55 protein-coding genes (1 of these 55 running past the window's edge) are annotated in these 55635 nt (G+C 71.3%); 43 read left to right on the forward strand and 12 right to left on the reverse strand.

What is annotated here, in order from left to right:
* Positions 1 to 24 precede the first annotated feature (24 nt).
* The 18 genes from ACZ6WN_RS04310 to ACZ6WN_RS04395 all read left to right on the forward strand — a co-directional run bounded on the left by ACZ6WN_RS04310 (position 25) and on the right by ACZ6WN_RS04395 (position 21276).
* Entirely contained in the window at positions 25 to 1554 is a 1530-nt protein-coding gene (locus tag ACZ6WN_RS04310) for an FAD-dependent oxidoreductase (protein WP_465862913.1), read from the forward strand.
* Positions 1555 to 1660: 106 nt separating this feature from the next.
* Positions 1661 to 2227 carry an FAS1-like dehydratase domain-containing protein gene (locus ACZ6WN_RS04315; RefSeq protein WP_465862914.1) on the forward strand — a complete coding sequence of 189 codons (567 nt, stop codon included), beginning with the start codon at positions 1661 to 1663 and terminating at the stop codon, positions 2225 to 2227.
* The gene (locus tag ACZ6WN_RS04320; protein ID WP_465862915.1) at positions 2224 to 2658 is read left to right on the forward strand and encodes a Zn-ribbon domain-containing OB-fold protein; all 435 of its coding nucleotides are present in this window, start codon (positions 2224 to 2226) and stop codon (positions 2656 to 2658) included. The genes ACZ6WN_RS04315 and ACZ6WN_RS04320 overlap by 4 nt, the downstream gene beginning before the upstream one ends.
* Positions 2655 to 3083, forward strand: coding sequence for a hotdog family protein (locus ACZ6WN_RS04325; RefSeq protein ID WP_465862916.1), 429 nt, complete (start codon positions 2655 to 2657; stop codon positions 3081 to 3083). Before ACZ6WN_RS04320 ends, ACZ6WN_RS04325 begins: the two co-directional genes overlap by 4 nt.
* Positions 3080 to 4261 (forward strand): lipid-transfer protein, encoded by a 1182-nt coding sequence (locus tag ACZ6WN_RS04330; protein ID WP_465862918.1) that lies wholly within the window; start codon positions 3080 to 3082, stop codon positions 4259 to 4261. Before ACZ6WN_RS04325 ends, ACZ6WN_RS04330 begins: the two co-directional genes overlap by 4 nt.
* A 10-nt stretch (positions 4262 to 4271) precedes the next feature.
* Positions 4272 to 5384, forward strand: a complete 1113-nt coding sequence (locus tag ACZ6WN_RS04335) for a steroid 3-ketoacyl-CoA thiolase (protein ID WP_465862919.1) — start codon at positions 4272 to 4274, stop codon at positions 5382 to 5384.
* A gap of 1 nt (position 5385) precedes the next feature.
* Positions 5386 to 7611, forward strand: coding sequence for an acyl-CoA dehydrogenase (locus ACZ6WN_RS04340; RefSeq protein WP_465862920.1), 2226 nt, complete (start codon positions 5386 to 5388; stop codon positions 7609 to 7611).
* Between the two features lie 30 nt (positions 7612 to 7641).
* Entirely contained in the window at positions 7642 to 8865 is a 1224-nt protein-coding gene (locus ACZ6WN_RS04345; RefSeq protein WP_465862921.1) for an acyl-CoA dehydrogenase family protein, read from the forward strand.
* A gap of 1 nt (position 8866) precedes the next feature.
* A complete protein-coding gene (locus tag ACZ6WN_RS04350) occupies positions 8867 to 10006 on the forward strand; it encodes an acyl-CoA dehydrogenase family protein (protein ID WP_465862922.1) in 1140 nt (379 codons plus the stop codon).
* Between the two features lie 17 nt (positions 10007 to 10023).
* Positions 10024 to 11160 (forward strand): steroid 3-ketoacyl-CoA thiolase, encoded by a 1137-nt coding sequence (locus ACZ6WN_RS04355; RefSeq protein ID WP_465862923.1) that lies wholly within the window; start codon positions 10024 to 10026, stop codon positions 11158 to 11160.
* A 4-nt stretch (positions 11161 to 11164) separates the two neighbouring features.
* Entirely contained in the window at positions 11165 to 11788 is a 624-nt protein-coding gene (locus ACZ6WN_RS04360) for a PaaI family thioesterase (protein ID WP_465862924.1), read from the forward strand.
* The gene (locus ACZ6WN_RS04365; RefSeq protein ID WP_465862925.1) at positions 11773 to 12597 is read left to right on the forward strand and encodes an SDR family NAD(P)-dependent oxidoreductase; all 825 of its coding nucleotides are present in this window, start codon (positions 11773 to 11775) and stop codon (positions 12595 to 12597) included. Before ACZ6WN_RS04360 ends, ACZ6WN_RS04365 begins: the two co-directional genes overlap by 16 nt.
* A 57-nt stretch (positions 12598 to 12654) precedes the next feature.
* On the forward strand, positions 12655 to 14283 hold the full coding sequence (gene casG / locus ACZ6WN_RS04370; protein ID WP_465862926.1) for a steroid-24-oyl-CoA synthetase: 1629 nt from the start codon (positions 12655 to 12657) through the stop codon (positions 14281 to 14283).
* Between the two features lie 52 nt (positions 14284 to 14335).
* Positions 14336 to 15931 (forward strand): ABC transporter substrate-binding protein, encoded by a 1596-nt coding sequence (locus ACZ6WN_RS04375; protein WP_465862927.1) that lies wholly within the window; start codon positions 14336 to 14338, stop codon positions 15929 to 15931.
* A 5-nt stretch (positions 15932 to 15936) separates the two neighbouring features.
* Complete coding sequence (locus ACZ6WN_RS04380; RefSeq protein ID WP_465862929.1) at positions 15937 to 17367, forward strand: MFS transporter; 1431 nt, start codon at positions 15937 to 15939, stop codon at positions 17365 to 17367.
* 5 nt (positions 17368 to 17372) lie between these two features.
* Positions 17373 to 19037, forward strand: a complete 1665-nt coding sequence (locus tag ACZ6WN_RS04385; protein ID WP_465862930.1) for an AMP-binding protein — start codon at positions 17373 to 17375, stop codon at positions 19035 to 19037.
* A 134-nt stretch (positions 19038 to 19171) separates the two neighbouring features.
* The gene (locus ACZ6WN_RS04390; protein ID WP_465862931.1) at positions 19172 to 20770 is read left to right on the forward strand and encodes an ABC transporter substrate-binding protein; all 1599 of its coding nucleotides are present in this window, start codon (positions 19172 to 19174) and stop codon (positions 20768 to 20770) included.
* Positions 20771 to 20862: 92 nt separating this feature from the next.
* Complete coding sequence (locus tag ACZ6WN_RS04395; protein WP_465862932.1) at positions 20863 to 21276, forward strand: nuclear transport factor 2 family protein; 414 nt, start codon at positions 20863 to 20865, stop codon at positions 21274 to 21276.
* A 19-nt stretch (positions 21277 to 21295) separates the two neighbouring features.
* Here the strand turns inward: ACZ6WN_RS04395 and ACZ6WN_RS04400 are convergent, their stop codons facing one another.
* Positions 21296 to 21811, reverse strand: a complete 516-nt coding sequence (locus ACZ6WN_RS04400) for a nuclear transport factor 2 family protein (RefSeq protein WP_465862934.1) — start codon at positions 21809 to 21811, stop codon at positions 21296 to 21298.
* On the reverse strand, positions 21808 to 22665 hold the full coding sequence (locus ACZ6WN_RS04405; protein ID WP_465862935.1) for a TIGR03619 family F420-dependent LLM class oxidoreductase: 858 nt from the start codon (positions 22663 to 22665) through the stop codon (positions 21808 to 21810). Before ACZ6WN_RS04405 ends, ACZ6WN_RS04400 begins: the two co-directional genes overlap by 4 nt.
* 197 nt (positions 22666 to 22862) lie before the next feature.
* Between ACZ6WN_RS04405 and ACZ6WN_RS04410 the strand changes: the two genes are divergently transcribed.
* Complete coding sequence (locus tag ACZ6WN_RS04410; RefSeq protein WP_465862937.1) at positions 22863 to 23681, forward strand: IclR family transcriptional regulator; 819 nt, start codon at positions 22863 to 22865, stop codon at positions 23679 to 23681.
* Positions 23682 to 23742: 61 nt separating this feature from the next.
* Here the strand turns inward: ACZ6WN_RS04410 and ACZ6WN_RS04415 are convergent, their stop codons facing one another.
* On the reverse strand, positions 23743 to 24306 hold the full coding sequence (locus ACZ6WN_RS04415; RefSeq protein ID WP_465862939.1) for a flavin reductase family protein: 564 nt from the start codon (positions 24304 to 24306) through the stop codon (positions 23743 to 23745).
* A 160-nt stretch (positions 24307 to 24466) separates the two neighbouring features.
* Here ACZ6WN_RS04415 and ACZ6WN_RS04420 point away from each other — a divergent pair, with 160 nt between their 5' ends.
* Genes ACZ6WN_RS04420 through ACZ6WN_RS04435 form a run of 4 tightly spaced genes read left to right on the forward strand, consistent with a single transcriptional unit; the run spans position 24467 to position 29208 of the window.
* The gene (locus ACZ6WN_RS04420) at positions 24467 to 25345 is read left to right on the forward strand and encodes an alpha/beta fold hydrolase (protein WP_465862941.1); all 879 of its coding nucleotides are present in this window, start codon (positions 24467 to 24469) and stop codon (positions 25343 to 25345) included.
* On the forward strand, positions 25342 to 27084 hold the full coding sequence (locus ACZ6WN_RS04425; protein WP_465862942.1) for an FAD-binding protein: 1743 nt from the start codon (positions 25342 to 25344) through the stop codon (positions 27082 to 27084). The genes ACZ6WN_RS04420 and ACZ6WN_RS04425 overlap by 4 nt, the downstream gene beginning before the upstream one ends.
* Entirely contained in the window at positions 27081 to 28262 is a 1182-nt protein-coding gene (locus ACZ6WN_RS04430; RefSeq protein ID WP_465862944.1) for an acyl-CoA dehydrogenase family protein, read from the forward strand. The genes ACZ6WN_RS04425 and ACZ6WN_RS04430 overlap by 4 nt, the downstream gene beginning before the upstream one ends.
* Before the next feature lie 34 nt (positions 28263 to 28296).
* A complete protein-coding gene (locus tag ACZ6WN_RS04435; protein WP_465862946.1) occupies positions 28297 to 29208 on the forward strand; it encodes a VOC family protein in 912 nt (303 codons plus the stop codon).
* 64 nt (positions 29209 to 29272) lie between these two features.
* Here ACZ6WN_RS04435 and ACZ6WN_RS04440 read toward each other — a convergent pair whose 3' ends face one another.
* Genes ACZ6WN_RS04440 through ACZ6WN_RS04450 form a run of 3 tightly spaced genes read right to left on the reverse strand, consistent with a single transcriptional unit; the run spans position 29273 to position 31550 of the window.
* Positions 29273 to 30073, reverse strand: a complete 801-nt coding sequence (locus ACZ6WN_RS04440) for an SDR family NAD(P)-dependent oxidoreductase (protein ID WP_465862947.1) — start codon at positions 30071 to 30073, stop codon at positions 29273 to 29275.
* On the reverse strand, positions 30073 to 30393 hold the full coding sequence (locus ACZ6WN_RS04445; protein WP_465862948.1) for a hypothetical protein: 321 nt from the start codon (positions 30391 to 30393) through the stop codon (positions 30073 to 30075). The genes ACZ6WN_RS04440 and ACZ6WN_RS04445 overlap by 1 nt, the downstream gene beginning before the upstream one ends.
* Entirely contained in the window at positions 30393 to 31550 is a 1158-nt protein-coding gene (locus ACZ6WN_RS04450) for a Rieske 2Fe-2S domain-containing protein (RefSeq protein WP_465862950.1), read from the reverse strand. The genes ACZ6WN_RS04445 and ACZ6WN_RS04450 overlap by 1 nt, the downstream gene beginning before the upstream one ends.
* 185 nt (positions 31551 to 31735) lie before the next feature.
* Here ACZ6WN_RS04450 and ACZ6WN_RS04455 point away from each other — a divergent pair, with 185 nt between their 5' ends.
* From ACZ6WN_RS04455 to ACZ6WN_RS04505, 11 genes are all read left to right on the forward strand, one after another.
* A complete protein-coding gene (locus tag ACZ6WN_RS04455; RefSeq protein WP_465862952.1) occupies positions 31736 to 32344 on the forward strand; it encodes a TetR/AcrR family transcriptional regulator in 609 nt (202 codons plus the stop codon).
* Positions 32345 to 32392: 48 nt separating this feature from the next.
* Complete coding sequence (locus ACZ6WN_RS04460; protein ID WP_465862954.1) at positions 32393 to 33139, forward strand: SDR family NAD(P)-dependent oxidoreductase; 747 nt, start codon at positions 32393 to 32395, stop codon at positions 33137 to 33139.
* 36 nt (positions 33140 to 33175) lie between these two features.
* Positions 33176 to 33952 (forward strand): SDR family oxidoreductase, encoded by a 777-nt coding sequence (locus tag ACZ6WN_RS04465; RefSeq protein WP_465862955.1) that lies wholly within the window; start codon positions 33176 to 33178, stop codon positions 33950 to 33952.
* A 15-nt stretch (positions 33953 to 33967) separates the two neighbouring features.
* A complete protein-coding gene (locus ACZ6WN_RS04470) occupies positions 33968 to 34840 on the forward strand; it encodes a MaoC/PaaZ C-terminal domain-containing protein (protein WP_465862957.1) in 873 nt (290 codons plus the stop codon).
* On the forward strand, positions 34837 to 35451 hold the full coding sequence (locus ACZ6WN_RS04475) for a PaaI family thioesterase (protein WP_465862958.1): 615 nt from the start codon (positions 34837 to 34839) through the stop codon (positions 35449 to 35451). The genes ACZ6WN_RS04470 and ACZ6WN_RS04475 overlap by 4 nt, the downstream gene beginning before the upstream one ends.
* 172 nt (positions 35452 to 35623) lie before the next feature.
* Positions 35624 to 36577, forward strand: a complete 954-nt coding sequence (locus ACZ6WN_RS04480; protein WP_465862959.1) for an ABC transporter permease — start codon at positions 35624 to 35626, stop codon at positions 36575 to 36577.
* A complete protein-coding gene (locus tag ACZ6WN_RS04485) occupies positions 36570 to 37604 on the forward strand; it encodes an ABC transporter permease (RefSeq protein ID WP_465862961.1) in 1035 nt (344 codons plus the stop codon). Before ACZ6WN_RS04480 ends, ACZ6WN_RS04485 begins: the two co-directional genes overlap by 8 nt.
* Positions 37601 to 38593, forward strand: a complete 993-nt coding sequence (locus ACZ6WN_RS04490; RefSeq protein WP_465862962.1) for an ABC transporter ATP-binding protein — start codon at positions 37601 to 37603, stop codon at positions 38591 to 38593. Before ACZ6WN_RS04485 ends, ACZ6WN_RS04490 begins: the two co-directional genes overlap by 4 nt.
* On the forward strand, positions 38593 to 39600 hold the full coding sequence (locus tag ACZ6WN_RS04495; RefSeq protein WP_465862963.1) for an ABC transporter ATP-binding protein: 1008 nt from the start codon (positions 38593 to 38595) through the stop codon (positions 39598 to 39600). Before ACZ6WN_RS04490 ends, ACZ6WN_RS04495 begins: the two co-directional genes overlap by 1 nt.
* 7 nt (positions 39601 to 39607) lie before the next feature.
* Positions 39608 to 41026 carry an amidase gene (locus tag ACZ6WN_RS04500; RefSeq protein ID WP_465862964.1) on the forward strand — a complete coding sequence of 473 codons (1419 nt, stop codon included), beginning with the start codon at positions 39608 to 39610 and terminating at the stop codon, positions 41024 to 41026.
* A 21-nt stretch (positions 41027 to 41047) separates the two neighbouring features.
* On the forward strand, positions 41048 to 41758 hold the full coding sequence (locus ACZ6WN_RS04505) for a sulfite exporter TauE/SafE family protein (RefSeq protein WP_465862965.1): 711 nt from the start codon (positions 41048 to 41050) through the stop codon (positions 41756 to 41758).
* A gap of 8 nt (positions 41759 to 41766) precedes the next feature.
* Here ACZ6WN_RS04505 and ACZ6WN_RS04510 read toward each other — a convergent pair whose 3' ends face one another.
* On the reverse strand, positions 41767 to 42480 hold the full coding sequence (locus ACZ6WN_RS04510; protein ID WP_465862966.1) for an enoyl-CoA hydratase/isomerase family protein: 714 nt from the start codon (positions 42478 to 42480) through the stop codon (positions 41767 to 41769).
* Positions 42477 to 43298 carry an SDR family oxidoreductase gene (locus ACZ6WN_RS04515; RefSeq protein ID WP_465862967.1) on the reverse strand — a complete coding sequence of 274 codons (822 nt, stop codon included), beginning with the start codon at positions 43296 to 43298 and terminating at the stop codon, positions 42477 to 42479. Before ACZ6WN_RS04515 ends, ACZ6WN_RS04510 begins: the two co-directional genes overlap by 4 nt.
* A 90-nt stretch (positions 43299 to 43388) precedes the next feature.
* Here ACZ6WN_RS04515 and ACZ6WN_RS04520 point away from each other — a divergent pair, with 90 nt between their 5' ends.
* From ACZ6WN_RS04520 to ACZ6WN_RS04530, 3 genes are all read left to right on the forward strand, one after another.
* The gene (locus ACZ6WN_RS04520; RefSeq protein ID WP_465862968.1) at positions 43389 to 44138 is read left to right on the forward strand and encodes a PaaX family transcriptional regulator C-terminal domain-containing protein; all 750 of its coding nucleotides are present in this window, start codon (positions 43389 to 43391) and stop codon (positions 44136 to 44138) included.
* A gap of 9 nt (positions 44139 to 44147) precedes the next feature.
* Positions 44148 to 45170 carry an App1 family protein gene (locus ACZ6WN_RS04525; RefSeq protein WP_465862970.1) on the forward strand — a complete coding sequence of 341 codons (1023 nt, stop codon included), beginning with the start codon at positions 44148 to 44150 and terminating at the stop codon, positions 45168 to 45170.
* A 122-nt stretch (positions 45171 to 45292) separates the two neighbouring features.
* The gene (locus tag ACZ6WN_RS04530) at positions 45293 to 45796 is read left to right on the forward strand and encodes a hypothetical protein (RefSeq protein WP_465862971.1); all 504 of its coding nucleotides are present in this window, start codon (positions 45293 to 45295) and stop codon (positions 45794 to 45796) included.
* Between the two features lie 40 nt (positions 45797 to 45836).
* On the opposite strand, the gene ACZ6WN_RS04535 is transcribed toward ACZ6WN_RS04530, so the two are convergent.
* The 3 genes from ACZ6WN_RS04535 to ACZ6WN_RS04545 form a co-directional block, all read right to left on the reverse strand.
* On the reverse strand, positions 45837 to 46817 hold the full coding sequence (locus ACZ6WN_RS04535) for a bile acid:sodium symporter family protein (protein WP_465862972.1): 981 nt from the start codon (positions 46815 to 46817) through the stop codon (positions 45837 to 45839).
* A 181-nt stretch (positions 46818 to 46998) separates the two neighbouring features.
* A complete protein-coding gene (gene sodN, locus ACZ6WN_RS04540; protein WP_465862974.1) occupies positions 46999 to 47394 on the reverse strand; it encodes a superoxide dismutase, Ni in 396 nt (131 codons plus the stop codon).
* A gap of 46 nt (positions 47395 to 47440) precedes the next feature.
* Positions 47441 to 47971, reverse strand: a complete 531-nt coding sequence (locus ACZ6WN_RS04545) for a flavin reductase family protein (RefSeq protein WP_465862976.1) — start codon at positions 47969 to 47971, stop codon at positions 47441 to 47443.
* Between the two features lie 253 nt (positions 47972 to 48224).
* On the opposite strand from ACZ6WN_RS04545, the gene ACZ6WN_RS04550 reads away from it, so the two are divergent.
* A complete protein-coding gene (locus ACZ6WN_RS04550; protein WP_465862978.1) occupies positions 48225 to 49238 on the forward strand; it encodes a TerC/Alx family metal homeostasis membrane protein in 1014 nt (337 codons plus the stop codon).
* A 71-nt stretch (positions 49239 to 49309) separates the two neighbouring features.
* Here the strand turns inward: ACZ6WN_RS04550 and ACZ6WN_RS04555 are convergent, their stop codons facing one another.
* Positions 49310 to 49951 (reverse strand): TetR/AcrR family transcriptional regulator, encoded by a 642-nt coding sequence (locus tag ACZ6WN_RS04555; protein ID WP_465862979.1) that lies wholly within the window; start codon positions 49949 to 49951, stop codon positions 49310 to 49312.
* A 94-nt stretch (positions 49952 to 50045) separates the two neighbouring features.
* On the opposite strand from ACZ6WN_RS04555, the gene ACZ6WN_RS04560 reads away from it, so the two are divergent.
* The 5 genes in view from ACZ6WN_RS04560 to ACZ6WN_RS04580 are tightly spaced (each overlapping or abutting the next) and all read left to right on the forward strand, a layout consistent with a single transcriptional unit that may run on beyond the window.
* Positions 50046 to 50915 (forward strand): alpha/beta fold hydrolase, encoded by an 870-nt coding sequence (locus tag ACZ6WN_RS04560; protein ID WP_465862981.1) that lies wholly within the window; start codon positions 50046 to 50048, stop codon positions 50913 to 50915.
* Positions 50912 to 51907 (forward strand): VOC family protein, encoded by a 996-nt coding sequence (locus ACZ6WN_RS04565; RefSeq protein WP_465862982.1) that lies wholly within the window; start codon positions 50912 to 50914, stop codon positions 51905 to 51907. Before ACZ6WN_RS04560 ends, ACZ6WN_RS04565 begins: the two co-directional genes overlap by 4 nt.
* Positions 51904 to 53595 carry a bifunctional 3-(3-hydroxy-phenyl)propionate/3-hydroxycinnamic acid hydroxylase gene (locus tag ACZ6WN_RS04570; RefSeq protein WP_465862983.1) on the forward strand — a complete coding sequence of 564 codons (1692 nt, stop codon included), beginning with the start codon at positions 51904 to 51906 and terminating at the stop codon, positions 53593 to 53595. Before ACZ6WN_RS04565 ends, ACZ6WN_RS04570 begins: the two co-directional genes overlap by 4 nt.
* Positions 53595 to 54578: an amidohydrolase family protein gene (locus ACZ6WN_RS04575; protein ID WP_465862985.1), complete on the forward strand. Its 984-nt coding sequence runs from the start codon at positions 53595 to 53597 to the stop codon at positions 54576 to 54578. Before ACZ6WN_RS04570 ends, ACZ6WN_RS04575 begins: the two co-directional genes overlap by 1 nt.
* Positions 54575 to 55635: the 5' portion of a VOC family protein gene (locus ACZ6WN_RS04580; RefSeq protein WP_465862987.1), read on the forward strand. Its footprint extends 64 nt past the window's final position; 1061 of the gene's 1125 nt are visible here — the first part of the coding sequence; it begins with the start codon at positions 54575 to 54577; its stop codon lies off the right edge, out of view. Before ACZ6WN_RS04575 ends, ACZ6WN_RS04580 begins: the two co-directional genes overlap by 4 nt.

Consider the following 55635-nt stretch of genomic DNA (forward strand, 5'->3'; position numbering starts at 1 on the left):
TCATCCCCCGAGGCAGGAGGCTCCATGGCACCCCAGTACGACGAGACCTACGACGTGGTCGTGGTCGGCTCCGGAGCCGGCGCGATGGCCGCCGCGGTCACCGCGGCGCGAAACGGCCTCAGCACGGTGGTGCTGGAGAAGTCGGCGCTCCTCGGCGGCACCTCGGCGTACTCCGGTGCCGCGGCCTGGCTGCCGGGCAACGACGCCACCCGCCGGGCCGGGTCGGCGGACTCGACCGAGTCCGGGAGGGCGTACCTGCGGGCGCTGCTCGGCGAGGACGAGCTGGACCGCCAGGAGGCGTTCCTCGAGGCCGCTCCCGCCGTGGTGGCCGAGCTGGAGGCCGAGCCGGCGATCGAGCTGGTCGCCCAGCCCTTCCCCGACTACTTCGAGGCGCCCGGGCGGGTGCCGGGCGGGCGCTCGATCGTGCCGCGCCCGCTGGCGCAGGCCGCGCTGCCGGCCGGGCTGGCCGAGCTCGTACGCCCGGTCGTCGACCGCGACCGTGCCGGTCTCGGCCACGACCCCGACCAGCCGCTGGTCGGTGGTCGGGCGCTGATCGGGCGGCTGCTGCACGCCTTCCACGACAACGGCGGGACGGTGCGGACCGGGACGCCGATGACGGAGCTGATCACGACCGGCGGCCGGGTGTGCGGCGTGGTCGTCTCGACCGAGGACGGTCCGCGGCGCATCGGCGCGAGCCGGGGAGTCCTCCTCGGCAGCGGCGGGTTCGAGCGCAACCAGGACCTGCGTACGAAGCACGCCGTCCCGGGCGCGGCCGAGTGGGCGATGGCGCCGGCGGGCACCAACACGGGCGAGCCGATCGCGGCGGCCACGGCGGTCGGCGCGACGACCGAGCTGATGCACGAGGGCTGGTGGTGCCCGGGCCTGGTCACGCCTGACGGCCAGGCCGCGTTCACGCTCGGCTTCCGCGGTGGCGTCGTCGTCGACCAGCACGGCCGGCGGTTCGCGAACGAGTCGCTGCCCTACGACCAGATGGGCCGCCGGCTCTCCGCCGAACCCGACCGCATCCCGGCCTGGTTCGTCTTCGACTCGCGCTCGGGCGGGGTCGCCCCCGCGATCACGATGCCGGCCGCGCCGGCCGAGGAGCACCTCGCCGTGGGGACCTGGGTCCGGGCCGGCTCGCTCGCCGAGCTCGCCTCGGGCACGGGCCTCCCGGAGCAGGCGCTGCGGCAGACCGTCGAGCGGTTCAACGGCTTCGCTGTGTCCGGTGCCGATGCGGACTTCGGTCGCGGTGAGGACGAGTACGACAGGTTCTTCGCGGTCGGCGACGGGCCCAACCCGGCGCTCGTCCCGCTCGACCGGCCGCCGTTCTACGCCGCGCGGATGGTGCTCGCCGATCTCGGCACCAAGGGCGGGCTGCGCACCGACGTCGATGCCCGGGTCCTGGACGCCGAGGATCGTCCCGTCGAGGGGCTCTACGCCACTGGCAACGCGAGCGCCTCGCTCTCCGGGGCGTGCTACCCCGGACCGGGCGTGCCGATCGGCACCGCGATGGCGTTCGGCTGGCGCGCGGTCCACGACATGCTGCGGCGCTGATCGAGGGCGAGCGTCCGCTGGGTGGGAGGACGCCTCGCGCGGATCGGCGGCAAGGCACACCATGGACCAAGCGCTTGCTCAATTGCTGCCAGGTGGAGGACGATCGATGAAAGAGCTCGAGGCCCGATCCGGGGACTTCGTCGGCGAGGTGGCCGAACCACCCCGGGTGGCGCGGTACGCCGTCAACGAGGCGATGATCCGCAACTGGGTGGAGGCCCACGACGACCTCAACCCGGTCTACGTCGACGCCGAGGCCGCCCGCGCCACCGGCCGCGACGACGTCATCTGCCCGCCGGCCATGGTCACGACCTGGGTGATGCAGGGCTACCGCCGCTGGCGTCAGGTCCAGGCGCTGCGCGCCGACGGCGTGCAGGAGGACCACGCGTACTCCCGGCTCCTCGCCCTGCTCGACGAGCACGGCTTCACCTCCGTGGTGGCGACCGCCCAGGAGCAGGAGTACGTCCGCGAGCTCACCCCCGGGACCCGCGTGACCTGCCACTTCACCATCGAGGCCATCTCGCCGATCAAACGCACCGGCCTCGGCGACGGCTGCTTCATCACCCTGCGCAAGCGCTACGTCGACCAGGAGGACCGGCTGCTCGTGGACGAGAGGTTCGTGATCCTCCGGTTCGATCCCACCACCAAGGACGTCCCGAAGGAGCCCGCAGCATGAGCGCCGACGCACCTCAGGAGCGGCGTACGGCCGTCCCCGGTCTGACCGTCACCCAGGACAACGAGTTCTTCTTCACCGCGGCCCGCGAGGGACGGCTGGAGATCCAGCGCTGCGGTGACTGCCAGACCCTGCGCCACCCGCCGGCGCCCGCGTGCGCGTCGTGCCGGTCGTTCGCCTGGGACACCGTGACCGCGAGCGGCCGGTGCACGCTGCACAGCTGGACGGTGATCCACCACCCGCAGGATCCCGCCTTCACCTACCCGCTGGCCGTCGGCCTCGTGGACCTGGAGGAGGGCACCCGCCTGGTCGCCGACATCAGCGGCGTCGACCACGCGGACCTGCGCCTCGGCCTGGAGCTGGAGGTCGGCTTCGCCGAGCACGCCCACGGCGAGATCCTGCCGCAGCTGCGTCCGGTCGGAGGTGTCGCGTGAGCCTCGACCTCGCGACCGTGACGATCGGCGACATCCTCCCCGAGCTGGCCCTGCCGCTGGACCGCACCACCATCGTGGCCACCGCGATCGCCAGCCAGGACTTCGAGGACGTCCACCACGACCCCGGCAAGGCCAACGAGCGGGGCACGCCCGACATCTTCATGTCGATCAACTCCACCAACGGCTTCCTGGACCGCTACGTGACCGACCTGTTCGGCCCGGCGACCCGTATCCGCACAGTGTCCCTGCGGCTCGGCGTCCCCAACTTCCCCGGCGACACGATGACCTTCTCCGGCGACGTCGCCGAGGTCACCGGGAGCGCCGTCGTGCTGCAGGTCGCCGGCCGCAACGCCCGCGGTGCCCACGTCACCGCCACCGTCACCCTCGACCAGCCCACCGATCGACCCGCCGGAGGCACCCAGTGAGCAGCAACTTCTCCGGCGGCGCCGCGATCGCCGGGATCGGCGCGACCGAGTTCTCCAAGAAGTCCGGGCGCAGCGAGTGGCAGCTGGCCTGCGAGTCCGTGCTCGCCGCCCTCGAGGACGCCCAGATCGGTGTCGAGGAGGTCGACGGGTTCGCCCTGTTCACCATGGAGACGAACCCGGAGATCGCGGTCGCCCGTGCCCTCGGCATCCCGGAGCTGAAGTTCTTCAGCCGGATCCCGCACGGCGGCGGTGGCGCCTGCGCCCCGGTCCAGCAGGCGGCGCTCGCGGTCACCTCCGGTGTCGCCGACGTCGTCGTGGTCTACCGCGCGTTCAACGAGCGCTCGGGACACCGCTTCGGCCAGGGCCCGCCGCCGTTCGCCTACACCGCGAACACCGACCAGGAGTACCGCAACTGGATCAACCCCTACGGCCTGCTCACGCCGGCCCAGCAGGAGGCCTTCCTCGCGCGGCTCTACATGGAGAAGTACGGCGCCACGAGTGCCGACTTCGGCCAGATCTCCGTGCTCTCCCGCAAGCACGCCGCCACCAACCCGAAGGCGTGGTTCTACGAGCGGCCGATCACCATCGAGGACCACCAGTCCTCACGGCTGATCGCCGACCCGCTGCGCCTGCTCGACTGCTGCCAGGAGAGCGACGGCGGCCAGGCCCTGGTCGTCGTCAGCGCCGAGCGCGCCCGCGACCTGCCGCACCCGCCGGCGATCATCACCGGCGCCGCGCAGGGGGTCGGCCCGCAGCAGATCTCGATGAGCAGCTACTACCGCGACGACATCGACGCGATGCCCGAGGTGGAGCTCGTCGCCCAGCAGCTGTGGCACCAGGCCGGCATCGGTCCCGACGACATCGACGCCGCGATCCTCTACGACGCGTTCACCCCGATGGTGCTGCTGCAGCTGGAGGAGTACGGCTTCTGCGGCCGGGGCGAGGCACGGCACTTCATCGCCGACGGCAACCTCGAGGTCGGCGGCCGGCTGCCGATCAACACCCATGGCGGTCAGCTCGGCGAGGGCTACATCCACGGTGTCAACGGGATCGCCGAGGGCGTACGCCTGATCCGCGGCACCTCGGTCAACCAACCCACCAAGACGCTCGACAACGTGCTGGTCACCGGGGGCTCACCGGTCCCGCACTCGGCGCTCGTCCTGTCCGCGGACCGCTGAGGAGATCGACATGCATCCCGTCATCGTCGACGCCGCCCGCACCCCGTTCGGCAAGCGCGAGGGCTGGCTCTCGGGCGTCCACGCCGCCGAGCTCCTCGGGTACGCCCAGCGTGGCGTCCTCGACCGCACCGGCATCGACCCCGAGCTGGTCGAGCAGGCCATCGGCGGCTGCGTCACCCCGATCGGCGAGCAGTTCGGCAACATCACCAGGACCTCCTGGGTGCACGCCGGGCTCCCGACCGCGACCGGCACCACGACCATCGACGCGCAGTGCGGCACCGCCGCCCAGGCGGTCAGCCTGGTGGCCGGCCAGATCGCCATCGGCTCGCTCGAGGTCGGGATCGCCTGCGGGGTCGAGCTGATGTCGCGGGTGCCGCTGACGTACAAGGTGGGCACGGGGCTGGGTACGCCCCGGCCGGAGAGCTGGTCGGTGACCAACCCGGACCAGTACACCGCCGCAGACCGGATCGCCGTACGCCGCGGCCTCGGTCGCGAGGATCTTGACGCCTTCGGGCTGCGCTCCCAGCAGCGCGCCGCCGCCGCGTGGGACGCCGGGGTCTTCGACTCCCAGATCATCCCCGTCGCCGACGTCACCCGTGACCAGGGCTTGCGCGAGTCCTCGCTGGAGGGCCTGGCCCGGCTCCGGCCGGTCAAGGAGGGCGGTCTGCACACCGCGGGCACGTCCTCGCAGGTCTCCGACGGCGCCAGCGCCGCACTGCTGATGTCCGCGCAGCGTGCCCGCGACCTGGGCGTGAAGCCGAGGGCGCGGCTGCTCAACCAGTGCGTGATGGGCGGCGACCTGGAGTACATGCTCGACGCCCCGATCGAGGCGGCCGCCAAGGTGCTCGCCCGGGCGGGGATGACGATCGGCGACGTCGACGTGTTCGAGGTCAACGAGGCCTTCGCCTCGGTCCCGATGTCCTTCGCGCAGGTCCACGGCGTCGACGAGGACCGGCTCAACCCCCACGGCGGCGCCATCGCCCTCGGTCACCCCGCCGGCGCCACCGGCATCCGGCTGATCGCGACCGCGCTCGCCGAGCTGGAGCGCCGCGACGCCCAGGTCGCCATGGTCGCGATCTGCGCCTCGGCCGCCACCACCTGCCTCCTCCTCGAACGGCTCTGACATGCCTCTCGCTCTCACCGACGACCACCGCGACCTGGCCGACTCCGTCGCCGCCTGGGCCCACCGCGCCGCCCCGATCGAGGCGACCCGTGCCCAGCTCGACGACCTCGCCGCCGGCAAGCGTCCCGACGCCTGGGACGCCCTGGTGCGGCAGGGCCTGCATGCCATCCACCTGCCCGAGGAGGACGGTGGCGCGGGCGGCGGCCTGATGGAGCTCGCCGTCGTCGCCGAGCAGCTCGGCCGGGCCCTGCACCCGGGCCCGTTCCTGCCGACCGTCCTGGCCGGCGGCGCCGTCACCGCAGCCTCTGCGGGTCCTGTCCGCAGCCGGCTGCTGGCGCGCTTCGCCGAAGGCGCCACCGGCGCCCTGGTCGACGGACCGGGCATCGCGGCCGCACCGTGCGACGGCGGCTGGATCCTCTCCGGCAGCAGCCTGCCCGTGCTGGGCCTCCCCGGTGCCGAGATCGTCGTGGTGCGCGCGGCCACGGCGACCGGCGAGCCGGTGTGGTGCACGCTGACGCCGGCCGCGGGCGAGGTCCGGATCGAGCCGGCCACCGACCTGACCCGCCCCGTCGGGCGCCTGGTCCTCGACGACCGCGCCGTCGAGGCGGCCGCGGTCCTGCCCGCGCCGGGCGACCACGCGGTGGAGCTGCACACCGCCACGCTGCTGGCCGCCGACGCGGCCGGTGTCGCCCGCTGGTTCGTCGACACGATCGTCGAGTACGTCGGCACCCGCCGGCAGTTCGGCGTCCCGGTCGGCAGCTTCCAGGCGGTGCAGCACAAGATCGCGTCGATGCTGGTCAGGGCCGAGATGATCGGCGCCGTCGCCTGGGACGCCGCGCGTGCCGCCGAGGACACCGCCGACCAGCAGCGTCTCGCCGCCGCCCAGGTCGGCCTCACCGCGCTCCCGGCCGCCGTCGACGTGGCCGGGGACGGCGTCATGCTCTACGGCGGCATCGGCTTCACCTGGGAGCACGACGCCCACCTCTACTGGCGCCGCGCGATCAGCCTCTCCGCCGTCCTCGGTGAGGAGAGCCGCTGGGCGGCCCGGCTCGGCGCGGTGGCGCTCGAGGCCGATCGCGACTTCGGCTTCGTCGCCGACGATGCGCTGCCCGAGCTGCGAGCCGAGCTCGCCACGATCCTCGACGCCGTGCTGGAGCTGCCCGACGACGGCGTACCCGCCTCCGGGTGGGGGTCCTCGCGGGGCGGTCGCCGTCAGGAGCACCTCGCCGAGGCACGGCTGGTGGCTCCGCACTACCCGGCACCCTGGGGGCGTGCGGCCGGGCCGCAGGAGCAGGCCGTCATCGCCCAGGAGTTCACCCGCCGGGCGCTCGCGCAGCCCTCGACCGTGATCGGCGAGTGGGTGCTGCCCACCCTGCTCGTGCACGGCACCACCGAGCAGCAGCAGCGCTTCCTCGACCCGACCCTGCGCGGCGAGATCCTGTGGTGCCAGCTCTTCTCCGAGCCCGGCGCCGGGTCCGACCTCGCCGCTCTCTCCACGCGGGCCCGCAAGGTCGACGGCGGCTGGCTGATCAGCGGTCAGAAGGTCTGGAACTCCATGGCCGCCGAGGCCGACTGGGGTGTCTGCCTGGCCCGCACCGACCCCGAGGCCCCCAAGCATGCAGGCATCTCCTACTTCCTGGTCGACATGCGCAGCCAGGGTGTGGACGTACGTCCGCTGCGCCAGGCGACCGGACTGTCGGAGTTCAACGAGGTCTTCCTCGACGATGTCTTCGTGCCCGACGACTGCCTGGTCGCCGAGGCGGGCGCCGGCTGGCGGCTGGCCGTCACCACGCTCGCCAACGAGCGGCTCAGCATGGGCGCGCGGCTCAGCCACGGCTCCAGCGACCTCGTCCGCGCGGTGCTCGGCTCCGGCGACCACCAGGCGCCACGCGACGCCGTCGTCGAGGTGCTCGGCCGGTGCGTCGGCCGCGAGATGGCGCTGTCCGCGCTCAACCTGCGCTCGGTCCTGGCCCGCATCGACGGACTCGACCTCGGCGCCGAGATCAGCGTGCAGAAGGTCTGCAACGCCATCGCGCAGCGCGACAACTCCCGCGACCTGCTCCGCGTCCTGGGCCGCCACGCGCTGCTCGCCGCGCCGCCGACCGCCCGGCACACCGTCGACCCCGTCATCGACCACCTCGGCCTGCCGGCCGTGCTCGTCGGCGGCGGCACCCTCGAGATCCAGCTCAACGTCATCGCCCGCCGGGTGCTCCGGCTCCCGCGCTGACCTCCACCACCGACCGCAAGGAACAGCGACATGTACCCCGAGCTCTCCGACAGCTCCAAGGCACTGCGTGCCGAGCTGCGCGCCTACTTCGCCGCCACCATCGACGAGGAGGACCGCGCGGCGCTCGCCGAGCAGACCGAGGGTGGTCCGGTCTTCGACCGGGTCCTGCGCCAGATGGGCGCGGACGGCTGGCTCGGCCTCGGCTTCCCGGCCGAGTACGGCGGCCGCGGCGAGGACCCCGAGGCCCTCTACGTCTTCTACGACGAGGCGCTGCGTGCCGGCGCCCCGCTGTCGCTGGTCACCCTCAACACCGTCGCACCGACGCTGATGAAGCACGGCTCGCAGGAGCAGAAGGACTACTTCCTCCCCAAGATCCTGCGCGGGGAGCTGATGTTCGCGATCGGCTACACCGAGCCCGGCGCCGGCACCGACCTCGCCAGCCTGCAGACCCGAGCCCGGATCGAGGGCGACGAGCTGGTCATCAACGGCAACAAGATCTTCACCAGCGCCGGCGTCTTCGCCGACTGGGTCTGGCTCGCGGTACGCACCGATCCCGACGCCCCGCGCCACCAGGGCATCTCCGTCGTGCTGGTGCCGACCTCGAGCCCCGGGTTCTCGGTCACCGAGATCCACACCGTGGGCGGGATCAGCACGTCGGCGACCTACTACGAGGACGTACGCGTCCCGCTGAGCAACGTCGTCGGCGGGCTCGACCAGGGCTGGAGGCTGATGACCAGCCAGCTCAACCACGAGCGGGTCGCGCTGGCCGCCCGCGGTGGCATCGCCAACCAGATGTACGACGCCGTGCTCGCCTGGGCGCAGGCCGAGAAGCTCGGCAACGGCACCCTCTACGACGTCCCGTGGGTGCGCAGCGCGCTGGCCGAGGTCTACGCGCTGCTCAGCGCCGCCGACCTGATGAACCTGCGCCTCGTCTCCGACGTCGCCGCCAACACGCTGGGTCCCGGCGACTCCGCCGCCGCCAAGATCTTCGGCACCGAGGCGGTCGTGACGGCGTACGGACGGCTCCAGCAGGTGCTCGGCGCCGCCGGGCTGCTGCGGCCCGGCTCGCCGGGGGCCGCGATCGAGGGCCGGGTCGAGTCCCTGGGCCGGCGCGCTCAGAACAACACGTTCGGGGGCGGCACCAACGAGGTGATGCGCGAGATCGTCGCCGCCAAGACGCTCGGCATGACCCTCGGGGCCCGCCGCAAGGAGACCTCGCCGACCCCTACGACCGCCACGAAGAACGGGAACTGACATGGACTTCGACCTCACCGAGGACCACGCCGAGGTCCGCGACCTCGCCGCGCAGATCCTGGGCGACCTCGCCCAGGTGGAGCGCGTCGTCGAGGTGGAGCGCAACGAGGGCGGCTTCGACGCGCGCCTGTGGGAGACGCTCGCCTCCGCCGGCCTGATCGGCATCGCCCTCCCCGAGGACGTCGGGGGTGCCGGTCTCGGGATGGGCGGCCTGGTCGCTCTGCTCGAGCAGCAGGGTCGCCACGTCGCGCCGGTGCCGCTGTGGTCGGTCGTCGCCGGCGCCGCGCTGCCGCTCGCGAAGTTCGGCTCGCCCGCCCAGGTGGAGCGGTGGGTCGGCCCGGTCGCCGAGGGCACCGCGATCGTGACCGGTGCCTTCGACGCCGCCCCCGGCCGGCTCGCGCAGCTGACCGGTCTCGCCGTCGACGGTGGCCTGCGGGTGACCGGCGAGCTGCCGCAGGTGCCAGCCGCGCCGGTAGCCAAGGCGGTCCTCGCACCCGTGGCGCTGGAGGACGGTGGCCTCCGGGTCGCGCTGGTCCCGCTCGACAGAGCCGGGGTCACCGTGACCCCGGTCGCGGTCACCAGCAACGAGAGCGCCGGCGCGGTCGTCCTCGAGGACGCCGTGCTGACCGAGGACGACCTGCTGCCCGCCGACGGCGCCACCGTGGTGGCATGGACCCGGCGCCGGCTGCGGATCGCGCTGGCGGCGGTCGCGCTCGGCGTGTGCGAGGAGGACCTGCGGATCACCGCCGCCTACACCTCGCAGCGCGAGCAGTTCGGCCGGCCGCTGTCGACGAACCAGGCCGTCGCGGTGCGGGCCACCGACGCGTACCTCGACACCGAGGCGATCAGGCTGACCACGCTCAAGGCCGCCTGGCTGCTCGACAACCCCGACCAGGGTGGCGAGGAGGCCGCCGAGGCTGCCGGACTGGTCGCCAAGTGGTGGGCGTCGGTCGGCGGGCTGCGGGTGGTGCTCGCCGGGCAGCACCTGCACGGCGGCATCGGCGCGGACATCGACTACCCGGTCCACCGCTACTTCTTGTGGGGCCGCCAGATCGCCTTCTCGCTCGGCAGCGGCGACGCGATCGCCGCCGAGCTCGGGGACGTACTGCCCACCGCTCCGCGCATCGGCGCGCCCGCCTGACCACCGAGGAGACTCCTATGTCCGACCCCGTCATCGTCGACGCGATCCGCACCCCGTACGGCCGCCGCGGAGGTGTCCTGTCCGGCCTGCACGCGGTCGACCTGCTCGGCCGCGCCCAGCGCGGCATCCTCGAGCGCACCGGCGTCGACCCCGCCACCGTCGACGAGGTCGTCGGCGGCTGCGTCACCCAGGCAGGAGAGCAGTCCGGGAACGTCGTCCGGTTCGCCTGGCTGCACGCGGGTCTCCCGGAGGAGGTCGGCTCGTCGACCCTCGACGCCCAGTGCGGCTCGGCCCAGCAGGCCGTCCACCTGGTCGCGGCGCAGATCGCCGCCGGATACATCGACACCGGCATCGCCTGCGGTGTCGAGTCCATGTCGCGGGTGCCTCTGCTCGCCAACCTCGGCGACGGCACGGTCGGCCAGCCCCGGCCCGACGACTGGACCATCGACCTGCCCGCTCAGTACGAGGCCGCCGACCGGATCGCGGAGCGCCGGGGCCTGACCCGGGAGGACCTCGACGCCTTCGGCCTGGCGTCACAGCAGCGTGCCCGGCAGGCGTGGGACGCGGGCCGGTTCGCCGACCAGGTGATCGAGGTCAAGCTGCCCGACGGCACGGTCGTGGCGCGGGACCAGGGCCTGCGAGACACCAGCCTCGAGGCGCTCGCCGGGCTCCGGACCATCCGCGAGGGCGGCCTGCACACGGCCGGCACCGCCTCGCAGATCTCCGACGGCGCCACCGCCGCGCTGTTGATGTCCGCGACGCGTGCCGCGGAGCTCGGGCTGCGTCCCCGCGGCCGGATCCTCGCCCAGACCCTGCTCGGTGCCGAGACGCAGTTCCTCCTCGACGGCCCGGTCCGTGCCGGGGAGCGGCTCCTCCAGAGGACCGGGATGAGCATCAGCGACATCGACCTGTTCGAGGTCAACGAGGCGTTCGCCGCGGTTCCGCTGTCCTTCGCCCGCGTGCACGGCGTCGACCTCGACAGGCTCAACGTCAACGGTGGTGCGATCGCGCTGGGCCACCCGGTCGGCTCGACCGGCATCCGCCTGATCGCGACCGCGCTCGACGAGCTCGAACGGCGCGACCAGCAGCTCGCGATGGTCGCGATCTGCGCCGGTGGCGCCCAGGTGACCGGCGCGATCATCGAGCGGATCTGACGTCGTGACCCTCACCCCGGAACACACCGACGAGCTCGTCGAGGAGGTCGCCGCCCTGGCGTCGGCCACCCGCCGTCTGATGCTGGCCGCGGCCACCGCCGACCTCGACGTCGACGAGCTGCGCGCCGCCCGGAGCCGGATGGACGCGCTCACCGACGAGCTCGGCCGCCGGCGCCGCGCCCGGGTGCTGCGGGCCGACTTCCAGGCCCCGGCGCGAACCCGGGCGGCCGGCCCGGACCGGCCGTTGCCGATCTTCCGGTTCAACCCGCAGGCGCTGCCGCTGGCGCTCCGCTTCGACGGTGACACGGCGCGCGCGACGACGGTCCCCAACGCGCTCTACGAGGGGCCGCCGGACTCGGTGCACGGTGGGTTCCTCGCGCACCTGATGGACTGCATGCTCGGCACGCTGGTGCAGACCACCGGGCGGCGGGCGGTCACCGCGACCCTCGACCTGAGATACCTCGCCCGCACCCCGCTCGACGTGCCCGTCGACCTCGCGGCGCGGATCGTGGAGATCTCGGGCCGCAAGATCCGCGCGGAGTCCTGGGTCGAGGTCGACGGCAAGCGCACCGTCGAGGCCACCGGCCTCTTCATCGAGCTCGAGGAGATCCCATGGGCTACGAGCTGACCGGCCTCGAGGGCAAGGTCGCGGTCGTCACCGGCGCCGGCAGGATGCGCTCGATCGGTCGCGCCCTGGCCGTCGAGCTCGCCCGCGCCGGCTGCGACGTGGTCGTCACCGGCACCGGGCGGCGCCCCGAGGACCGCCCCGCCGACGAGGTCGCCGCCGGATGGCGTGACGTCGAGTCCGTCGCCGACGAGGTCCGGGCCCTCGGCCGGCGGGCGTCGGCGGTGGTCTGCGACGTCGCCGATCCCCATGACGTACGCCGTCTCCTGGAGCTGACGTGTGCCGAGCACGGTCGGGTGGACGTCATCGTCAACAACGCCGCGGCCTCCCGCGGGGAGGACCGGGTCCCGCTGGTCGACCTGTCGATCGAGGCGTTCGACCGGGTGATGGCGGTGAACCTGCGAGGCACCTTTCTGATGACCAGCGTCTTCGGGGGCCACCTGGTCGCGCAAGGAGACGGCGGCAGCATCATCAACATCTCCTCGATCGGCGGGAAGCTGAGCGGAGCCGGGACCGGCGCCTACTCCGCGTCCAAGGCCGCGGTGCAGTCGCTGACGTCCTCGGCAGCCAAGGAGCTGGGCACGCACGGCATCCGCGTCAACGCGGTCTGCCCCGGCGTGACCGAGACCGGACGTCTCGACGACCGAGACCCGGAGTCGTGGCGCGCCTACGTCCGCGCCAACCTGCCACTCGGCAGGAGCGGGGAACCGCACGAGGTCGCCGCAGCGGTGGTCTTCCTCGCCAGCGACCAGGCCGCGTGGGTCACCGGACAGGCGTGGAACGTCGACGGCGGACAGCTGACGGTCAGGTGACCGCATCCCCAGCACCCAGCCAGCCCAGACCGAAGGACGAGAGGACACCGAAGCAGCATGATCACCCGTGACGAGGCCGTTGCCCTGTTGACCGCGCCCGGAGCGCCTCTCGAGATCCGCACGGAGGACGTCCTGGGTGAGCCCATGGACGTCTACGCGAACCGGCAGCGGTCGCTGCGTGAGCTCCTGGAGGCCTCGCGAGCCCACGGCGACCGGGACTACCTGGTGACGACGGGTCGGCGGATCGGCTTCGCCGAGCACCACGACCAGGTCGCCGCGCTCGCCCGGGTGCTGCGCGAGGACTACGGCGTCGGCCGAGGCGACCGGGTCGGACTGTGCGCGGCCAACTGTCCCGAATGGATCGTCGGGTTCTGGGCCGCGGTCTCGCTCGGCGCCGTCGCCGTCGGGATGAACTCGATGTGGGCCCGCCCCGAGCTCGCCCACGGCGTCGAGCTCACCGAGCCGAAGGTCATGATCGTCGACGAGCCGCGGGCCCGCCTGGCCGAGGGGCTGGACGTCCCGTTGCTGAGGGTCGAGTCGGACCTGCCGCGGATCGCGTCCGAGCATCGGGGCACGTCCTTGCCGGAGCTGGATGAGGAGATCGCCGAGGACGATCCCGCGGTGATCCTGTTCACCAGCGGCACCACCGGTCGGGCGAAGGGCGCCACCCACTCCCATCGCAACGTCATCGCCGCGGTGTGGTTCCACCTGCTCAACGACGCCGTCGCCGCCGAGATGGGGCTGCCGCAGGCGGACCGTCGGTTCCTGCTGGTCTCGCCCCTGTTCCACATCGCGTCGCTGCACAACCTGGCGGTCGTCCGGCTCGTCGTCGGCGACGTGGCGGTCCTGCACCAAGGCAAGTTCGACATCGAGCAGGTGCTGCGGCTCATCGAGCGGGAACGGATCACCAACTGGGGTGCGATGCCGACGATGCTGACCCGCATCATCGAGCTCGGTGACCGGCTGCGGGAGTTCGACCTGTCGTCCCTGCGCAGCCTCTCGGTGGGCAGCGCACCGTCCTCGACCGGTCTCAAGGAGGCGCTGCGAACGGCACTTCCCCAGGCCGGCAGATCCCTGGGTACGACGTACGGCCTCACCGAGTCGTGCACCGCCGCGACCCTGGCCTCGGCGGCCGAGCTGGCTGCGGACCCGTCCACGGTGGGGCGCCCGGTGCCGACCGTCGAGGTCGAGATCCGTGACACCGAGGGCCGTCCGGTGCCCGAGGGGATCGAGGGTGAGATCCACCTGCGCGGCGCCCAGATGATGCTCGGCTACTGGAACAACCCCAAGGCGACGGCCGCGTCGACCGCGCCGCACCGATGGTTCCGTACCGGCGATCTCGGCCACCTCGCCGACGGTCAGCTCCACATCGCGAGCCGCCGCTCCGACCTGATCCTGCGCGGCGGCGAGAACATCTACCCGGCCGAGGTCGAGGACCGCCTCGTCGCGCACCCTGCCGTGCGCGAGTGCATCGTGATGGGTGTCCCGGACCCCGACTACGGCCAGGCGGTCGCTGCGGTCGTGGTGCTGCACCCGGGGGAGAACGTCTCGGCCGAGGACCTGTGCGCTCACACCGCGGCCGGCATCGCGCGCTACAAGGTGCCGACCCGCTGGCAGATCACGCTCGACGAGCTGCCCCGCAACGCGACCGGCAAGGTCAACCGCCGCGACGTCCGGCTGACCTGAGCACAGCTGTCCCGCCTCGCCCGAGGCGCGGGACCGACGAGAAGGAGTCCGCATGTCCGTACCTCTGATCGGGCGCAGCACCGCTGCCGCCCTGGTCGCCGTGGCGATGCTCGCCAGCGGCTGCGCGTCCAGTGACGGTGAGAAGCCCGCGAGGGCGGGGGAGGCGCTCGAGGAGGGGATCCGCAACGTCGCCGACGGCGGCGAGCCGGTGGACGGTGGCACCCTGACCTATGGTGCCTACACCGAGCCGACCTCGCTCGATCCGACCGTCACCATCGCGGCGGCGACGACGGGCGGCAACGAGATGGCCAACATCTACGACACGCTGGTGACCTTCGACCCGGAGAAGCAGGAGTTCGTGCCGCGGATGGCCGAGTCCATCGAGCCGGACGCGGACTTCACGACCTGGACGCTCACCCTCCGCGACGGCGTGACGTTCTCCGACGGCACCCCCCTCGACGCGGCGGCGGTCGTCTGGAGCCAGCAGCGTTACGCCTCGGCGAAGGCACCTGAGACCGCTCTGTGGGTCGACAACGTCACCTCGGTCACCGCGACCGACGAGCACACCGTGACGTACGAGCTGGCCCGGCCGTGGCCGCTCTTTCCGGGTGTCCTCAGCACCGGCCCCGGCCTGATCGTCGCGAAGTCGTCGGTCGGCGCGGACGGCGCGTTCACGCCCGTCGGCGCGGGCCCGTTCACCCTCGGCGCCTGGGAGCCCGGTGAGTCGCTCGAGCTGAAGGCGCGTCAGGACTACTGGGACGGTGCCCCTCACCTGGACACCGTGAAGATGGCGTTCCTCGGGGACCAGCGCACGAGCCTCGACTCGCTGCTGAGCGGTGGCGTGGACTCCGCGCTCATCCGTGACCCCGACCTGGTCGACGAGGTGCTCGAGAAGGACCTGCCGGCGTACGTCAACATGCGCGCCGCCGGCAACATGGCCATCATCAACGCCTCCGAGGGGGCTGCCGGCCACGACCCGCGGGTCCGCAGGGCGATCGCGCTGGCCATCGACCCCGCGCTGATCTCCGAGCGGATGTTCGGCGGTGCCGGCATCGCGTCCTCCGACCTGTTCCCCGACTACTCGGTGTGGCACACCGGCGTCGCGGGTCTCGAGCCCGACCGTGCCGAGGCGACCAGGCTCGTCGAGGAGGCCAAGGCCGAGGGCTGGGACGGCGTCATCACCTACGTCGACGGCACCGACCCCGCCTCCCGGGCCTCGATCCAGGCGGTCAAGGCATCACTCGAGGCGGTCGGGATGACCCTCGACCCGCAGCCGGCGCGCACCATCTCCGAGCAGATCACCAAGATCGCCGTGGAGCGTGACTACGACCTCGCCGGCTGGAGCATCAACTTCGTCGAGGCCGACCCCTTCGCCCGGATGTACGCGACCATGCACAGCGGCGGGACGCAGGTCTACGGCATGCACACCAGCCCGGAGATGGACGCGCTGATCGGCTCCTTCCAGGCCGCCACCACGAAGAAGGACCAGCTCGCGGCGATCGCCTCCATCCAGGAGCAGGTCAACGAGGACGTCCCGTTCGTGACCTTCGGTCCGTACTCCGAGCTGAGCGTGTGGAACGAGGACGTGCACGGCATCACGGGTGCGGCGAACTCGATGATCATGCTCGACGACGCCTGGGTCGACTGATCCGGATGAGCGCCGGAACGGCTGTCCGGGACACCCGTTGGGTGCTCCCGGGCATCCTCCTGGTCACCACCGTCACCGGTGTGGTGGGCAGCCTGGGTACGCCGCTGGTGACCGGGGTCGCCCGGACCGAAGGGGTGTCGCTGGTGACGGCCCAGTGGGCGATCACCTCGACGCTCGTGACGGCGGCGGTGGCGTGCCCGATCGTCGGACGGCTCGGGATCGGACGCCGCCGCAGGCCGGTGCTCATCGGCTGCCTCGTGCTCGTGATGCTCGGCACCGCGCTCGGCGCGCTGCCGCTCGGCTTCGGGCCGCTGCTGTTCGGCCGGATCCTGCAGGGCCTCGCCTTCGCGATCGTGCCGCTGGCCTTCTCCATCGCCCGCAGCGAGCTGCCGGAGCCTCGCGTCCGAGGCGCCGTGGCGGCGATCTCGGTCGCGAACGTCACCGCCGCCGGACTCGGCTTCCCGGTGACCGCGTTCATCGCGACCTTCGCGGGCACCAAGGGAGCCTTCGGGTGGGCGTGCGGCCTGTCGGCCGCTGCGCTCCTCGTCGCGCTCGTGGTCGTCCCGGGCAGCGACGAGGACGCGCCGCGCGGTGTCGACTGGCTCGGCGCGCTGCTGCTGAGCGCCGCCACGGCGGTCGTGCTGCTCGCGGTGACCCAGGCGAAGACCTGGGGGATCACCTCCCCGCTCACGCTCGGGCTGCTCCTGGCCGGCGCCGTCTGCTACGGCGCGTGCGGCTGGTGGTTGCTCCGGGTCGAGCGCCCGCTGGTCGACCTGCGGGTGGCGGTCCGGCCCGGCGTACTGGTGGCGAACGTGTGCGGTCTGCTGGCCGCGCTGAGCATGTTCCTGCTGCTCGCGCTGGCGATGATCCTCGTGCAGACGACCGCGGAGCACGGCTACGGGCTCGGCCGCTCGGTCGCCGTGGCGGGCCTCATGCTGGCGCCGTACGCCCTCACCAGCGTCCTGGGCTCGCGGATCGCGCTGTGGGCCGGCAGGTTCGTGACCCCCGACAAGCTGCTGGCCTCCGGGTGCCTCCTGTTCGCGGCGGCCTGCCTGGCCCTGGCCGTGGGGCACGACTCGCTGGTGAAGGTGACGCTCGCGGTCGTCATCGGTGGCTTCGGCAGCGGGATGACCTTCAACTCCATGCCCTCGCTGATGGTGCGTTTCGTCCCTGTCGCCGAGACCGCCAGCGCCCTCAGCTTCAACATGGTCCTCCGGTTCCTCGGCATGTCCGTCGGCAGCGCGCTGGCACTGGCCGTGCTCGACGCGTTCGCGGGGGACGGGCGACAGACGAGCGAGGCCGGGTTCGTCGCCGCGGGTCTGGTCGGTGCCGGCGTCGCGTTGCTCGCCGCGCTGGCCTGTCTGGTCCTCGGCCGGACCACGAAGACCGATCCCGAGATCATCGAGCAGCCGACGCATCAGTCGGTCGAGGAGTGAGTGTGATGGAGACCTTCGCCCAGATCGTGGTGAGCCGAGCCGGCGACGACGCGCCCGGACTCTGCTTCGAGGAGAGACGGTGGACCTGGGACCAGGTGTTCCGCGAGGGCGCCGTGCGTGCCGAGGCGCTGCGGGCAGCCGTGCCCGGCGCAGAGGGGCGGCAGGTCCATCTCGGCGTGCTCCTCGAGAACGTGCCCGACTACGTGTTCTGGATCGTCGCGGCGTCCCTCGCCGATGCCGTGGTGGTGGGCCTGAACGCGAGCCGCAGCGCCCCCGAGATCGCCCAGGACGCTCGGCATGCCGACGTCGACCTGGTGGTCACCGAGTCCCGGTTGGCGCACCTCGCCGCCGAGCTCCACGGCGACGGCGGCGTGCGAGTCCTCGACATCGACAGCCCCGCCTACGACGCCTGGCTGGCGCCACATCGTGGTGCCGAGGTGCTCGGGGGGTTCGTGGAGCCGAGTCCCGACCGGCTCGCCATGCTGCTGTTCAGCTCCGGCAGCACCGGCGCGCCGAAGGCGGTCATCGTCAGCCAGGGCCGGCTCGGGCGGCTCACCACGACCATCTCCGAGCGGGTCCGGATGCGACGGGACTCCGTGACGTACCTGTGCATGCCGCTCTTCCACGGCAACGCGGTGATGATGAACCTCGCGCCGGCCGTCGCCATGGGTGCGACCGTCGCGATGACCAGGAAGTTCTCGGCCAGTCGTTTCGCCGAGGACATCCATCGCCACGGGGCGACGTACGTGAACTACGTCGGCCGGGCGCTCTCCTACGTCCTGACGCGCCCGGAGGATCCGCGGGACCGGGCCGGCACGCTCGAGCTGGCCTTCGGCACGGAAGCCTCCGAGGCCGATGTCCGCCTGTTCGGCGAGCGGTTCGGGTGCGAGGTGATGGAGGGGTACGGCCTCAGCGAAGGCGTCTTCCGGATCAACCGGACGCCGGAGACCCCGATCGGCTCGCTCGGCCTCCCTGCCGGCGGGGTGGACGTACGCGTCTACGACGAGGTCACCGGAGCCGAGTGTCCCCGTGCCCGCTTCGACGCCGGCGGCCGGCTGATCGATGCCGCCGCGGTCGGCCAGATGGTCGCCGTCGGGGCCGCGCACACCTTCGAGGGCTACTACGGAAACCCCGGCGCGATGGCCGAACGGGTCCGCGGCGACGACTTCTGGTCCGGCGACCTCGCCTACCGGGACGAGGCCGGCTACTTCTACTTCGCCGGCCGCTCCTCGGACTGGTTGCGGGTCGACAGCGAGAACTTCTCCGCCGCGCCGGTCGAGCGCGTCATCCAGCGCCTGCCCTGGGTCGCCGCCGCACCCGTGTACGCCGTCCCCGACCCGCGCACCGGCGACAACGTGATGGTGGCGCTCGAGCTGGAGCCGGGCGGCTCCTTCGACCCGGCCGCGTTCGGCGAGTTCCTCGCGGCACAGCCCGACTTCGGTGCCAAGTGGTGGCCGACGTACGTCCGCGTGGTCGACCGGATGCCGCTCACCGGCAGCGGCAAGATCGACAAGACCCCGCTGCGCCGGGCGGCGTGGAGGACCCCGGACCAGGTCTGGATGCGCGTCGGCAGGACGGCGGAGTACCGGCTCCTCGATGCCGCCGGCCGGGACCGGATCGACGAGGAGACGGCCGAGCACAGGGGCCGGTCGCACCTGCCGACCCACTGAGCGGGAACACCGGTCGTGGGTCGGGCACACCCTTCCTAGTGTGACGACCGACACAGGTCGTTCGGGGGCCTGCAGGCACCGCCCGTTCCGATGCACGAGACCACCTGGAGTGAACAGTGAAGACACCCATCTCGATGCGCACGCGCTTGGCCGCGACCCTGTGCGCACTCGCCGTGGCCGCCACCGGCTGCGGCAGCGGCAGCGGCGATGACTCCGCGACGGCCAGGAAGCTCGCCCCGGAGGAGATCTACCGCGACGGCCTCATCAACGTGGAGAAGGACGCGGGTGAGCCCGTGAAGGGTGGGACCCTGCGCGTCGCGGAGTACTCCGAGGCCGCCGTCCTCGACCCGACCAAGACCTATCCCACCGGGGCGACCGGCCTCAACGTGATGGCCTCCATCTACGACACCCTGATGCGCTACGACCCCGAGACGACGGAGTACCAGCCGCAGCTCGCCGAGTCGCTCTCGAGCGACGACTCCACCACCTGGACGCTCGAGCTTCGCGACGGCGTGACCTTCAGCGACGGCACGCCCCTCGACGCCGACGCGGTCGTGGCCAGCATCAACCGCTTCATCACGAACCGCGGCCTCCACGGGCAGATCATGCAGGCGAACATGAAGTCGATGGTCGCGACCGACACCTCGACCGTCACCTTCACCTTCAACTCCCCCTGGCCCCGCTTCCCGGCACTCCTCGCGGCCGGTCCCGGCCTGATCCTGGCGCCCGCCGCGTACGCGGACGAGAAGCAGTTCCAGCCCATCGGAGCCGGCCCGTTCGTCCTCGAGAAGCAGTCGCCCGGCGAGAAGACCGTCGTGCGGGCCAACGAGGACTACTTCGACGGCCGCCCCGACCTCGACAAGATCGAGTTCCTCCAGCTCGGCCCGGACCAGGCCAAGCTCGAGTCGCTCGAGGCAGAGGAGGCCGACCTGATCTACGTCTCGCAGGACAAGGTCATCAACCAGCTGGTCGATGACGGCGTGAGCGGCACGATGAGCGGCATCAGCGGTACGCCGGTCATGAACCTCAACCACCGCAAGGGCACCGCGACCAGCGACCTGCGGGTGCGCCAGGCGATCCAGCTCGCCTTCGACGAGAAGAACTTCCTCAAGCGGACCACGGGCCAGGACGACCTCGCCGACCGTGGCCTGATCGCTCCCACCTCGATCTGGGACACGGACGTCGAGCCGGTCGAGGTCGACGTCGAGGCCGCCAAGAAGCTGGTCGAGGAGGCGAAGGCCGACGGTTTCGACGGCAAGCTCCGCTACGTGGGCCTGGGCGACGCCGACTCCAAGGCCGGTGCCGTGGCGATCAAGGCGATGCTCGACGCGGTCGGCTTCGACGTCCAGCTCGACCTCGTCTCCTCGGTCGCCGACGTGGTGTCCAAGGTCTACGTCGAGGGCGCCTTCGACATCGCCCGCGGCTCCAACAGCATCCCCGACGCGGACCCGTACAGCGCCCTGGACACCGCGCTGAACAGCACGTCGGCGGCGAACCCGGGCCGCTACGCCAACCCGGAGATGGACCGCCTGCTCGGTGAGCTCCGCGGTGTCACCGACCCGGAGGACGGCATGAAGGTGATGACCGAGATCGAAGAGCTCTGGAAGAAGGACGCCGCGTACGTCAACGTCGGTTTCGGTGGCTTCGTCGAGGCCTGGAACGACAACGTCCACGGCATCACCCCGACCACCCAGACCGCCGTGCTCTTCGACGACGCCTGGATCGACAACTGACGGGTCCTGACCGACCCTGACCGACCCTGACAGCCAGGTGTCCCGGACGTGCCGTACGTCCGGGACACCCGGCCGTCTCCGAGGAGGAACCGATGAACGACCGGAATGCACTGATCGAGCGGCTCGCGGAGATCGCCGCCGCCATCGACGGCCGCGACTGGGACACGATCCGCGGCGCCGTCACCGAGGACGCGCACGGCTACGGCGTCGACGGTGGCCCGGAGGCCATCGTCGCCAGGATGCAGGCCCACCTCGGCGGGGTGGGTGCGACCCAGCACCTGCTCGGCAACCACCGGGTGCAGGTCGAGGGGGACCGCGCTCGCACCCTCACCTACGCCCGTGTCCACCACGTCGGCGCGGGGCCGATGGAGGGTTCCTTCTACGAGTGCATGGGGGAGTACGACGACCGCTGGGTCCGCGCCGATCGTGGCTGGCTGATCAGCCGGCGTACGTTCACGATCAGGATCGGGCTCGGCGACTTCGCCGTGCTCCGCCCCGCGGACTGACCGGACTGGCCGGGCGGCGTCAGGCGTGCTCGGGCGGGAGCTGTCCGAGCGCACCGGTCCGGAGCAGCAGCGGCGCGAGCTCGTTGCCGTCGAGGATCCGGCCGACCCGGGCGGTGGCGCGCCAGCCCTCTTCGGTACGCCGCAGCTGCCAGTGGTTGGCGGTCGCCCGGTTGATCCTGAAGGCACCGTCCTCGTGCAGGACCATCAGGGAGTGGCTCACCGCAACGGCCGTGTCGCCGTCGACATGGACCGACACCGGCCCGTTGAAGTGGGCGCACCCGCCCGCGATGTAGCCCCGGTGGGGTGCGGACTCGACCATCGCGACGATCTGGTCGCGACCGTTCATCGAGATCACGTCGGTGTCGTAGACGCCGTCCTCCGTCCAGATCGCGGCCACCTCCGCGGAGCTGCCCGAGTCGGCCAGCGGCCCGTAGGTCGTGAGCAGCCGGACGATCTCGCGTTCGTCCTCCAAGGACTCCAGGCGGCGCTCGAGCAGGGCGAGGCGGTCTTCCATCGTGGTCTCCTGACGAGTCATGAGATCTCCTCGGCCAGCACGGCCAGGGTCTCCAGCTGGTCGCAGTAGTGGTCCACCGAGGTGGCCTCCACCGCGGTGGTGACGAGCGTGGCGCCGGCCGCTCGGAGCCTGGCCAGTCGGCGGGTCGTACCTTCGGGGTCGCCGATCGGATCGACCATGCGGCCGGGCGAGAGGACCACCTCGAACCCGTCGGGGAGATCACGGGCGCTCAGCATGGTGCGCAGGTCGTCGGCCGCGATGCCGAACGGCACCCAGCCGTCGCCGAGCTCGACGGCGCGGCGCAGGCTGCGGGGCGTACGGCCGCCGATGAGGAGTGGCACCCGCGCCTGGACGGCGTGCGGCTCCACCACGAGATCGTCGAACTCGTAGTGGCTGCCGTGGTAGGTCGGCTCGCGGTGGCCGAGGCTCGCGCGCAGCGCGGCCAGCGCGTCGTCGGCGCGCTCGCCCCGGCCGGCGAACGGCCGGTCGAGGAGCGCGAACTCCTCCTCGAGCGAGCCCACGCCGAGCCCGAGGAGGAGCCGGCCGTTGCTGACGAGATCGAGGGTGCCGTACCGCTTGGCGATCTCCAGGGGATGGTGATAGCCGATGACCAGCACCTGGGTCATCAGCCGCAGGCGCTCGGTGACCGCGGCAAGGTAGCCGAAGGTCGCCAGCGGGTCCCAGTAGGTGCCGCCTCGCTGGGATGCGGCCTCTCGCGGGACGGCCACGTGCTCGCTGCACGTCATGTGGTGGAAGCCGATCCGGTCCGCGGTGCGGGCGACCCGGGCCAGCTCGGCGATCCCCGCCTTGGCCTCCCACGACGCGTGGGCGCCGGGGTTGGCGGTGACGATCGGACTGACGATGCCGAGCTGCACGGCGGCTCCTCCTGCGGTCGGTTCTCACGCGATCCGCCCGAGTCAAGCACCGCCGTGGACCCGGGAGGCGCCGTCCTACCGCTGAGCGGTTCCGACGGTAAATCTCTGAGCCAGGTCTCTTGGCAGAGGCGTGGCCGTTTGGTACGTTGCGATCAGAAAACAAGAATTCATTTCAGTTTTGGGGAAATGGGGTCATGATGAGCGCACAAGCGGTCGAGCCAGACAACCGCACCCGACGCGACCTCCCGCCGTCGATGGTCGAGCGGATGTCGCTGATACTGGATGCCTTCGAGACGCCCGGGATTCGGCATACGCCCGAGCAGATCTCGCGGATCACCCACCTTCCTCGCACCACCGTCCACCGGATCCTCGATCAGCTGGTCCGGCTCGAATGGCTCACCCAGACGCCGTTCGGGTTCGGCCTCGGTCCCCGCTCCCTCGGGCTCGGCGGAGGCGGCCGGGCCGACACCGAGCTGCGGAGCGCGACCGCGCCCCACCTCCACGAGATCCAGGTGACGACGGGCCTGGTCGCCCACCTCGCCGTGCTCGACGGCGCCGAGGTCCGTTACCTCGACAAGATCGGTGGCCGGTTCGCGGTCCGGGTTCCGTCGACGGTGGGAGGTCGGGTGCCCGCGCACGCCACGGCCCTGGGCAAGGCGATCCTCGCCTGGCTGCCCGCGGAGCGGGTCGACGAGCTCGTCGCGCCCGCGCTCACCCCGCTGACCCAGGCCACTATCGACGACCTCGTCCACTTCCACCAGGAGCTGCACCGGATCCGCTCGCGGCGCGGCGTCGCCTTCGAGCGGGGTGAGGCAGACCCCGGCATCGCGTGCGTGGCTGCGGCGATCCGTGGTCCGGAGGGGCCGGTCGGAGCGGTCTCGCTCGTCGGCGACCTGCGGGCGCCCATCGAGCGGGTCGCGCCGCTCGTGCGCCAGGCGGCCCATCGCGCATCTGTGGAGCTCTTCCCGCAGTTCCGGGAGCCGGCGGACCTGCACCGGCCCCAGCCCGCCGCCTGACTCCCCTCGCAGACCATCGAAGGCCTCGGCCCGAGCTCATCGGGCCGAGGCCTTCCGTCGCTCACCCCCAGTGCTCGCCCCATCCCCACAGGTTGGGCGCGACGTGCTCGTGCTGGTCCTCCACGCCGAACCTCCCGCGGAAGAACAGCATCGGGTTCTCCCGGCTCGGTGTCTCCAGCCCGGCCACCCGGCCGATGACCACGTCGTGGTCGCCGGCGACGTGCACGGTCTCGACCGTCGCGTGCACGCGCATCAGAACGCTGAGAAGGCTCGGGGTGCCGAGCCCCGACAGCTCCCAGGCAAGATCCTCGAACTTCCTGCCACGGCTCGAGCCGAACCGCTGGCACAGGTCGGCCTGGTCCTCGCCGAGGACGTTGACGGTGAAGCTGCCGGAGCGCTGGATCCGGGGCCAGGCTCGACCCCGGTGGTCGGCGCAGAAGAGCACCAGCGGCGGCTCGAGGGACACCGAGGCGAAGGACTGGCAGGCGAAGCCGACCGGCTCGCCGTCGTCGATGCCCGTCACGACCGTCACGCCGGTGGCGAAGCCGCTCATGGCGGCTCGCATCTCCTGAGGGGTCGGGACGGTGCCCACCGCTCGACCCTCGTACGTCACGTCAGTCGTCATCTGCTCGCCTCCTGGTGCGTCGGTGCCCATGACCGGACGCTAGGCCGTCGGGGCGGTGGCCGGTGGGCGAAGTCCCGCTCAGTGACCTGGTGTGCGCGGCACTTCCGGTCACCGGTAGAGCGCCCCGTCCGCGGGCGGGGCGGGTCCTAGCGTGAGCGCCGTGACAGACCTGACCCATGACTCCACCCGCCGTGAGCTCGTCACCGACGCCGGCGTCCTCCGCTATCACGAGGCCGGCGACGGCCCGCCGCTGCTGATGCTGCACGGGTCAGGCCCCGGCGTGACCGGCTGGCGCAACTTCGGAGACAACCTCCCGGCCTTCGCCCCGCACTTCCGCTGCCTCGTCCTCGAGCTGCCCGGCTTCGGCGTCAGCGACACCACCGACCAGCACCCGATGATGGCGGCGCTGCCCGCCGTGCAGCGCTTCCTCGACGGGCTCGGCCTCGACCGCGTCGACGTCATCGGCAACTCCATGGGAGGTGGCATCGCGACCCGGCTCGCGATCAGCCGGCCCGACCAGGTGCGTCGGCTGGTCACGGTCGGCGGCATCGGCCGCAACATCTTCAGCCCCGCACCGGGAGAGGGCATCAACCTGCTCGTCGAGTTCGTCGAGAACCCGAACCGGGAGAACCTGGTCGCCTGGCTGCGCTCGATGGTCTACGACCAGTCGATGGTCACCGAGGAGCTGATCGAGCAGCGCTGGGCGCAGGCCACCGACGCCGACACCCTGGAGGTCGCCCGCCGGATGTACGGTCGCGCCGCGATCGCCGCGGCCTTCGCCGGTGCCGGCAGCTCCGCGCACGCGACGCCCGGCTGGGCGCAGTTCGACCAGATCAAGGCGCGCACCCTGCTCACCTGGGGCCGCGACGACCGGGTGAGCCCGCTCGACATGATGCTCATCCCGATGCGCACGATCCCCGACGCCGAGGTGCACGTGTTCCCCAACTGCGGGCACTGGGCGATGATCGAGCAGAAGCGCGCCTGGGAGCGGACCGTCCTCGCCTTCCTCACCGAGCCGGACGAGGAGGGCACCCGATGAGCGCGTGGACCGAGGAGTTCGACCTCGTCGTCGTCGGCAGCGGCGGCGGCGGGATGACCGCGGCGCTGGCCGCGGTCGACGCCGGCCTGTCCGTCGTCGTCATCGAGAAGGGCCGGATGTTCGGCGGCAGCACGGGCATCTCCGGCGGCGGGATCTGGGTGCCCAACAACCCGACCCTGCGCAGGGCCGGCCACGACGACTCCCGCGCCTCGGTGCTGGACTACCTCACCACCATCACGGCGGGGAAGGTCCCCGCCGCTCGCCTGGAGGCGTACGTCGACCACGGCCCGGCCGCGATGGAGCTCCTGGAGCGCTCGAGATGGGTGAGGTTCGACTGGACCAAGGGCTACGCCGACTACCACCCGGAGCTCGCCGGCGGCCGCCCCCAGGGCCGGTCGATCGAGGCCAAGCCGTTCGACACCCGCAGGCTCGGCGCGGACGAGGCGTTCCAGCGGCCCAACAACATGAAGGGCCCGCTGGGCCTGTGGGTCACCGCGAAGGACTACCACGACCTGGCGATGGTCAAGCGGACCTGGCAGGGACGCCGCGCCTCGCTGCGTGCCGCCTGGCGGGTCAGCTCGAATGCCGTACGCCGCCGCCACATGGCCACCGGTGGCCGCGCCCTGGTGGCACGGCTGCGGATGGCGCTCAAGGACGCCGACGTCCCGCTGTGGCTGGAGACCACGATGACCTCCCTGGTCGTCGAGGACGGCCGTGTCGCCGGCATCGTCGCGACCCGCGACGGTGCCGAGCTCCGGATCCGCGGTCGCAGGGGCGTACTCCTCGCCGCCGGCGGCTTCGACCACAACGCGGCGATGCGCGGCGAGCACCTTCCCGAGGGTGCCCGTCCCGACCACAGCCTCGGCGCCGCGGAGAACACCGGCGACGCGATCCTCGTCGGCCGGGCCGTCGGCGGTGCCGTCGACCTGATGGACGACGCCTGGTGGATGCCCTCGGTGACCCACCCCGCCGGCGCCACGATCCCGCTCGTCTCCGAGCGCGCCATCCCCGGCCAGGTGATCGTCGGCACCAGCGGCACGCGGTTCACCAACGAGGCCTCGCCCTACGTGAACTTCGTGCACGACCAGCTCGCCGGCGGCAACGAGAAGGCCTGGCTGGTCATGGACTCCCGGGCCCGCTCGCGCTACCCGTTCGCCCAGATCCTGCCGGGAGCGCCCTTCCCGCAGGGCTTCTATGAGCAGGGCATCGTGCACCGCGCCGAGACGGTGTCCGGCCTGGCGACCGCGATCGGCGTACCCGCCGAGGCCCTCGAGGCGACCGTGGCCCGGTTCAACGGCTACGCCCGTGCGGGCGTCGACGAGGAGTTCCACCGCGGCGAGAGCGCCCACGACCGCTACTACGGCGACCCCACCCTCCCCAACCCCAACCTGGACCTGATCGACAAGGCGCCCTACTACGCCGTACGCATCGAGGTCGGCGACCTCGGCACCAAGGGCGGCCTGGTCACCGACGAGCACGGCCAGGTCCTCCGGGAGGACGACTCCGTCGTCGCCGGCCTCTACGCCACCGGCAACTGCGCCGCGTCGGTGATGGGCAACGACTACGCCGGTCCGGGCGCGACGATCGGCCCCTCGATCGTCTTCGGCTACCTGGCCGCGCGCCACGCCGCCGGCCTTCCCGATCACCGGGAGACGCCGCCCTCCGCGGCCGTGCCGGGTGTCACCGTGAGATCGACGGACAACACGTCCAGGACGCAGCAGGAAGAGAGTGCGAGATGAGCAGTGTGCTGGAGAGCATCGAGGCCCGGGCCGAGGAGATCGCCGCCCTGGGGCCCGGCAACGAGAAGCTGGGCCGGCTCGAGGACCGAGCCGCGGAGCTGCTGCGCGAGACCGGCGTGATCCGGATGCTCCAGCCGGCCAAGTACGGCGGCGCCGAGGCACACCCCGCCGAGTTCGCCGAGGCCGTGATGCGGCTCGCGAGCCTCGACGGGTCGACCGGCTGGGTCGCCGGCATCGTCGGCGTGCACCCCTGGGAGATGGCGATGTGCGACCCGCGCGTGCAGGAGGAGGTCTGGGGTGAGGACAACGACACCTGGATCGCCTCGCCGTACGCGCCGATGGGCGTCCTCCGCCCGGTCGAGGGAGGCTACGTCTTCAACGGCCGCTGGCAGTTCTCCTCGGGCACCGACCACTGCGACTGGATCTTCCTCGGCGCCTTCCTCGGCGACGAGAACGGCGAGGCGACCGTGCCGCCGCAGGTCCACCACGTCATCCTGCCGCGCTCGGACTACACGATCGTCGAGGACTCCTGGGACGTCGTGGGGCTCCGCGGCACCGGCTCGAAGGACGTCATTGTCGAGGACGCCTTCATCCCGGACTACCGCGTCGTCCGGTTCTCCCGGTTCACCGACGGCAGCCAGCCCCGTGACGCCGGGCTGACCAACCCGACCTATCACATCCCGTTCACCACGGCCTTCCCGCTCGGCATCACCTCGGCGGTGATCGGCATCGCCGAGGGCGCGCTCGCCGCGCACCTCGCCTACCAGCGCACCCGGGTCCAGATCACCGGCACCAAGGTGAAGGACGACCCGCACGTGCTGAACGCGATCAGCCAGTCCGCCGCCGAGATCCACGCCTCGCGCGTGACCATGCTCGACAACGCCCGCAGGTTCTACGACAAGGCCGTACGCGGCGAGGAGGTCACGTTCGCCGAACGGGCCGAGTCGCGGCGTACCCAGGTCTCCGCCGCCTGGCGCGCGGTCCGGGCGATGGACGAGGTCGTCGCCCGGTCCGGTGGGAACGGCATGCGGATGGACAACCCCATCCAGCGGTTCTGGCGCGATGGCCACATGGGCCTCGCCCACGCGATCCACGTCCCGGGCTCGGTGTTCCACGTGCAGTCGCTGACCGCGCTGGACGTGACGCCGCCGCCGGGACCGATGCTCTCGATGATCTGACCCCTGTGACCGACTGAGACTGAGGAGAACCGACATGAACGCGATCCGTGGCCTCGGCTACCTGATCGTGCAGAGCCAGGACCTGCCCCGTTGGCGCGAGCTGACGGTGGACTGCCTGGGGCTGCAGGAGACCACCGGCCCGGTGGCCGACGGCCTCTACCTGAGGATGGACGAACGGTACGCCCGGCTCGTCGTGCTGCCCGGCGACGAGGACCGCGTGGTCTCCGTCGGCTGGGAGGTGCGCGACCAGTTCGGCCTCGCCGAGATCAGGGGTGCCCTCGAGGCCGCCGGCGTACCCGTCAAGGAGCTGAGCCAGGAGGAGTGCGACGAGCGCCGCGTCGAGGCGGCCCTCCGCTTCGAGGACCCCGCCGGTACGCCGGTCGAGGTGTTCTTCGGCCCCGTGCTCGATCACGGCCCGGTCCTCACCGGGCACGGCCAGTCGTTCGTCACCGGCGAGCAGGGGATGGGCCACGTCGTCCTCCCGACCACGGTCGCCGAGGAGACGGTCGCCTTCTACACCGAGGTCCTCGGCTTCCTGCCCCGCGGCGCGATCCGGATGGGGGCGGCGCTCCCGCCCCGCCGAGTCCGGTTCATGGGGGTCAACCAGCGCCACCACAGCCTCGCGGTCTGCCCCGCGCCGCACGGCGAGGCGCCCGGCCTGGTCCACCTGATGATGGAGGTCGACAGCCTCGACGCGGTCGGCCGTGCGCTCGACAAGGTCAACAAGGCGGGCTTCTCGCTCTCCTCGACCCTCGGCCGGCACACCAACGACAAGATGGTGTCGTTCTACGTGCGCGCCCCCGGCGGCTGGGACCTGGAGTACGGCTGCGAGGGCATGCTCGTCGACGAGGCGTCCTACACCGCCGAGGAGATCACCGCCGACAGCTACTGGGGCCACGACTGGTCCGGTTCCGAGCCGCTCGCCGCCTTCCTGCCTCCGGCGTGAGCGAAACGACGAGAGCGGCGGGGATCCGATCCGGATCCCCGCCGCTCTCGTCCGTCCCGATGCCTCAGGTGCTCGACGGCGGGAGCAGCCTCTTCGACTTCTCCAGAGCACCACGCACCAGAGCGGAGCGGTCGTGGCCGCTGCGGATCTCGGCGACCTTCTCGTTGCCCTCCGCGACCTGGACGGGACCGTCCTGGAGCAGCGACAGGGCCTGGCGGGCGACGTCGTCCGGCTCGGAGACGTGCATGCCGGGCACGTCGAAGTTGAGCCCGGCTCGCTCCATCGCCGGGGTGCGGGTGACGCCGAGGACGAACTCGAGGACGTCGACGTCGTAGTCCTGCATCTCCAGCCACAGACCCTCGGCGAAGACCCGGCAGAACGACTTCACCGCGGCATAGATGCTGATCTGGGCAGCGCCCAGATAGCCGGCGAGCGAGCCGATCAGCAGGATGCCGCCGCGCCGACGCTCGCGCATCGGCGCACCGAACAGCTGCACCAGGGCGAGCTGCGCGGTGACGTTGAGGTCGATGACGCCCTGGAACCGGTCGAGGTCGCCGGTGACGAACTCGTGGCCGTAGGTGTTGGCGCCGGCGTTGAAGACGAGCAGGCCGACCTCGATGTCGTCGGTGACCTCGGCGATCCGTGTGATCGCGTCGGCGTCGGTCAGGTCCACCGCCAGGGTGCGCACCTCGACCCCGAGCCGGCGGCAGATCTTCGCGGTCTCCTCCAGGGGGCCGGGCTTCCGGGCCAGCAGGACCAGGTCGAGACCCGCCTCGGCCAGCTGCCGGGCGAAGGACGTACCGACTCCCTCCGAGCCGCCGGCGATGACGGCCCAGGGGCCGTGGTGCTCCAGATCGACGCCCATCAGGCGTTCACCTCCGTGTCGTCGTGCGCTGCGGGGTTGGTCTTGAGCGGCGCGCCGTCGATGACCGTCAGGTCGCCGCGCACGGCCGCCTCCCGGATGGCGTCCCGGAGGGCGGCGCACCCGGTGAACGTCGCCCCGTTGGGGCCGGGCCGGGGAGAGGAGGCACGCCGCTCCACGCAGGCCTCGAGGGCGGCCTCGCTCCACTGGATGCTCGTCTGGTCCCACGAGCTCTTCCGGACCTGGACGCGCCCCGCGCAGGTCCCGCATTTCACGGGCTGCATCGGGGCGTCGTCGAGGCGTACGTCGGGCCGGACGGCCATCAGACCGGCTGGCCGGAGGCGGCCGCCCGCTGGGCGATGTTGGCCTCGACCTCGGCCCGCCAGGCCTCGTTGGGCTTGGTCGTGTCGATCTCGAACTCGAACCGCTCCGCCATCTCCGGGGCGATGTCGGCGACGTCGACGTAGAACTGCTGGTACCAGCGGCGCAGCTGGTAGACCGGGCCGTCCTCCTCGCACAGCAGCGGGTTCTCGATGCGTGCCTTGTTGCGCCAGATCTGGACGTCCTGCTCGAACCCGATCCGGATGAAGTCGCCCAGCTTGCGCGCCGTGGCGGTCGCCGCCTCGTCGTCGACGCCGGCCGGCTTCTTCGTCATGATCCCGTACTGCAGCACGAACGAGTTCTCGTCGATCGGGTAGTGGCAGTTGATCAGCGTCGTGGGCATGTCGTCGCCGTCGCTGTAGTGGTAGGTGACGTCGTCGATCATGAACGAGGGGCCGTAGTAGGCCGCCGTGGACGTCGTCCCGGTGCTCTTCGGGCCGCTGCCGCTGTTCTGCGGGCGGGCGATGTCCTCGCGTCCCTGCCCCGTCATGAGCTGGGTGGCGACGGTGCCCTCGAAGATGTTCTTGAAGTACGTCGGGAAGGTGAAGTGCACGTAGAAGAAGTGCGCCATGTCCACCACGTTGTCGACGATCTCGCGGCAGTTGGAGCCCTCGATCGTCGTGGTGTACCAGACCCAGTCGGTCCACTCGGGGTTGTCGTAGCCCGGGATGCGCGGGATGACCGCGTCCGCGGTGGGCGGGTTGCCCTCCGGGTCGTTCCAGACGAAGAGCATGCCGTCCTGGATCATGGTCGGCCAGGAGGCGGTGCGGGCGCGCAGCGGGACGCGGCGGGCGTACGGGATCTGCTTGCAGCGGCCGTTGCCGCCCCAGCGCCAGTCGTGGAACGGGCAGGCGATCTCGTTGCCCTTGACCGTGCCCTGCGACAGGTCGCCGCCCATGTGGCGGCAGTAGGCGTCGAGGACGTTGACAGCCCCGTACTCGCCGGCGAAGACGACGAGCTTCTGCCCGAACGCGTTGACCTGGTGCGGTCTGCCGTCCTCGAAGTCTCGTACCAGCCCCAGACAGTGCCAGCCTCGGGCGAACCGGGTGGGGGGCGGACCCGACTCGATGTGGCGGACCTCGTCGCCGACTGTGGTCATCTGCTCTCCTCGAGCTCGTCGCGCCGACAGGCGTGGGCCGGGCGCGGGATTTCTGGTCCTCGCAGTGTCGATCAGCGCCCAGCGCTCCCGGGGCGGGGATCCCACTGACCGGTAACATGCAGTCGGATCGACGTAGCCGGAGCGGACCATGGACACGTCGCAGTCACCATCGGAGGGAGCCTGCTTTGCCACGGATCGCCGAAGGTAGGCCTGCGGCCAAGCCGAGCTCGACCGAGCAGAAGGACCGCTACCAGCGCATCCTGCGGGCGGCGGCCCATCTGGGTGCCGAGCACGGCTTCGACCACGTCCAGATGAACGACGTGGCGAAGGAGGCGAACGTCGCGATCGCGACGCTCTACCGCTACTTCCCCTCCAAGGTCCACCTGTTCACCTCGGTGATGCGGTGGCGCGTCGGTGCCTACGAGCTCGCGGAGACGCGGACCGTCGACGACCCCGCGGGCGGTGTCGCCGACCTGCTGATCCGGATGAGCCGGGAGATGGCTCGGACGCCCAAGCTCGCGCTGGCGATGATCCAGGGCAACAGCCAGTCGTACGCCATGGGGAGCCGTGACTCGGCGCTCGACGACGAACGGTTCACCCGGATCGTCCAGCACGCCGCCGGCATCGCCGAGGACACGCCCGACACCGCGCGGCAGATCCGTCTGATCGTCTCCTGCTGGTTCGGAACGCTGGTGTCCCTGCTCAACGGTCGCTTCTCGATGGGTCAGGCCGAGGACGACATCCGTGCCGCCTGCGCGTTGCTGCTGCGTCCTCTGGAGACCGACTCCCGCTGACCGGTGATCACGGCGACCCGAGGTCGTGATCGTCCCTAGCCTCGCGCCATGCAGAGGTTCAGCGGGACCAACGTCGTCGTCACCGGTGCTGCGTCGGGCATCGGCCGGGCCACGGTCGTCCGGCTCGTCTCCGAGGGCGCGGCGGTGTTCGCCGTCGACCGCGACGCCGCCGGGCTGGCCGACACCAGTGCCGCCGCGTTCGGGATCGGTCGCGTCGCCACCTCGGTCGTCGACGTGACGGACGAGGAGGCGGTGGTCGCGGCCGTCGCCGCGGCGCGCGCCGATCTCGGCAGCATCGAGGTGCTGGTCAACGTGGCCGGCGCGCACCGGACCACGCCGATCGGGTCGCTGTCGGTCGCCGACCTGCGCGACCTCTACGAGATCAACCTCGTCGGCACCGCCGTCTTCTGCCGTGAGGTCGTACCCCTGCTCCCCGACGGTGCGGGGGTGATCGTCAACGTCGCCTCGACCTCCGCCGCCCACGGCAGTCCCTACATGTCGGCCTACTCCGCCTCGAAGGGCGCCGTCCTCGGCTTCTCCCTCAGTCTGGCTGCCGAGCTGGTCGGGCGGGGGATCCGGGTGGTGCCGATCTCCCCGGGGACCGTCGACACCCCGCTCACGCGCAACGTCGCGATGCAGCCCGGGATCGACCTCAGCGCCTTCGACCGGATCCGGTCGCCGCTGGGGGCGGCTCGGCCCGAGCAGATCGCCGGCGCGATCGCCTTCGCCGCCTCGCCCGATGCGTCCTACCTCACCGGCGTCGACCTGCGGGTCGACGGCGGCTCGCACATCTGACCCGTCCTGCTCACACCCACCCAACGGAGGAAGTCCATGCCCCGCACCACTGCCGTCACCGGCTCCGCATCCGGGATCGGCGCCGCGCTCGTGAGGATTCTCGAGGCCCGGGGTGACCGCGTCATCACCGTCGACCGGGTCGACGCCATGGTGGTCGCGGACCTGGCCACGCCCGAGGGCCGGGCGGACGCCGTCGCGGCCGTCACCGAACGCTGTGGCGGGGTGCTCGACGGCCTGGTGACCTGCGCCGGCACCTCGGTCCCCAGTCCTCTCATGGTCGAGGTCAACTACTTCGGCACGGTCGAGACGGTCGTCGGACTCCAGCCTGCCCTCGCCGCCGCCGAGGCGGGACGGGTGGCGGTGGTGGGCTCGATCTCGGGCACCCAGCCGAACGACGCCGAGCTCGTCGACCTGTGTCTCGCCGGCCGTACGGCGGACGCCGTCGCCCGCGCCGCCCTGCTGGTCGAGCAGGGCACGCCGACGCTGATCTACCCCTCGACCAAGTCGGCCCTCGCCCGCTGGGCACGCACCACCTGCGTCTCGCCCGGCTGGGCCGATGCCGGCATCCCGCTCAACGTGGTCGCCCCCGGGGTCGTCCTCACCCCGATGAGCGCCGGCCTGATGGACGACCCGAAGATGCGCGCGGTGATGGACGCCGCCGTACCGATGCCGCTCAACGGGTACGCCCCGCCCGAGGCGCCCGCCGAGCTGCTGGCCTGGCTGGTGAGCGAGGCGAACAGCCACGTGACCGGGCAGGTCGTCTACGTCGACGGCGGCGCGGAGGCGACCCTGCGCCCGGCCGACCACTACTGATCGGGGCCGTGACGGATGCCGATCGACCTCACCACCGCGCTCGCCGCTCCGCCCGCCGTACGCACGATCTCGTGGACCCGGCGCGACGTGCTGCTCTACCACCTCTCCCTCGGCGCCGGCCGGGAGGCGCCGGCCGACCCCGAGCTGACCTACACCTACGAGCGTGACCTGCAGGTGCTGCCGACCTTCGCGGTCGTGGCGGGCAAGACCATCTCGGTCGGCGACGAACCGACCGCGCCCGCGATGCGGGTGCCGGGCATCGACGTCGACCTCCGCCGGATCCTGCACGGCGGGCAGGGACTCACCGTGCACCGGCCGCTCCCGGCCGCCGGCACCGCCGAGCTGAGCACCCGCGTCGCCGATGTCTGGGACAAGGGCAAGGCAGCGGTCGTCGTCCTCGAGCACAGCGTGGCCGACGCGGAGGGACCGCTGTGGACCGCGCAGATGCAGATCTGGGCACGCGGCGAGGGCGGCTTCGGCGGCGAACCCGGTCCCGAGACCGCCTGGGCCGCGCCCGACCGGGCACCCGACCACGTGATCGAGAGCCCCACCTCACCCGGGCAGGCGCTGCTCTACCGGCTCAACGGCGACCTCAACCCGCTGCACATCGAGCCGGCGTTCGCTGCCTCGGCCGGCTTCGACCGGCCGATCCTGCACGGCCTCGCGTCCTACGGCATCGTCGCGAAGGCCCTCGTCGACGACCTTCTCGGGGGTGATGCCACGCGGCTGCGGAGCCTGGCCGTCCGGTTCGCCGGGGTCGTCGTTCCCGGCGAGACGATCCGCACCTCGGTCTGGAGAGACGGCGAACGGCTCGTGCTCTCCTCGAGCTGTCCGGAACGTGATGGCAGCCCGGTGCTCACCCACGCGACGGCGGAGGTGGTCCGATGACGCCGCTCGCGCTCACCGCGGTGCCCGACGACTCGGGCATCGACACGGCCGTGGCCGCCGTAAGACGACTCTCGGCCGCGCTCCTCGCCGCGGGTGGCCGGGTCGACCTCGATCTCGACGACCTGTCCCGCCGGCTGACCGCGATGGCGACCGAGGTCGAGAGCCTCGCCCCCGAGCTCGCCGAACGGATGATCGACATGTGGGCGGGGGAGGGCCTCACCCGGCACGACCCGGTGACCGGGCCGGAGAACGCCGTCGCACCACCGCTCGTGCTCGCCGCGGAGCCGGACGGCTCCGTCGCCGGCACCGTGAACCTCGGTATCTCGTACCAGGGGCCGCCAGGGTGCGTGCACGGCGGCATCAGCGCTCTGCTCCTCGACCACACCCTCGGGGTGGCGAACGCGCACGCCGGCACGTCCGGCATGACCGGCACGCTGACGGTGCGCTACGAGAAGCCGGTGCCGCTGCACACCGACCTGGTCGTACGCGGCTGGCAGGACCGGGTCGAGGGTCGCAAGATCTGGTCCGGCGGCGCCATCACCGCCGACGGCGTGGTCCTGGTCCGGGCCGAGGCGCTGTTCATCGACACCCACCTCGCCCGTCCACGGTGAGCGCCGGACGACGGTGGAGCGGGTGCTCCCGGTCAGCGGGAAGTCGTGTGTCGGCCATCACACGCGCCGACCTACGCTGCGACCTGTTCCGGGGAAGTGACCCCGACACCCACCTGAAGGGATGCGACCTGATGGCGTTCGTTCCGCGACATGCCGGGCCGGGGACGGCCCGATGACACGCCGCCTCCTGATCCGGGCCGGCGAGCTGGTCGCCGTCCTGCTGCTCGTCAGCTTCGGTGTGTTCATGATGGTCGCGCTGATGCCGGGCGACCCCGCCGTGGCGATCCTCGGTGAGGGACACACCCCGGAGGAGTACGCCGCCGAGCGCGCCGAGCTGGGGCTCGACGGCAACGTCTTCGCCCGGTACGTCGCCTGGCTCGGCAGCGCGCTCCAGGGTGACCTCGGCCGCTCGCTGGTCCCGCCGGAGAACGACGTGGTCGACCGGGTCCTCGCGGCGCTGCCCGTCAGTGTGGAGCTCGCCGCGCTGGGGCTGCTGCTGGCGCTGCTGCTCGCGATCCCGCTGGCGATGTGGAGCGCCTCGCACGAGGGCGGCCTGGTCGACCGGGCGATCGGCGCGTCCATGTTCGCGATCCTCTCGGTGCCGTCGTTCCTCGGCGGCCTGCTGCTGATCGCGGTCTTCGCCAACGGCCTGGGCTGGTTCCCGCGAGCTCAGTGGGTGCGCTTCGCGGAGAACCCGCTCGACAACCTCTACCACGCGTTCCTGCCTGCGCTCACGATCGCGCTGATGGAGCTGGCGCTGTTCACCCGGGTGCTGCGCAACGACCTGCTCGTGACCCTCCACGAGGACTACATCCTCGCCGCGCGCGCCAAGGGGATGCCGCCGATGCGCATCCTGATCCGCGACGCGCTGCGCCCGTCCTCCTTCTCCCTCGTCACGCTGCTCGGGATCAGCATGGGCCGGCTGATCGGGAGCACCGTGATCGTGGAGTACCTCTTCGCGCTGCCCGGGATGGGCAGCCTCGTGATCAAGTCCGCCAACCAGGGTGACTTCCCGATGGTGCAGGGCGCCGTGCTGCTGATCGCGGTGATCTACGTCGTGATCAACGCCGGGATCGACCTCTCCTATGGCTACCTCGACCCAAGGACTCGCCGTGCTCATGCCTAGGAAGACCCTCACGGGTACGAAGCTCTCCGCGCGCCGCCTCGGCATCCTCGGTGCCGCTCTGGTCCTCGTCGGCCTGGTCCTGCTGGTCCTCGGCTGGGCCACCCCGCTGCCGCTGTTCGCGAAGGCCCCGCTCCTCCTCGCCGGGATCATCGTGGTCCCGCAGGGGATCGGACGGGTCGTCTGGGCCGTACGCGGCACCCGGCCCGACGTCCTGCTCTGGCTGTGCAGCGGGTGGCTGGTGCTGCTGGCCGTCGTGGCCCTGCTCGCTCCGGTGCTCCCGCTCGGCGAGCACATCGACGTGGTGAAGGCGCTCGACGCACCGATCTACGAGCCGCCCAGGCTGCTCTCGGAGTATCCGCTCGGCACCAACAACTACGGCCTCGACATGCTCGCCCGTTCGATCTACGGAGCGCGTACGTCGCTCGTGATCGCACTCGCTGCCGTCGTGATCGGGACGGTGGTCGGTGGCAGCATCGGCGTGATCGCTGGCTTCCTGCGCTCCGGCGTCGACAGCGTCGTCGGCGTCTTCACCAACGCGATGCTCGCGGTCCCGCCGCTGGTGATGCTGATCGCGCTCGCCACGGTGCTCGACCCGAAGCTGCGCAACATCGCCTTCGCGCTGGCGCTGCTCACCATCCCGAGCATGATCCGGCTCGCGCGAGCCAACACGATCGCGTTCGCCCAACGGGAGTTCGTCCTCGCCGCACGGGCGATGGGCGCCACGAAGCTCCGCATCATGTGGCGCGAGCTCGTGCCCAACGTCGTCCTGCCGGTCTTCTCGATGATGGTGGTGATGATCTCGGTGCTCATCGTCGCGGAGGCCTCGCTCAGCTTCCTCGGGTTCGGCGTCCAGGCGCCGGCGCCCACCTGGGGAAACATGATCGCCGAGGCCGAGGGCGGAACGATGGAGGAGTACCCCCACATCGTGCTGGTGCCGGGCGCCTTCCTCTTCCTGACCGTGTTCTCGTTCAACCTGCTGGGCGAGAAGGCACAGAAGCGCTGGGACCCGAGGAGTGCGAAGCTGTGAATGATCACGTTCTCGAGGTCGAGGACCTCCGAACCGAGTTTCAGACGTCGCGAGGCGCGGTCCGTGCCGTCGACGGTGTCTCGCTCAGCCTCCGCTCCGGCGAGACGCTGGGGATCGTGGGTGAGTCCGGCTCGGGCAAGTCCGTGCTCGGTCGCACCATCATGGGACTCGTCACCAGCGACCCCACCACGACGGTGACCGGCACGGTTCGCATCGCGGGCCGAGATGTCCATGCCGCCGGCGCCAAGGAGCGTCGGAGCATGTGGGGAACGCAGGTCGCGATGGTCTTCCAGGACCCGATGACCTCTCTGAATCCCGTCAAGCGGGTGGGCACCCACCTCACCGAGGCGCTGCGCCTCCACCTGCGGCTGGACAAGAAGGTCGCGGCGCAGCGGGCGACCGACCTGCTCCGCCAGGTGGGCATCCCCGATCCCGCACGCCGGATGACGCAGTTCCCCCACGAGCTGTCCGGCGGCATGCGACAGCGGGTGGTGATCGCGATGGCGCTGTGCTGTGATCCGCAGCTGCTCATCGCTGACGAGCCGACCACGGCCCTCGACGTCACGGTGCAGAAGCAGATCCTCGACCTGCTCACCTCGCTGGCCGAGAGCAGGCAGATGGCGACGATCCTGATCAGCCACGATCTCGGCGCGGTCGCGGGCCGTACCGACCGGGTGCAGGTGATGTACGCCGGGCGGGTGGTCGAGCGCTCGGCGACCGCAGCGGTCTTCGACCGTCCGCGGCACCCCTACACCGAAGGCCTGCTCGCCTCGATCCCGCGCCTCTCGGACCCGCCGCACACGACGCTGCGGACGATCGTCGGGTCTCCGCCGGACATGGCCGACCCGCCGGCGGGATGCAGGTTCGCGCCACGTTGCCCGTACGCGCAGGACCGCTGCCGCGCGGAGCAGCCCGAGCTGGTGGACGTCGGGACCGATGGCCGGTCGCACGTCGCTGCCTGTCACTACGCGCTCGAGGAGGTCGGCTGATGGCCGGAAGCGGAACCGCACACCTGCGCCCGGAGCAGGAACGGGTGCTCAGCGTCGAGGAGATGGTCGTCGAGTTCCCGGTGGGCCGCGGCCAGAAGGTGCACGCGGTCTCGGGTCTGAGCCTCGACCTGCTGCCGGGGGAGACCCTCGGCATCCTCGGCGAGTCGGGCTGCGGCAAGTCCACCGCCGGCCGAGCCGTCATGCAGCTGCCGTCGCCGACGTCGGGCACGGTCCGCCTCGGGGACCGCGAGCTGACCGGTCTCGGTGCCCGGCCGCTGCGCCGGGCCCGGTCGCGGATGCAGATGATCATGCAGGACCCGACCTCGTCGCTGAACCCGCGCCGCAAGGTCAAGGACCTGGTCACCGAGGGCCTCTCGATCTGGGGATTCGAGGGGACGAAGGAGGAGAAGGAGGCGCTGGTCCGCGAGACCCTCTCCGCCGTCGGCCTCGACCCGGACGTGGTCTGGGACCGTCGGCCGCACGAGCTCTCCGGGGGCCAGTGCCAACGGGTGTGCATCGCCAGGGCGCTGATGATGAACCCGACGGTCCTCATCTGCGACGAACCCGTCTCCTCGCTCGACGTCTCGGTGCAGGCACAGATCCTCAACCTCCTCGAGCGCACCAAGGAGCGCTACGACCTGAGCATGGTGTTCATCGCCCATGACGTATCGGTGGTGAAGAACATCAGCGACCGGGTGATGGTGCTCTACCTCGGCAAGGCGTGCGAGGTGGTTCCGTCCGGACGGATCGACGCCGACGCCGCACACCCCTACACCCGGATGCTGCTGGCCTCGATCCCCGGCGCCGGTGACCGCGAGATCAGTGCGGCAGCCGCTGCCGGAGAGCTGCCGTCACCGCTGGACCCGCCGTCAGGCTGCCGGTTCCGCACTCGTTGCCCCCTCGCTACCGAGCGATGTGCGGCCGAGGAGCCCGGGCTGCGTGAGGTACGCCCCGGTCAGTACGTCGCCTGCCACCACCCCGTCATCGAGCCCAGGATCGAGGAGTGAGCCACACGTGAGCACACCAGAGCTGCCCGACGCGATCGCCACCGCGGCCGCCGTCCGCGGCGGCGAGATCAGCGCCCGTGAGGTGGTCGAGCAGAGCATCCGCCGGATCGAGAAGCTCGACCCGCTGCTCAACGCCATGGTCGCGACCCGGTTCGAGGAGGCGCTCGCCGAGGTCGACGCCGGCCTTCCCGAGGGCCCGCTGACTGGCGTACCCATCCTCATCAAGTCCCTGGCGGCCGACGTCGCCGGCCTGCCGACCACCAACGGCAGCCGGCTGTTCGCCGACGACGTCAAGACCGAGGACAGCGAGCTGGTCCGGCGCTACCGGGCCGCGGGCATGGTCGTGCTCGGCACCACCAACACCCCCGAGCTCGGCAAGAACGCCAGCACCGAGCCGGCCCTCCACGGCGCCAGTCGCAACCCCTGGGAGCCCGGGCACTCGACAGGAGGGTCCAGCGGCGGCTCCGCGGCAGCGGTGGCTGCCGGGATGGTGCCGGTCGCCCACGGCAACGACGGCGGTGGTTCGGTCCGGATCCCGGCCGCGGCCTGCGGCCTGTTCGGTCTCAAGCCGAGCCGCGGGGTGATCCCCGGCGCACCGTACCCGTCGACGCTCGCCGGTCCGACCAGCGTCCACCACGCCCTGACCACCACGGTCCGCGACTCGGCCCTGCTGCTCGACATCTCCGCGGGCCGGGTGCCCGGACAGGCGTCGTACGGGCCGACCGCTCCTGCCGGTGGCTACCGTGCCTGCGTCGACCGCGAACCCGGTCGGCTGCGGATCGGCCTGGCCACCGTCGTTCCCGACGGCCCCGCGGTCGACCCGGCCGTGGTGGTGGCGGCCCGCCGGACGGCGGACCTGCTCACCGACCTCGGCCACGACGTCGTCGAGGTCGCGCTGCCCGTGAGGTATCCCGAGTTCGCGCGCTGGTCGGGCCTGATGATGGGCGCCAACCTGGTCGTGCACGTCGACGACCGGCTCGCCGCGCTCGGCCGTGAGCTGCGGGACGACGACATCGAGCCGTTCACCCGGGTGATGTACGACCGCTACTCCGCGATGCCGCTCGCCGACCTGCTGCGCGCCCTGGAGGGCTTCGAGCAGGTGGGGTTCGCCACCGCCGGCCTCTTCGACGCCGTCGAGGTCGTGCTCACCCCGACGTTGTGCATGCGTACGCCCGAGCTCGGCGTCCTCGACACCGCCAGGCCAGAGGCGATGTACACCCTCGCCCCGGGCATGGCGGGGTTCACCAGCCTGGTGAACGTGACCGGGGGAGCGGCGATGTCGGTGCCCGCCGGGTTCGATCCCGACGGCCTGCCTCTCGGCGCCCACTTCTTCACCGACCTCGGTGGCGAGCCGCTGCTGCTGTCCCTGGCCGGGCAGCTCGAGCGTGCCGCGCCGTGGCCGCGGCACGCGCCGCTCGCCGGCTGAACCGCACCGAGGTCTGCCGCGTTGCTCGCCCTGATGGGGGTCGCCCTCCTGGTGTTCGTCGTCGCTGCGCTCGTGCAGGCGGTGACCGGCTTCGGGTCCGTCCTGGCGGCGGTGCCCGGCCTGCTCCTGGTGACGGACCCTGCGCGGGCCGTCGTCGTGGCGACCCTCGTCAGCCTGGTCCTCACCGCCGGTCTCGCGCTGCGGGAGCGGGCCCATGTGGACCGGCGCGACAGCCTGCTGCTGGCCCTGACGGGGATCATCGGCATGCCGGTGGGGCTCGTGCTGCTGGAGGTGGCCGACGAGCGCCTGCTCACGGCTGGGATCGCCGCGGTGATGCTGGTCCTGGTGCTGCTGGTCGCCCGCGGGCCACGGATCGGACGTCGTGGTCTGCCGATCGTCGGCATCGTGAGCGGAGGACTGCTGACCTCCACCGGGATGAACGGCCCGCCCTTGGTGATGGCGCTCATCGACCGCGAACCACGTCGCTACCGCGCGACCCTCCAGGCGGTGTTCGCCGGTCAGGACCTCATCGCGGTCGCTGCCTTCGTGGCCCTGGGCCACGTCGACGCGACGGTGCTGATCCTCTCCCTGGGCGGCGTCGCCGGACTGCCCCTCGGCTGGTGGTTGGGCGAGGCCGTCTTCAAGCGGGTGCCGCCGGCCCGGCTGCGCCCGCTCGTCATCGGCACGCTCGCCGTCTCGGCGGCTGCCGTGCTCGTCGGCGCCGTCACCTGACCCGGCCGCTACCCCTGCGGCAGGCCGACGCTGTTCCGCTGGAAGTCCAGCAGCCGGTCGTTCTCGTAGGTGATGCGCTGGGCACTGGCCTCGAGGTCGCGAAACATCTCCTTCAGGGTGCGGATCCCGTCGGCCGACTGACGCACGATCAGCCCGGCCAGGTCGAGAGCGGTCCCCTCTGCTTCCGCGGCCGGCGCCGTACGCTGGGCCAGACCTGTCGCGACGGCCTCGTCCGCCCCCACGGCGCGCCCGGTGTAGATCAGCTCCTTGGCACGGGACAGGCCGACGAGCTGGGTCAGCCGGGCCGGCCCGACCGGAACGCCGAGCCGAGCGCCGGCCCACGCGAGCTTGAGGTTGTCCCCGGCCACGCGTAGGTCGCAGCCGGCGACGATCTCGGCGCCGGCCCCCACGCAGTTGCCGACGCAGACAGCGATCGTCGGCACGGGCACCTGGTCGACGAGCCGGTAGAGCTCGGCGAACGCCTCCATCCGGGCGACCCCGCCCGCCGCGTCCAGGGGCTCGGTGACGTCCGCGCCCGCGCAGAAGGCATCGGGAGACGTCGTGGAGAGGACGACGGCGCGAACCTCGCCGTCATCGGTCAGCTGCGTCAACGCGTCGTTGAGCAGGCGGAGCGTCGCGGAGTCGAGGGCGTTTCGCTTCTCGGGACGGTTGAGCCGGAGGATCTCGACGTCGCCGCGCCGCTCCCTCACCAGGCTCGTCATGGCCGGTCCACGAAGATGTCGTACTCCAGGTCGCCGGTCCCGCCGTACGTCGAGAGGTCGGTGACTCCCGCATCCCTCAGCACGTCCACATCCAGGAACGTGTTGCCGGTGCACTCGCGCGCGGGGCGCCCCAGGATCTCCATCGCGGCGTCGGCGACGATCTCGGGCGTACGCGACCTCTCCACCGCCGCGTCTCCGCCGAGGAGGTTCTGCACGGCGGCCGTGGCGATGAGGGTCTCGGGCCACAGGCAGTTGGCGGCGACGCCGTGCTCGGCGTACTCCGCCGCCCAGCTGAGCGTCAGCAGGCTCATCCCGTACTTCGCCAGGGTGTACGCCGGGTGTGCGCCGAGCCACTGCGGGGCCAGGTTGATCGGGGGCGAGAGCGACAGGATGTGCGGGTTGTCCGAGGCGCGCAGGTGGGGAAGCGACTTGCTGGTGAGCAGGTAGGTGCCGCGCAGCTGGATCTGCGTCATCAGATCGAAGCGCTTCATCGGCAGGTCCTCGGTGCCGTCGAGCGCGATCGCGGAGGCGTTGTTCAGCACGATGTCGATGCCGCCGAACCGCGCGACGGTCTGCGCCACCGCGTCCGCCACCGAGGCCTCGTCGCGGACATCGCCCACCACGGCCAGCGCCTGACCGCCCGCCTCCTCGATCTCGGCGGCGGCGGTGTGGACGGTGCCGGGGAGCCGCGGGTCGGGTTTGTCCGTCTTCGCCAGCAGCGTGACGTTTGCCCCCAGTCGGGCCGCGGCGATACCCACGGCCAGGCCGATGCCGCGGCTGCCGCCCGACATGATGATGGTGCGTCCAGTAAGGGTCATGCCTGGGACGTTACAGACCGCCTGCGGTCGTGGCAATGATGTAAATAACACATCGTCTGCGGGCGCGGGATTCATGTAACATCCCGAGGGATGTCATCGAACACTGCCGCCGCGGGCGCCCTTCGCCCTGTGTCCGCCCGTTCGGCGCTCCTGGGCCTGCTCATGGGTGCCGAGGTGCCGACGTTGTCCGCTCGCGAGCTCGTCGCAGGCGGCGGTCTGGTCGGCTTCTCGGAGACGACGGTCCGGGTCGCGCTCTCCCGCATGGTCGCCGCCGACGACCTGGTCCGAGCCGCGGACGGGAGATACCGGCTCTCCGAGAGGCTGAGCCACCGCCAGCGCCGTCAGGAGGCGGCGATCCACGTGCGGACCAGCGCGTGGGACGGCGAATGGGACCTGGTCGTGGTGACCGCCACCGGCCGCTCGGCCGCCGACCGGGCGAGCCTTCGCGCGACGCTCGCGGAGCTTCGTCTCGCCGAGCTGCGCGAGGGTGTCTGGGTCCGTCCGGCCAACCTCGAGCTCGCGTGGTCCGATCACCTCGCCGGCCTGTGCGAGCGGCTGACGATGCGGCCCACGACCGACCCTGCGGAGCTCGCCGGAAGGCTGTGGGACCTGACCGGCTGGGCCGCCCGGGCGCGCGAGCTGCTGGCAGCCACCGACACCGACGACCCGGTGCTGCGGTTCACCGCCTGCGCCACCTCGGTTCGCCATCTGCTCGCCGATCCCGTCCTGCCCGACGATCTGCTCCCCGCCGACTGGCCGGGTGCCGCGCTGCGGAAGGCGCACCTCGACTACAAGGACTGGCTGATCGACACCCGCCGGGCGCTCGTCGAGGGGCCCTAGGCTGTGTCCATGTCGGCACGTCGATGGATGCTCGGGCTCGAGCGCGCGTGGGACGCGGCGAGGCTCCGCCGAGCGGGCTCGCGGGTGCCGGCGGACTTCCGGATCAAGTGCTACGGCGGGCACGGGAGTGCCGAGGGGGTCGTCGTACGCGGCCGGGTCGTCGACGACCCACCCCCGTCGGAGGCGGAGGAGGGCGAGGGTGTGCGGGCCGCGGCACTGCGCATGGTCCGTCACTTCGTGACCGACGAGCTGCCGGGCGTGCCGCTGCGGATCACCGTGGGCGATGCGACGGTGGAGGTGGTCACCGACGACGAGGGCTACTTCCTGGCCCGGCTGCGGCCCGACCCGGAGACGCTGGAAGCACCGTGGACCCGCGGCACCGTCGAGCTTGCCGGCGACTACCGCGGCCTGGCCGCCGGCGACCACCGCGCGACGGTGGAGGTCCGCGTCCCCGGCGGCGAGGCGCAGCTCGGCGTGATCTCCGACATCGACGACACCATCCTCGAGACCGGGGTGCAGCGTGTCGGGCGGATGGTGCGTCAGACCCTCACCGGGTCGGCGCTGACACGCACCCCGTTCCCTGGGGCGCCCGAGCTCTACCGCGACCTGGCCGCCCGCGCGAACCCGGTCTTCTACATCTCCTCCAGCCCGTGGAACCTGTACGCGTTCCTGGACGCCTTCGTACGCCACCGCGACTTCCCCCGCGGCCCGCTCCTGCTGCGCGACCTGCTCGGCGGTGCCGGCGGCCGGGAGTCCAAGGCCGGGCGCATCGACGAGGTCCTGGCGCTCCACCCCGGCCTCCCGTTCGTCCTCCTGGGCGACTCCGGTGAGCACGATCCGGAGACCTATGCCGACACCGTCCGCCGCCATCCCGGGCGGATCCTCGCGGTCTACATCCGCGAGGTGCGGCTCGATCCTCACGACGGCCGGGTCGAGCGTGTGTGGGGCACCATGGGCGACGAGGTGCCGCTCGTGCTCGCCGCCGACAGCGAGGCGGTACGCCGCCACGCCACCGGTCTCGGCCTTCTCTGAGAGCGGCGTGCCCCCGGGTTCCGAACGCCGGACCGGGGCGCTGCGCCGGGCGTAGCATGGGTCTGCGCCGTGTGCGTCAACCGGGGGCGGCGCAGTCGTCGGTGAAGACACCGGAGGGTCCTGTGAACAAGGCGTTGCTGAATTCCCTGACCGAGAAGGAAGCGGCTCTCGTCCGTGAGGCGGATCCTGCTGCCCTGCGCGAGCTCGACGAGGACCAGCTGCTCGAGCTGCACGAGCGGGTGAGGCGCGAGCGCACCAAGCACCTGAAGGTCTACCGCCGCGATGCCAGCGCCGCGGTGGAGAGCGTCGGCGGACGCGGTAAGGCCTACGACCAGAACCAGCGCGCCCGGGCCAAGGCAGAGGTCTTCGAGTCCGTGCTGGCCCAGGTCAGCCGACAGGTCAGCGCGGCGGCGAGGAAGGCCTCGCAGGAGCTGCGGGCCGAACGGCTCGCCGCGGCGCGAGCCGCCGCCGGCTCAGGGCCACCTCGTGCGACTCCCGTGAACGAGGGGGCCAACCCTGTGCCCAGCGAGCGGCGGGCCGCGACGCGGACGACCGGAGGTCTCAAGCGTGACGCGTCCTCACGGGCGCAGGGCGCCCGTCGCCAAGGTGCGCGCGACGCGCGCTGAGCACCTCCCGGGCTGAGGTGATGATCAAGGCCCTCGGCCGTCATCCCCGACGGTCGGCTGGTGCGGCCACGGTCTGCGGGGTGACCTCGTCGCCTTCGACGGGGCGCCGCGACCAGTAGCTCGCCAGGATCGAGCCGGACACGTTGTGCCAGACCGAGAAGATCGCGGCGGGCAGCGCGGCGGCCGGTGAGAAGTGGACGGTGGCGAGGGCGGCGGCCAGGCCCGAGTTCTGCATGCCCACCTCGATGCTGATGGCGCGCCGGCTCGAGACCGGCATGCCGCACAGCCGCCCGACCGCGTACCCCAGGGCCAGGCCGGCGACGTTGTGCAGGACCACTGCGAGAACGACCAGGAGCCCGACCGAGAGCAGGGTGGAGGCGCTTCCGGCCACGACCGCGAGCACGACTCCGGTGATGCCGGCGACCGAGATCAGCGGGAGCACGTCGATGACCCGCTCGATGAGACGCGGCAGCAGCAGCCGGAGCACCAGCCCGAGGAGAACCGGAACGAGCACGATCTCCACGATCGAGACGAACAGGTCGCTCGCGGAGACCGGCAGGTCCTCCCCGATCAGGAGGAGGACGAGGAGGGGCGTCAGCATCGGCGCGAGCAGGGTCGACACGGACGTCATGGCCACCGACAGCGCGGTGTCGCCGCGGGCGAGATAGACCATCACGTTGGAGGCGGTGCCGCCGGGCGCGCAGCCGACCAGGATCATCCCCGCGGTGAGCACCGGGGAGAGGCTGAGTGCGTTCGCGATGCCCCAGCCGAGCAGCGGCATCACCGTGAACTGGGTGGCGACACCGAGCAGCAGAGCCCACGGCCGCCGGCCGATGATCGCGAAGTCGATGGGCCGCAGCGTCATGCCCATCCCGAGCATGATGATCTGGAGCAGCAGCGGCACCTGGGCCGCCCACCCGTCGAAGGTGCTGGGGGTGGCCAGCGCGACGGCGCCGGCGACCAGGACGATCAAGGCGAACCAGTGCCCCACGAAGGCGCTGACCTGTCGGACTGTGTTCATGCTCTTCCTCCCGAGACGACGGTTACGGAGTCGATCTGACGACCCGCCCGACGCGAGATCCTCGCAGGTCCTCGACGAGTGGCGCACCTGTCCTACGTCTACGCCGTCGGCGGCCGGGCAGGAGAGAAGCCAGGTCCCGGCCGGCTGCCGGGACCTGGCTTCTCGCGGGAATCTCGGGGTGTCAGGCCTTCTTGGTGGCCCAGAAGATCTCGGCGATCTCGTCGATCTTGGCCAGGAGCTGGTCAGCGACCTCGATGTCGAGGGTGCCCTTGGTGCCGGAGGCGCCGGCGAGCTTGGTGGCCTCGTTGACGAGGGTGTGGAGCTGGGGGTAGGCCTCGAAGTGCGGGGGCTTGAAGTAGTCGGTCCACAGCACCCAGAGGTGTTCCTTGACCAGGTTGGAGCGCTGCTCCTTGATCACGATGGCGCGGGTGCGGAAGTCGGGGTCGTCGCTGTCCAGGGCCTTGGCGATGACGGCCTTGACGGACTCGGCCTCGATGCGGGCCTGGGCGGGGTCGTAGACGCCGCAGGGCAGGTCGCAGTGGGCCGAGACCTCGATGGTGGGAGCGAACAGACGCATGGATGGTTCCTCTCGGTGATGGTGGACAGACCGTCGAGGTCGACGGTCAGGAAGCCTTCTCGGGCAGGACGCGATCGAGCGGAAGGGTGCTGACGGAGGCGCCGAGCGACCGGTAGCGCCGGTCGTGGTGCAGGAGCGGGTCGGCGGGCTCGCCGAGGCTGACCGAGTCGACCTCGAGCAGCACCAGCCATGCCTCGCCGGCGGGGATGACGCGGGCCACCCGCCCCGAGATGCTCGCCGCGGCGTCCGCCAGGACCGGCGGCTCCCCGTGCGGAAGCGTCCAGCCCTGGGCGACCGTGAACCGTGGCGCGGTCCGGTCGGCGAAGGCCGCGGCCACGTCGGCCTGGGCCTCCGTCAGGATGTGCACCGCGAGCCGGTCGCTCCCGGTGAGCGCCGGCCCGGACCGGCCGGACCGGGAGACCGAGAACGACAGCATCGGCGGGTTCGCGCTCACGGAGGCCACGCTGGAGACCGTCGCGCCGACGGGGCCCGTGTCGGTCGAGGCGACGACGATGGCCACGCCGGTGGGGTATCGACGGAAGCCGGCCTTGAACTGGTCGGTGAGTGTGTCGCTCACACCCCCTCCTCTCTCTTTGGCAGCGACGCTAAAACATCAAGTCCGGTTGAGGTCCAGTCATCCACGGTGTGATCGCTGACTCATCCGGCTGTCCGCGCTTGAGATCATGAGGGGCCACCGAGGTGCGACTTGTTAGACTAGTTAAGCACTTGTTATACAACCCGGGTTGGCCTTCTGCGACTTCGAAGCTTTGACCTCGGTCGCCTAATCTTCCCAGAGAACCGCTCTGCCTCACGATCTAAGGAGTCCCTTCGTGGACGTCTCGCCGCTCATCTGGTGGTTGACCATCGGCATCGCCAGTGCCGTGCTGCTCTTCGACGTACTCGTCATCGGCCGTCGTCCGCACGAGCCTTCGCGTCGGGAGCTGATCGTGGCGCTGAGCGTCTACATCGGTCTGGCGATCCTGTTCGGCATCGGGGTCTACGTGTTCGCGGGCCACGAGTTCGGGACGCAGTTCTTCGCGGGCTGGGTGACGGAGTACTCGCTCTCGGTCGACAACCTGTTCATCTTCATCATCATCATGTCGAAGTTCGCGGTGCCGAGGCAGTTCCAGCAGAAGGCGCTGCTGATCGGCATCATCTTGGCGCTGGTCTTCCGCGGCATCTTCATCGCCGTGGGTGCGGCCGCGATCGAGAACTTCAGCTGGGTCTTCTACCTCTTCGGCGCGTTCTTGATCTACACCGCGGTCAAGCTCGCCCTGGAGGGCGGCGAGGACGAGGACGAGTACGAGGAGCCCGCCGTGGTGAAGTTCCTCGAGCGGCACATCCCGCTGACCTCGCAGTGGGGCGACAGCGCGAAGATGTTCATCCGCGAGAACGGCAAGCGGGTGGCGACCCCGATGTTCGTGGTCATCTGCGCGCTGGGCACCACCGACCTGCTGTTCGCGCTCGACTCGATCCCGGCGATCTACGGTCTGACCAACGAGGCCTACCTGGTCCTGACCGCCAACATCTTCGCCCTGATGGGTCTGCGCCAGCTCTACTTCCTCATCGGTGGTCTGCTGGAGCGGCTGGTCTACCTCTCCTACGGTCTGGCGATCCTGCTCGGGTTCATCGGTCTCAAGCTGGTCTTCCACGCGCTGCACGAGAACGAGCTGCCCTTCATCAACGGTGGCCAGCACGTCGAGTGGGCCCCGGAGGTCTCCATCGAGGTCTCCCTGAGCGTGATCATCGGCATCCTGGCCATCACCACCATCCTGAGCCTGCTGAAGTCGCGCAGCATGACCGCGAAGGAGCGCGACGAGGCCACCGGCCCGCGCAGCATGTGACGCGTCGTCAACCCGGCTGAGCCGGAACCACCCGCAGGCCCGCTCCGACCGGAGCGGGCCTGCGGTCGTTCTCAGAGCTCGGGCTGCGGCGGCAGCGGCCGCGAGCACAGGTCGGCCGCGTCCTGCTTGCCCATCCCGAAGGCTCGCAGGAGACGTACGGTCATCTGGTCGGAGAGTGCGCCGGCGTCCGCGTCCGGCTCGGTCTCGAGCAGCTGGAGCAGGCCGAGCAGGGCGCCGCCGGCGGTCATGAGGGCGAGCTGGAGGTTCTCGATGTCGAAGCGTCCTGCGGCCACCCCCGCCTCGATGTCGCGCAGGGCCCTGGGGGCGAGCCCGCGGTCGTGGACGAGCACGCGCATCCCCTCGTTGAGGATGACGCGTACGAACTCGGGCAGCTGCCGCTGCAGGCGCCCGGTCATCCGGAAGCTGACCGCGAAGACCTCGGCCGGATCGTCGTACGCCGCCACGAGGTCGTCGAGCACGCCGCCGTAGGTCTCGAGAACGCGGGCGACGGCGGCCTCGAAGAGCGCTTCCTTGCTGTCGAAGTGGTTGTAGAAGCTGCCGAAGCCGACGTCGGCGGCGTCGGTGATCTGCTGGATGCTCACGTTCGGCTGGCCGCCGGCGAGGAAGGTCGTCGCGGCCTGGAGCAGCGCATTTCGGGTGCGCTCCTTGCGCCGATCGATCCGCGACGGCGGCGACACCGGGTCCGTGGTCATGGACGGATCATACCTGATGATGTCATCAGAAACGCTTGACAGATAGAACCATCGCTAGTGATGATTTCATCAGTTATCCAACGAAGGGGAACTGATGACGACCGTGAACGACCGCCCACAGGCCGAGCGCATCGAGCGCACCGTCCGCGTCGGACGGCGCGACATCTTCGTGACGGAGGCCGGATCGGGACCGGCCGTGGTGCTTCTCCACGGTGGTGGCGCCGGCGCGACGGGCACGTCGAACTACGCGCGGAACATCGACGTCCTGGCCCGTCACTTCCGGGTGATCGTCCCGGACCTGCCGGGCTACGGACGCTCGACGAAGCGGATCGACTACCAGGACCCCTTCGGCGACCTCGCGGCAGCCGTCAGCGGCCTTCTCGACGAGCTCGACATCGACCGGGCCCACCTCGTCGGCAACTCCTACGGCGGTGCAGCGGCTCTCCGGCTGGCGATGGATCGCCCCGACAAGGTCGATCGGCTGATCCTGATGGGGCCCGGCGGCATCGGCACCACCCGGGCCCTGCCGACCAAGGGTCTGAACGCACTGCTCGACTACTACGGAGGCGAGGGGCCGACCCGGGAGAAGCTGTCCCGGTTCATCCGTGACTACCTGGTCTTCGACGGCGCGGCCGTTCCCGACGAGCTGATCGAGCTGCGCTACGAGGCCAGCATCCAGCCGGAGGTGGTCGCCGACCCGCCGCTGCGCCGGCCGGCCGGCAGGTCCGCGCTGCGGACGCTGTGGCGGATGGACCTGACCCGGGACCGTCGCCTGGCGCAGGTGCGGGCGAAGACGCTGGTGGTCTGGGGCCAGGACGACAAGGTCAACCGCCCCTCCGGCGCCCGGCTGCTCGCCGGGACCGTGCCGAGCTGCGACGTCTATCTGGCCGCCGACACCGGCCACTGGGTCCAGTGGGAGCGGGCCGACCTGTTCAACGAGCTGGCGACGGCGTTCCTGTCATGAGTGTCTTCGGCAACGTCCAGCTCGGCTATCTGGTGGTCGAGTCGCAGCGCTTCCGGGAATGGCGGAGCTTCGGAGCCGACGCGATCGGGCTGCACGTCGACGAGCTCGACGCCGACACGATGCGGTTCCGCCTCGACGAGCGTGAGTGCCGCTTCCTGATCCGGCGGGGTCCGGCCGAGGACCTGATGGCCATCGGCTGGCACGTCACCGACCACGAGACGTTCGACCGCGTCATCGCGCGGGTGGCGGACCGGGGCGTACCTGTCGAAGAGGGGGCGCCGGAGGAGGCAGCGCTGCGCGGGGTCGAGCGGCTGTGGCGCTTTCCCGGTCCCAAGGGGATCGTCCAGGAGGTCTTCACCGTCGCCCACGATTCCCCGGAGCCGCTGCGCATGGTGACCTCGGCGTTCGTCACCGGCGACGGCGGCATGGGCCATGTCGCGATCACCTCTCGGGAACCGCACGCGATCCACCGCTACTACGACACGGTCTTCGACTCGCGGCTGAGCGACTACATCGACGAGAACATCGGGGGGCTGAGGCTCAAGATCCGGTTCCTGCGGGTCAACGAGCGTCACCACTCGATCGCAGTGGCCAACGTCCAGGGCCTGAAGATCGAGCCGGTCCGTACGCGTTGCCAGCACGTCAACATCCAGGCCGCGACGCTCGAGGACATGGTGGCTGCGTACGGCCGGGTCCGGGAGCTCGGCTTCACGATGGCCTGGTCCATCGGACAGCACACCAACGACAAGGAGCTGTCCTTCTACTGCGTGAGCCCGTCGGGCTTCGAGGTGGAGGTCGGCTGGAACCCGATCGTCATCACCCCGGAGCTCGAGGAGGCCTGGCAGGTCGCCACCCACCAGGGGATCAGCATCTGGGGCCACCAGACGGTCGACCCCGGCGTCCTCGACAGGCTCGGCCAGCTCCGCCAGGTGGCGGGCCATCTGCTCCGTCCTGAGATCACCGTCCCTGCCCTGAGCGGAGAACCTGCATGAACACCTACGACATCGCCGTCGTCGGCCTGGGCCCGACGGGCCTCACCCTCGCCCATCTGCTCGGCCGCCGCGGGCTCTCGGTGGTGGTGCTCGAACGCGAGCCGGAGTTCTACGGCAACGCCCGCGCCGTCTACACCGACGACGAGGCGCTGCGCGTCTTCCAGACCGCCGGAGTGGCCGACGAGATCCACCAGGACATGAACGTCGACTCCGCCGTGCAGTGGGTGAGGTCCGACGGCACGACCCTGGTCCAGTTCCGCGAGACCCAGCGGCCGCTGTGGTGGCCGGTCGTGAACTTCCTCTACCAGCCCTATCTGGAGACCCGGCTCGAAACGCTCCTGGACCGCTACCCCCACGTCGAGGTACGCCGCGGCCGCGAGGTCCTCGGCTTCACCCAGGACGACGACGGTGTCACCGTCCGGCATGCCGCCGCGACCGGGAGCCGCTACGGCAAGCGTGAGAACGTCGTCGACGAAGGTTCTGGTGAGACGCTGCGGGCCGCGTACCTGGTCGCCGCCGATGGTGGTCGCAGCGTGGTGCGGTCCCGGCTCGGGATCGACATGTCCGGCAAGAGCTATCCCGAACGCTGGCTCGTGGTCGACCTCGAGGCGAGGGCCGGCGTCGACGCCTTCCGGCACCTGCCGTACTTCGACTTCGTCTGCAGCTCGGAGATGCCGACGGTCAGCTGCCCGCAGCCGGGCGGTCACCACCGGTTCGAGTTCGCGCTGAACGATTCCGACGACACGGCGCACTTCGAGTCCGACGAGACGGTCCGTCGGCTCATCGGCAGGTACGTCGACGTGGACGAGGTCGAGGTCAGACGCCAGCTCGTCTACACGTTCAACGCGGTCACGGCGGACCGCTGGCGCGAGGGCAGAGTCCTCCTCGCGGGCGACGCCGCGCACATGACGCCCCAGTTCGTCGGGCAGGGGATGAACGCCGGCGTACGAGATGCCGACAACCTCTCCTGGAAGCTCGAGGCGGTCGTGCGTCACGGTGCCGACCCGACGGTCCTGGACACGTACGAGACCGAGCGGAAACCGCACGCCAAGGCGATGATCGCCCTCTCGGTCTTCAACAAGTCGCTCGTCTCGATCAAGCACCCGGTCGGGGCGAAGGCCCGCGATGCCGCGATGTGGACGGCGTTGCGTGTCCCCGGGCTCGGTGGCTGGATCGAACGGGCCGGCATGAAGCCGAAACCCCGCTTCGGTCGCGACAGCTATCTCGGCATGCCGCGGGGCGTGCTGGGTGCCGAGGGAACGCTGGCGCCCCAGCCGGTCGTACGCCGCTACGACGGCCGTCCGATCCGCTTCGACGACGCTGTCGGGATCGGGTGGGCCGTGGTCGGCATCGGGATCGACCCGCGGGAGGCGCTCGGCAGCGACATCGCCACCTGGGAGCGCGTGGGGGCGTCGTTCACGACCGTGTTCGCCCCCGGCGCGCGTCCGCAGGGCGCGGTGGGCGATGGCCGCCGCCGCGCCGGACTGGTCGATGTCGAGGACACCACCGGAGAGCTGGGCCGCTGGCTCGGCCGCCATCGGATCCACCGTGGTGACCTGCTCGTCCTACGTCCGGACAAGTTCGTGTTCGGCACCGGTCGGGATGCCTCCGTCCTGACCGCGGGCCTGCACCGGCATCTCGGTCTCTCCGAGGTGAGTCCTCTCGCCCAGACCGCCGAGGCGATCTGATGGGACAGCTGCCCGGTCGGGTCGACGTACATCACCATGCGGTCCCCGCGTTCTACCGCCGTCTCCTCGAGGAGCGCGGGCTGCGGCCCGGGGGAGTGCCCGTGCCGGAGTGGACACCGCAGAAGTCGCTGCGGGTCATGGACCGCAACGGCATCGCGACGAGCATCCTGTCCGTCTCCACGCCCGGAGCCTGGCTCGGCGACGACCGTCAGGCCCGTCACCTGGCGCGTCGGCTCAACGAGTTCTGCGCCGGCGTCGTCGCCGACGACCAGCCCCGCTTCGGCTTCTTCGCCACCCTCACCCTCCCCGATGTCGAGGGCGCGATCGCGGAGGCCGAGCACGCCCTCGACGTACTCGGCGCCGACGGCATCGTGCTGCTCGGCAGCGTCGCGGGCCGCTACGTCTACGAACCCGACTTCGAGCCGCTGCTCGCCTACCTGCACGAGCGAGAGGCGGTGGTGTTCCTGCACCCGGGAGAGCTCGCGGCCGAGCCGGCGCCGGGCATCCCCTCGTTCACGGCCGACTTCCTGCTCGACACGGTGCGGGCGGCGACCGGTCTCGTCCTCAGCGGTGCCCTGGAGAAGTACGACGGGATCAGTTGGGTCCTGGCCCACGCCGGCGGGTTCCTGCCGTACGTCAGTCATCGGATCCTGCTGACGATGATCCGCGGCGAGCACAAGCTGTCCCAGGCGAGGGCCATGGTGGACCGCAGGCGGGAGACGAGGCGGCGCCTCGACCTGCTGCGCCGGTTCTACTTCGACATCGCGCTCTCCTCGAGCCCGACGGCCCTGCCGAGCCTGACGGCGTTCGCCGACCCGACCCGGCTGCTCTACGGCAGCGACTTCCCGTTCGCGCCTTCGCCGGCGGTGCGCTTCATGCGTCAGGAGTACGAGGAGACGGCCGTCGCCGCCGACCTCCGGGTCGCCATCGACCATCGCAACGCCCACGCCCTGTTCCCTCGCCTGGCAGGAGAGCCGCGATGACCACCCACCACGACCTGCACACCGACTCCGGAGGCCTGGCGGGGGAGCACCCCGGACGGGCCACGAACCCCGTCATCAAGGTCACCGACCTCGCCTGGCTCGAGTTCGCCAAGCCGGACCTGCGGCGCGCCGAGATCTTCGCCCAGGCCTTCGGGTTCAGCACCGTGACCCGGACGGAGACGGAGCTGGTCCTGCGCGGCACCGACCCCGGTACGCCGGCCGTGATCGTGCGGAAGGGGTCGCGGTCGAGATATCTCGGCGCCGCCTTCAAGGCCGCCGACGACGCGGACCTCCTTCGCCTCGCCGAGGCCACCGGCGCTGCCGTACGTCCCCTGCCCGACCACCTCGGAGGCATGACGACCGACCTGGTCGACCCGAGCGGCGTACGCGTCCGGGTGGTCTCCGGGGTGCACACGCTCCCGGCGCTGGAACCGCAGGTCCCGCTGCCGCTGAACGCCGGAGCGGCGACCCGGCGTATCGGTCGGGGCCAGCGTCCACCCCGAGAACCCGCGCGGATCCAGCGACTCGGGCACGTCGTCCTGCAGACGACGCGATATCGCGAGACCCTCGACTGGTATCTCGAGCATCTCGGCATGATCGTCAGCGACTTCAAGTTCTACGCGGGCCAGCGGGAGCGCGGCCCCGTGATGAGCTTCGTCCGGTGCGACCTGGGTGCTGTTCCGGCGGACCACCACACGCTCGCGATGACCCTCGGGCCTCGCAACCGCTATGTGCACTCGGCGTACCAGGTCAGTGATCTGGATGCGCTCGCTGCCGGTGGGGAGTATCTGCTGGACCGGGGATACGACCGTTCGTGGGGGATCGGCCGCCACGTCGAGGGCAGCCAGATCTTCGACTATTGGCGCGACCCCGACGGCTTCCTCGTCGAGCACTTCACCGACGGCGACCTGTTCGACAACACCCTCGAGACCGGCTGGTCGGAGATGACCGCGTCCGGGCTCGCCCAGTGGGGACCGCCCGCCTCGCTGGACTTCCTGGGGGTCTCGCCCCGTCGTCCGGAGTCCTTCCGCGAGCTCGCCTCCATCGGCATCGCCCT

It is taken from the genome of Nocardioides sp. NPDC054178 (assembly GCF_055585005.1).

Coding starts and splice junctions, on each gene's coding strand:
- ACZ6WN_RS04310 (WP_465862913.1), top strand. CDS start 25: ATGGCACCCCAGTACGACGAGACCTACGACGTGGTCGTGGTCGGCTCC.
- ACZ6WN_RS04315 (WP_465862914.1), top strand. CDS start 1,661: ATGAAAGAGCTCGAGGCCCGATCCGGGGACTTCGTCGGCGAGGTGGCC.
- ACZ6WN_RS04320 (WP_465862915.1), top strand. CDS start 2,224: ATGAGCGCCGACGCACCTCAGGAGCGGCGTACGGCCGTCCCCGGTCTG.
- ACZ6WN_RS04335 (WP_465862919.1), top strand. CDS start 4,272: ATGCATCCCGTCATCGTCGACGCCGCCCGCACCCCGTTCGGCAAGCGC.
- ACZ6WN_RS04340 (WP_465862920.1), top strand. CDS start 5,386: ATGCCTCTCGCTCTCACCGACGACCACCGCGACCTGGCCGACTCCGTC.
- ACZ6WN_RS04345 (WP_465862921.1), top strand. CDS start 7,642: ATGTACCCCGAGCTCTCCGACAGCTCCAAGGCACTGCGTGCCGAGCTG.
- ACZ6WN_RS04350 (WP_465862922.1), top strand. CDS start 8,867: ATGGACTTCGACCTCACCGAGGACCACGCCGAGGTCCGCGACCTCGCC.
- ACZ6WN_RS04355 (WP_465862923.1), top strand. CDS start 10,024: ATGTCCGACCCCGTCATCGTCGACGCGATCCGCACCCCGTACGGCCGC.
- ACZ6WN_RS04365 (WP_465862925.1), top strand. CDS start 11,773: ATGGGCTACGAGCTGACCGGCCTCGAGGGCAAGGTCGCGGTCGTCACC.
- casG (WP_465862926.1), top strand. CDS start 12,655: ATGATCACCCGTGACGAGGCCGTTGCCCTGTTGACCGCGCCCGGAGCG.
- ACZ6WN_RS04375 (WP_465862927.1), top strand. CDS start 14,336: ATGTCCGTACCTCTGATCGGGCGCAGCACCGCTGCCGCCCTGGTCGCC.
- ACZ6WN_RS04380 (WP_465862929.1), top strand. CDS start 15,937: ATGAGCGCCGGAACGGCTGTCCGGGACACCCGTTGGGTGCTCCCGGGC.
- ACZ6WN_RS04385 (WP_465862930.1), top strand. CDS start 17,373: ATGGAGACCTTCGCCCAGATCGTGGTGAGCCGAGCCGGCGACGACGCG.
- ACZ6WN_RS04390 (WP_465862931.1), top strand. CDS start 19,172: ATGCGCACGCGCTTGGCCGCGACCCTGTGCGCACTCGCCGTGGCCGCC.
- ACZ6WN_RS04395 (WP_465862932.1), top strand. CDS start 20,863: ATGAACGACCGGAATGCACTGATCGAGCGGCTCGCGGAGATCGCCGCC.
- ACZ6WN_RS04400 (WP_465862934.1), bottom strand. CDS start 21,811: ATGACTCGTCAGGAGACCACGATGGAAGACCGCCTCGCCCTGCTCGAG.
- ACZ6WN_RS04410 (WP_465862937.1), top strand. CDS start 22,863: ATGAGCGCACAAGCGGTCGAGCCAGACAACCGCACCCGACGCGACCTC.
- ACZ6WN_RS04415 (WP_465862939.1), bottom strand. CDS start 24,306: ATGACGACTGACGTGACGTACGAGGGTCGAGCGGTGGGCACCGTCCCG.
- ACZ6WN_RS04425 (WP_465862942.1), top strand. CDS start 25,342: ATGAGCGCGTGGACCGAGGAGTTCGACCTCGTCGTCGTCGGCAGCGGC.
- ACZ6WN_RS04430 (WP_465862944.1), top strand. CDS start 27,081: ATGAGCAGTGTGCTGGAGAGCATCGAGGCCCGGGCCGAGGAGATCGCC.
- ACZ6WN_RS04435 (WP_465862946.1), top strand. CDS start 28,297: ATGAACGCGATCCGTGGCCTCGGCTACCTGATCGTGCAGAGCCAGGAC.
- ACZ6WN_RS04440 (WP_465862947.1), bottom strand. CDS start 30,073: ATGGGCGTCGATCTGGAGCACCACGGCCCCTGGGCCGTCATCGCCGGC.
- ACZ6WN_RS04445 (WP_465862948.1), bottom strand. CDS start 30,393: ATGGCCGTCCGGCCCGACGTACGCCTCGACGACGCCCCGATGCAGCCC.
- ACZ6WN_RS04450 (WP_465862950.1), bottom strand. CDS start 31,550: ATGACCACAGTCGGCGACGAGGTCCGCCACATCGAGTCGGGTCCGCCC.
- ACZ6WN_RS04460 (WP_465862954.1), top strand. CDS start 32,393: ATGCAGAGGTTCAGCGGGACCAACGTCGTCGTCACCGGTGCTGCGTCG.
- ACZ6WN_RS04465 (WP_465862955.1), top strand. CDS start 33,176: ATGCCCCGCACCACTGCCGTCACCGGCTCCGCATCCGGGATCGGCGCC.
- ACZ6WN_RS04470 (WP_465862957.1), top strand. CDS start 33,968: ATGCCGATCGACCTCACCACCGCGCTCGCCGCTCCGCCCGCCGTACGC.
- ACZ6WN_RS04475 (WP_465862958.1), top strand. CDS start 34,837: ATGACGCCGCTCGCGCTCACCGCGGTGCCCGACGACTCGGGCATCGAC.
- ACZ6WN_RS04480 (WP_465862959.1), top strand. CDS start 35,624: ATGACACGCCGCCTCCTGATCCGGGCCGGCGAGCTGGTCGCCGTCCTG.
- ACZ6WN_RS04485 (WP_465862961.1), top strand. CDS start 36,570: ATGCCTAGGAAGACCCTCACGGGTACGAAGCTCTCCGCGCGCCGCCTC.
- ACZ6WN_RS04495 (WP_465862963.1), top strand. CDS start 38,593: ATGGCCGGAAGCGGAACCGCACACCTGCGCCCGGAGCAGGAACGGGTG.
- ACZ6WN_RS04510 (WP_465862966.1), bottom strand. CDS start 42,480: ATGACGAGCCTGGTGAGGGAGCGGCGCGGCGACGTCGAGATCCTCCGG.
- ACZ6WN_RS04515 (WP_465862967.1), bottom strand. CDS start 43,298: ATGACCCTTACTGGACGCACCATCATCATGTCGGGCGGCAGCCGCGGC.
- ACZ6WN_RS04520 (WP_465862968.1), top strand. CDS start 43,389: ATGTCATCGAACACTGCCGCCGCGGGCGCCCTTCGCCCTGTGTCCGCC.
- ACZ6WN_RS04525 (WP_465862970.1), top strand. CDS start 44,148: ATGTCGGCACGTCGATGGATGCTCGGGCTCGAGCGCGCGTGGGACGCG.
- ACZ6WN_RS04535 (WP_465862972.1), bottom strand. CDS start 46,817: ATGAACACAGTCCGACAGGTCAGCGCCTTCGTGGGGCACTGGTTCGCC.
- sodN (WP_465862974.1), bottom strand. CDS start 47,394: ATGCGTCTGTTCGCTCCCACCATCGAGGTCTCGGCCCACTGCGACCTG.
- ACZ6WN_RS04555 (WP_465862979.1), bottom strand. CDS start 49,951: ATGACCACGGACCCGGTGTCGCCGCCGTCGCGGATCGATCGGCGCAAG.
- ACZ6WN_RS04560 (WP_465862981.1), top strand. CDS start 50,046: ATGACGACCGTGAACGACCGCCCACAGGCCGAGCGCATCGAGCGCACC.
- ACZ6WN_RS04565 (WP_465862982.1), top strand. CDS start 50,912: ATGAGTGTCTTCGGCAACGTCCAGCTCGGCTATCTGGTGGTCGAGTCG.
- ACZ6WN_RS04570 (WP_465862983.1), top strand. CDS start 51,904: ATGAACACCTACGACATCGCCGTCGTCGGCCTGGGCCCGACGGGCCTC.
- ACZ6WN_RS04575 (WP_465862985.1), top strand. CDS start 53,595: ATGGGACAGCTGCCCGGTCGGGTCGACGTACATCACCATGCGGTCCCC.